The organism is Bacillus sp. HNG (assembly GCF_003400205.1).
Taxonomy (GTDB): domain Bacteria; phylum Bacillota; class Bacilli; order Bacillales; family Bacillaceae_L; genus Ferdinandcohnia.
On the sequence record NZ_QUQV01000003.1, the window covers coordinates 288,358 to 346,028 of the forward strand.

Genomic DNA, 57,671 nt, shown 5'->3' on the forward strand with positions numbered 1-57,671 from the left:
AATGATCAGTGGTATGACCACTTCGCTTTTCTATTACAATATAACATATATGCTATTCCTGTAAAGAGTTTGTTATTGGAACACCACATTTTTTGGCCCCATTAATTTCGTAATTTCGGTTAAAAATTTTGGATTAGGGCTGATCCAAAGTTCTTGTTGAAGTTGAATTGTTTTTTGGGATTCCTCGTAATATAGAACAACAGGAGTTTCCCCTGGATATTCTCTTAACAGTTCTTTTAAATTGATAAAAACTTGATCTACTTGGTGACTTTTTTCCATCCTTATAAACAGTTTCTTTTCTTCTTCCGGTAAATCTCCTTGTTCAGGTAAGGCCTCGGTTTGATTGATGATTAGCTGTAGTTGATTATTCCGATTTTCAATCTTCCCTTTTAATAATAATAACGCCTCATTTTTTAAAAGCTTTCCTGACTGAGTATACGTTCTTGGAAAGGCAACACCTTCTAATTCACCTGTTTCATCACTAATTGTTAAAAAGGCCATTACTTCACCTTTTTTTGTGCGTATCGTTCTCTCTTTTGTGATGAATCCACCTATCACAACGTTTTGATGTAGATAGTGGGAAGCATCCGAAATCGCGATTGCTCTGTTTTTGTTTAAATATGTCGCATAGGCTGATATAGGATGACTTGATAAATAAAAACCAAGTGCTTCTTTTTCAAAACGGAGTTTTTCCATTTCCTTAAAAGGTTCAACTTCAACATATTTTGGTTTAAGTCCAAAATCGTCATCAAAAGACATCTCAAACTGATTTTCATCATCCTTTGGTCGAACGAGTTCTGCATGTTCGATTGCCACATCTAAAGTAGCTAACAGAGTGGCCCGATGTTCCCCAAATTCATCAAAGGCTCCAGAACAAATTAACGCTTCTATGGTTCGACGGTTTATGCTTCTCATCGAAGTCCTCACACAGAAATCAAACAGGTCTGAAAATGACTTAGCCTTCCGAGTTTCAATAATATCTTTTAACGCGGCAACTCCTACGCTTTTTATCCCTGCTAAACTAAACCGAATCGCCTGTTTTTCAACAATAAATGGATAATAGCTTCTATTAATTGAAGGCGGTAGAACGGTAATTCCCTTTTGTTTTGATTCACGAATATATTGTCCTAACTTGTCATCATTCCCAATGACACTCGTAAGTAATGCAGCCATAAAATAGAGCGGATAGTTTGCTTTTAAATAAGCTAGCTGATAAGCAATCATACTGTAGGCAACAGCATGGCTTCGGTTAAAACCATAATTAGCAAATCTAACAATTAAATCATAAATTTCATTTGCTGTTTTTTCGGTATAGCCTTTCTTTAAACTGCCTTGTATAAAATGCTCCCGCTCCTTATCAAGAACCTCTTTCTTCTTTTTACTTACAGCTCTCCTTAAAAGGTCAGCCTCTCCTAAACTAAATCCAGCCATTTTTGAGGCAATCTGCATAATTTGTTCCTGATACACAATAACGCCATATGTCATTTGTAGGATTGGTTTTAAATCGGAGTGTGGGTATTCGACTGCTTCTTTTCCATGTTTACGTGCAATATACAATGGGATGTTTTCCATTGGACCGGGTCTGTACAAAGCATTTACAGCCACGATGTCTTCCAGGGCATTCGGCTGTAGTCGCACTAGAACACTCCTCATTCCGCTTGACTCTAGCTGAAAAACTCCCGTTGTATCTCCTTTACTTAACAACGCAAATGTTTTCGGATCATCTAATGGAATGGTCGATAGATCAATACTCTTTCCAGTCCCGCGCTTGATCATTGACCTAATATTATCGAGAAGTGTCAAATTTCGAAGCCCAAGAAAATCCATTTTTAAGAGGCCTATTTCCTCAAGTATATCCATCGGAAATTGTGTCAAATATACGTCATTATGCCCCTCTTGAATAGCGATTAAATCAGTCAACGGTAGTTCACTAATAACAACCCCAGCAGCATGTGTAGAAGTATGTCTTGGCAGTCCTTCAATTTTTTTAGCTGTTTCAAAGATTTTACGTCCGATTTCAATGTTTTGAATATAATCCCGTAACCCTTGGGATTCTTCATACGCTTGTTGTAGAGTTATTCCAAGCTTACTAGGAACTTGTTTGGCAAGAAAATCCGCTTCCTTAGGAGAGATTCCCATTACCCTTCCAACATCCCGGAGTGCAGCTCTTGCCGCCAATGTTCCAAACGTAATGATTTGCGCGACATGAAGGCTTCCGTATTTTTTCGATACATATTCAATCATTTCATCTCGTCGGTTATCAGGAAAGTCAATATCAATATCTGGCATGGATATTCTCTCCGGGTTTAAGAATCGTTCAAATAATAGCTGGTGTTCCAATGGATCAACATCCGTAATATAAAGAACATACGCGACTAATGAGCCGGCTGCTGACCCCCTCCCTGGTCCCGTCACAATACCATTTTCATGAGCATACTTCATAAAATCCCAAACAATTAAAAAATAATCACTAAAATTCATATTTTTGATGACTTGAAGCTCATATTCGAGTCTTTCAAATTGTTCATCAGAAGGATTTTGATACCTTTCTTTTAGGCCTTTAAGACAGATTCTCGAAAGATAGTCCTCCGCCGACTCTTGATTCGGAACCGGGTATTTAGGTAATGCAAATTTACCAAATTCTATTTCAACATGACACTGTCCAGCAATGCGTATTGTATTTTCAAGAACCTCTGGAGTGTCAGAAAAAAGCTCGCTCATTTGTGAAGGAGATTTTAAATAATATTCCTTGCTTGGTAGAACGGCTCGATCTTCATCTGAAAGCTTAGTTCCATTCTTAATCGATAATAAGCATTCGTGAGCAAATGAATCTGCTTGCTCTATGTATTGAACGTTATTTGTAGCAACCAATGGTATTTTTAGTTCTTTACTTATTGCGAAAAGGTGTTTGTTCATTTCAACGTTTTCTCGCAAACCATGGTCCTGTACAGATAAATAAAAGCTTTCTTGTTCAAAAATATTTTTATAAGAAATAGCTCGCTTTATAGCTTCCTCGTAATTTCCATTCTTTAAACTTTGCTCAATGTCCCCTTTAAGACCAGGCGATATACCAATTAATCCCTCGCGATATTGGGATAACCATCTTCTAGGGATTCCTTCTTTTGATTTCGTCTGGATGGCACTACTAATTTTTAATAGATTTTGATATCCTTTGTTGTTTTTCGCAAGTAATACTACAGGATAAGCAATGTGCTCATCCTCCGACAACACGGAGGCAGTCATTCCTATGATTGGCTTGATTCCATGCTTCCTGCATTCTTTATAAAAAGCTATTGCACCATACATTACATTTTCATCGGTTAACGCCAATGCTTTAAGCCCAAGGTTGCTCGCTTTTTCAACCAATGCTTCTATTTTTGCAGCACTCGATAAAAGGCTGTAGGCGCTTTGAACCTGTAGATGAACAAAAGGCAATGAAATCCCACCTCTTTCATGATTCGTTCTATTGAATACTTCAATTATAGTCCTATTTATGAAACAAGCAAAACAAAACTCATAGTTTGTACGGTTTGTCCATATACATGTATTAAATCATTATAAAATTATCAATAACAAAAAGAGGGTGTCCAAATGGAAATAAAAGATGCTTTTATGCCTGCATTTATTCATAGTTTTTTTATTGCGCTCGGGGTTCTTTTAGGTGGATCGTTAATCGGAGGGCTCGGTGCCTTTATGTCAGGTCAAGCACCTTTATCTGAAATCTATTCGGTGGCAAGCAAGTTGAAAATTTGGGCACTTGTTGCTGCAATTGGTGGGACTTTCGATACCTTTTATAGCTTTGAAAAGGGAATTTTTCTTGGACAAACAAAAGATGTCTTTAAGCAATTTCTCCTAATTGTTTCAGCAATGGGAGGAGCTCAGTTCGGGTGGAGAATTATTGAGTGGTTCACACAGGAGCATATCACCTAATGAGAGTACCACCTTATCATCAAAAACCGGGTTGGCAACGATTTTTTGCTGGCATTGTAATCGGCGCCTTATTAAGTTGGTTCATCTTTTTGTTTCAGTTTGGGGTGTTGCAGGATAATCAGATTCGAAAGATAACACAACAGGAAGATGAAATTAAAGAGCTAAAAAAAAGTAAGGATATTCTTATTGAAGATGTGAAAAAATTAAACGAAGATAACAAAAACAAACTCAAAATTCAGGACTTTAAGGTGGATTTTACAAATAAAAAGAAGTTTGATATTAGTTCACTCAATCTTCATCATATAAAAACCGCTGTCATTGAGGATCTTAACACCTTAATTGGACAGGATATTCAAACAGTATCCCAAAACAAAGAGCTTCTTTTTAGGACAATTGAAAATAGTGTTTATGAACTGGACGATAAAAAATATAGACTCAAAATTCACACCGTCTTTTTTGATACTACACTCGAAATCACACTCAATATCGAACTAGTTAAATAAGAAAAGCAAAAGGCGCTCGCCTATCGGCAACAAGCATAAGCCAATCGCTGATAGAAGGCGCTTCTTGCCTTCCGAAGCGATTGGCTTAGACCAGAGAGACGATGGCGCCTGGAGCTAGACAACGAAAACTACGTAAAAAATTTTATACTTTCTTATTTTTAAACGAAGCCTCCATTTTAGGAGGCTTTTATTTGTTATCAAGTGAACATTTTGTTACAGACACATTAAAATTTTTGGAAAATTTTAAAAATATGTAGCATTTTTGAGCGAAAATGAAATAAAATGTAATTAAAACGCACAAGGAGGGAAAATATGTATATTAACCGCAGAAAACTTTTAAATGAAAAAATGACGCATTTAAAAAATGGGTACTCCGCTTACGCAGAATCCCCAGATATCATCAATGCGCTAAAGAAAGAAATACAAGCACTAAACCTTAATGTTTTTGAAGAGGTAACAGATTTAGGCTCTTGGTTCATCCCCGTAAAGGTAGATAACTAAAAGAAAAGTCGCATGCAAATGGAGCGGTTTTTTTTTTTTGGTCTGCAAACCTCCTGCAAATCAGCAATTACCTGCTCTACCTCATCCCATGAATAGATGGTAGCTCCTGATGCGAGGGGATGCCCACCACCATTGTACTTTTTGGCAACTTTGTTTATTACCGGTCCTTTTGAGCGTAAGCGAACACGAATTTGATCCTTTTCCTCTACGAAAAACACCCACATCTTGAGATTTTCGATATTTCCTAAATTACTTACAAGCTGCGATGCTTCAGCAGGTGTTACATTGTATTTTTTCAAAATATCATTTGTAATTGTCATCCAGCCCACACCATCTTCAGTGACCTTGTAATTCTGATAAACATACCCACTTAGACGAGCGACTTTTTCCTTTATTTTATACAAATTTTCGTAAACTAATGGAAAATCAAAGCCATATTCAAGTAATTCTCCTGCATATGTAAATGTTTTTGGATTTGTATTTGGAAATAAAAATCGACCGGTGTCTCCGACCATTCCAGCAAATAGAAGCTTCGCAGCCTCCTGTGAAAGTGTAAAACCTTGATTTTTCCCTTGGAGGTAGAGCTCATAAATCATTTCACTGCAGGAGCTTGCATCTGTATCAACCCATAAAAGGTCTCCATATGGGTCTTCATTTGGATGATGATCAATTTTAATTAGCTTTCTGCCTTGTTTGTAGCGCTGATCTGAAATCCGCCCCTGATTTGCAGTATCACAAACAATCACTAGAGCGTCTTTATAGGTTTCATCAGATATCTTATCCATTTCTTTTAGAAAGAGTAAAGAGGGTTCATCCTCGCCTACGACAAAAACGTTTTTAGTCGGATAGGAAGCTGTCAAGATTTCAGCTAAACCACATTGTGACCCATATGCATCCGGATCCGGCCTTACATGGCGATGAATGATAATAGTCTCAAACTCTCTTATTGTTTTTAGAATCTCCTGAATCATTTCAACTCTCCTTATTGAATACCCATTTTGTTCTTTTTTCTTCACGAAGTTTCCACATTCTATTCACTAGCATTTTAGATTCGTTCTAGTTACAATAGGAATAGCAATCTAGAATTGGAGGAAGTTTTTTATGAAGATACTTGTTTTTTTCATTATATTTGCACTTATGTTTTATTTTTATTATAAAACAAAATACTTTCGCACAAGACGTCCAGTTGAAAAACAATGGCTCTCTGCGAAGTCGAGTATGGCACTCGGACTATTTGTTGCCTTTTTCGGTTTAAATGCTTACTTTGTTCATCCTTCTACAATCTCATATGTAATTGGTACCATCCTTATCATTGTTGGTAGCGGAAGCACATGGGCAGGATTCCGTGCCTATAAGCATTATCAGCCATTAGTGATAAAAGAAGCAGAACAACAGTAAGAAAGAAAAAGGACGCCTTAGCGTCTCTTTTTTTTCCTCACATAAAATTTCTAAAAGATTGTTGCTATTGGATAAAACATAACTATTTTGATTGAAGCGGAAGGTGGCGACTCCTCGAAAATGCATTCGCATTTTCTTCGTGCGTGGGTTATTTCAAGGAAGAAATTCAAAGTCCTGCGGGAAAAGCGTGAGACTTGAGACCCCACAGGAGCGAACAGTAGAACGAAGCCTAAAAGCGCCACTTCCTGTGGCAACGGCTTCGTGACCTACATCGTGTAGGCCTGAGGTGGCTCAAGCCACGCCCGCGGAAAGCGTCCACCAGCAGCGGAAATCAATTGTGCTCAATAACAACAAAGTTTAAACCTAAATAAACAATCTATCTTTCAATTAATTGTGCCATCATCATTGCCTTTCCAACAACGACTCCACCATTGAAAACTTCAACATCGACTTTACCAAATCGTCTACCAACCTCTAAAACTCGAGGATGAATTTCCATCATACTATCAATTTGAACAGGCTTCATAAAATAAACCGTCATATTTTCAATAACAAGGTCACCTTTTTTAAAGGATTTAAGTACCCTATTGGCAGCCTCAGTGACAATTGTTGTAAACACACCGTAGGAAATGGTCCCCAAGTAATTTGTCATTTGTGGAGTTACCTCGCATTGATAAATAGACTCTCCATCAGCAGAAATATCCACGAGTTGATTTGTGACAATATCATCAATTGTTTCTCCTACCTGTGGTTGACGACCAATCATCTGAAGGGCTTTTAATACATCCTGACGACTTATAATTCCTTGCAATCGATTTGACTGATTGACGACCGGTAGCATTTCAATTCCTTCCCATACCATCATATGGGAGACAGAAGCAACAGAGGTTTTTTCATTCACCGTCATTGGGTTTTTTGTCATCACTTTTTCAATTGGCATTTGTGGGTCCTGTCCCATAATGTCCTTTGCAGTCACCATGCCAACTACCTTTGATTGGTTATCAATTACAGGATAGCGTCCGTGCCCTGTTTCAGTATTGTGTTCATACCATTTCTCAACTTTATCCGAAAGGTGAAGGCTAACCGTCTCCGTTTCCGGTGTTAAGATATCCTCAACTAATACAATCTCCTTTTTTATGAGCTGATCATAAATGGCACGATTAATCATTGTGGCAACCGTAAAGGTATCATAGCTACTGGAGATAATAGGTAGCTGTAGCTCATCAGCAAGTTTTTTTACTTGTTCATCCGTGTCAAAGCCACCTGTAATCAATACAGCAGCACCTGCATTTAACGCATATTCATGTGCCTTTGTACGGTTACCTACAATCAATAGGTTTCCAGCACCCGTATAACGCATCATAGCCTCAAGCTTCATAGCACCGATGACAAATTTATTTAATGTTTTGTGGAGACCCGCTTTTCCCCCAAGCACTTGTCCATCGACAATGTTCACAACTTCAGCGAAGGTGAGTTTTTCAATGTTTTCTTTCTTCTTTCGTTCAATTCGAATTGTCCCAACACGTTCGATTGTGCTAACATATCCCTTATTTTCTGCATCCTTGATTGCACGGTAAGCAGTCCCCTCGCTCACCTTCATATCCTTGGCAATTTGTCGAACCGAAATTTTCTCACCAATCGGAAGTGTGTCAATATACTGTAATATTTGCTCATGCTTTGTCGCCAAGCTCTTCACCCTCTAATAATCATTCTTTTATCTATTTCCGTTATTTTCTTATCTTTATTATACGGGTGAAGTATGTTTTATTCAATTTTATATAGAAACCAAATACGCCTTAGTGTATTTGCGCCCTATTTTAGGCCCACACGAGGTGGGTCACAAAGACGTTGCCACAGGATGTGGCGTTGTTAGTCTTTGATCTTACTCGTCGAAAATCTTCCTTTGAAAAATCGTGGCATCCGCCGGAGGTTAATTACTAACATCAATCAGCATAAGCTGATTGATGTTAGTAATTCCGCATTCGTTGTCGACGTTTTGCTGACGCACCTTGTGGGTTTGTCATTTTTTGAGCAATCTTAGGATTATACAATAAACCAATTAGATTTCCACTGACTACAATCAAAGCAAAAACGAGCCAAGAAATCGCAAAAATACCTTCTAAGCCTTCTGCTCCTATTGCTAAACGTGGTACCCCATAATATAGTAAAACACCACAAAGCAGTAAACATAGTATTAATCTATTATGCATACCATTTCCTCCTTTACCTATGCTTGTATCATTCTATGAGGCAAGCATAAAAAAAAGACGTGAATCCTCACGCCTTAATTTCACTCTATAATTCAATTAAATCTCCTGCTGATAAAACTTTTCCTTCAGTTGAAGTCAGTCTTGAGACAAAATCATTGGCATCCTGTTGAATAACCGGGAAAGTATTATAATGAATTGGAACAATTGTTTTTGCCTTTAACCACTCCGCTGCGATTAAAGCATCATCTGGTCCCATTGTAAAATTATCCCCAATTGGTAAGAAGGCAACATCAATGTCGTTAAGTTCACCGATTAACTTCATGTCATAAAACAATGCAGTGTCCCCTGCATGATAAATGGTTTTTCCTTCTGCCGTAAACAAGATGCCGCCTGGCATACCTGTATATACGAACTCCTTCTTCTCAGGAATTTCTACGCTTGAGCCGTGAAAAGCCAATGTAAACTTCACCTTTCCAAAATCAAATTGGTGCGCACCACCAATATGCATTGGATGTACTTTCAATCCCTGCCATCCTAAATAAACAGCAAGTTCATTTGGTGCTACTACCAAGCTTGAGTTACGCTTAGCAAGGTCTACAGTGTCCCCAACATGATCTCCATGTCCATGTGTGAGTAAAATGACATCGACTTTTTCTTCGGCTGCGTTTAAGTCTGTATTTGGGTTACCTGTAATAAACGGGTCAATTATGATTGTCTTACCACTCGTTTCAATTTTTACGACAGAATGTCCATGATACGATACCTTCATATGGATCTCTCCTTCCAGAATTGTATGTAGAAACCATATTATATTACTTCTTTTTTCATGCGTACTTTCCCTCTTTTTTTATACCCTTTTCCTAATTAAAACAAACCCTGAATTATTTTTACTATGAAGTTCTCTCCTTTCGCTTTAACCAACAAAGTGCTAAAATTGAACAGTATTCTTTATTATTCAAAAGGATGTGTTACATATGAATCAACGATTACAACAGTTATCTAGTTGGTTAAAGGAAAAAGACATTGCGTGTAGTTTCATTACGTCTACTCCAAATGTATTTTACTTAACAAATTTTTATACAGACCCACATGAAAGACTTCTTGGTTTATTTGTCTTTCAAGATGAAGAGCCTATCTTAATTTGTCCTAATATGGAACTTGCTCAAGCACGTAATGCAGGATGGCAATATGAAATCATCGGATTTAGTGATACAGATAATCCATGGGAGCTCATCCAAAATTCTCTCTCAAAACGAAATGTAAATGTATCCACATTGGCTCTTGAAAAAGAGCATTTAACCGTTGAGCGATTTGAGCAGATTCAAAAATTGTTCCCTTCCACCTCATTCGTATCTGCTGAAGAAAAATTACATACGTTACGCATGATTAAAGAAGAACAAGAGGTATCTATTCTCCAAGAAGCAGCTAAGCTTGCTGATTATGGAGTAGAAGTTGGGGTAGAAGCCATTGCTGAAGGAAAAACAGAATTAGATGTGTTAGCAACAATCGAATTTGAATTAAAGAAAAAAGGAATCCGTCAAATGTCTTTCGATACCATGGTATTAACAGGTCTAAAAACAGCTGCACCACACGGGAAACCTGGTCTTGAAACGATCAAAAAAGGTGATTTTGTCCTATTTGACTTAGGTGTAGTTCTAGATGGATATTGTTCAGACATTACCAGAACTGTTGCTGTTGGTGAGATTTCAGATCAACAACGTGAGGTTTATAACACCGTATTAAAAGCTCAACTGGCAGCTGTTGATGCATGTCAACCTGGAACAAGAGTAGGAGATATTGACGTGGCTGCACGTTCCATTATTTCAAATGCTGGATATGGGGAATATTTCACACATCGAATTGGTCACGGGCTTGGAATTGATGTTCATGAATTCCCATCCATGAATGAAACAAATGATATGCTTTTACAAAAAGGAATGGTATTTACCATTGAACCAGGAATTTATGTTCCGGAAATCGGTGGTGTCCGGATTGAGGATGATATGATCATCACCTCCGATGGTGCTAAAACATTAACTAATTTTCCAAAAGAACTTATTACGAAATAACTATGAAAGGACCCCTTGGGGTCCTTTTAATTGACTGCATTCTCTTCCTCTTCAAATTTTGAACAAAGGTATTCAAACAGCTTATGGTTAAAATTATCCTGATTACGCACATAATCAAATAAAATATTATATTGCTCTTTATTATCCTGCAACCCATTCAACACCTTAAAAAACAATTCCTTTTGTTCCGAGATGGTATTTACGATTTCCAGATCTTTCTCATCTTTTTCTTCAAATCGTTTTGAAATTGTTTCGTTTTTCACCTCATGGTTTTTTAAGGCAGCGATGATTTGATCAAATTGATCCTTCACGAGATTCATATTCTCAGAGACTTTTTTGTTAAAGATTTCTTGATTTTGAACAATGCGTCCTAAAATCTCAAGCTGGTCTTTATGGTCCACTTGCTGCTTAGCTGCTGTCTCATTGTATTTTTCCTGTTTCTTCATAAAGCCAACAAATACCTCCAATAAATTTTTCTGTTCGCTCATATTCTTTGAGAGCTTTTCATCCTTCATCCTTTGCTTCTGTTCATGATTAAAAAATTGATGTTGAAATCCCTTTTGTTCCTCCGCTAACTTCTTGATTAATTCTTCATTACTTTTTATATATTCTTTAATGGTTTCATTGTATTTTTCCTGCAACTTTATATGTTCAGTTACAAAATTCGAATAATAGGTCGATTGATTCAGGTTTTCTGTTTCGGAAGACGTTGGTCGGTGAACATAGGGTGCTAATGATCCATTATAAAAAACGGATGAACCCATACTTGTGCACTCCTTTACTCCTTTAGTAGACGTATGACTCACTACATACTTTTCTTTATCTTATTTTTATGCATAAAAAATGGTGACAATGATTAGATACTGGCGAAACTGGAAAAGGATACCTAAAAAGGTACCCTCAGAGTTTTTATCTATTTTCAAAAAGTGGTTTTGCATCTGAATAGGAGGTTCCGTGTGCTTCTGCAACCGCTTTGTAGGTTACAAATCCATCTAGTGTATTGATTCCTTTGAACAAAGCATCATTATCCAAACAAGCTCTCTTGAATCCTTTATTCGCGATCATCAGTGCATATGGAACAGTTACATTTGTTAATGCAAAAGTTGAAGTGCGCGGTACAGCTCCAGGCATGTTCGCAACGGCATAGTGGACAACATCATGTTTGATATAGGTTGGATTATCATGTGTTGTAATTTTGTCCGTCGTTTCAAAAATCCCACCTTGGTCTATTGCAATATCTACGACTACAGAACCTGGTGCCATTGATTTAATCATTTCTTCCGTTACAAGTTTTGGAGCCTTTGCTCCCGGAATGAGTACTGCACCGATTACAAGATCGGATTCCTTCACAGCTTCTGCAATTGTAAGTGGGTTTGACATAAGTGTTGTTACATCTGCGCCAAAAATGTCATCGAGCTGGCGAAGACGGTCTGGATTTAAATCGATAACCGTTACCTGTGCTCCAAGACCCACTGCCATCTTAGCAGCATTCGTTCCTGCAACTCCTCCTCCGATGATCGTCACATTACCACGATGTACTCCAGGTACTCCAGCTAGTAAAATACCTTTGCCACCATGTGTCTTCTCTAAAAATTGGGCACCGATTTGTGTTGCCATCCTTCCTGCAACCTCACTCATTGGAGTTAGTAATGGAAGGGAACCGTTTGGTAACTGCACTGTCTCATAAGCAAGTCCAATTACTTTTTTCTTAACAAGAGCCTTTGTTAGTTCAGGCTCTGCAGCTAAATGTAAATACGTAAATAAGAGTAAATCGTCACGGAAATATTGAAACTCCTCTGGCAGTGGTTCTTTTACCTTCATGACCATTTCCGCCTGCCATGCTTCACTTGGTGTATTCACAATCATTGCCCCTGCATCGGCATATTGTTGATCTGTAAAACCAGATCCTGCCCCAGCGTTGGTCTCTATATAGACTTCATGGCCGTAGTTTACAAGACTTACAACACCAGCCGGCGTCATTGCAACGCGGTTTTCGTTATTTTTTATCTCCCGAGGTACACCAATACGCATGTAAAAACACTCCTCTAATTATGGTCAATAAATCCATTTTCCTTAAAATTACAAATCCTATTATAACAATTTTGAAAGCACTTACACAACTATCTTTTTCTTTCTGATAATCCACCAAAAAGTTCAATTTTTATACAATTTATTTTCCTTTCTAAATGATATGCAGTGCTATAATAATAGTAGATAGACTATATCTATATTTAGGGGGGGCATTTAAATGCTAGTTTCCTATAAAAAAGTCCTTGTTGCTGTTGATGGTTCAAAGGAAGCTGAATGGGCTTTTAAAAAAGCAATTGATGTTTGTAAGCGGTATCATTCAGAACTGATTATTACTCATGTGATTGACTTAAAACAATTTGCAACAATCGGTGCATACCAGCTAAACCTAACAGAGGAATCTGAAAAATTCGGAAAAGAATTGCTGAAACGGTATGAGCAAATGGCGGAAGAAGCAGGTATTGAAGATATAGACACAATATTAGAATATGGATCTCCTAAAATAAAAATTGCAAAGGAAATTGCGCCAAAGCATCAAGTTGATTTAATCATTTGTGGTGCGACTGGTCTTAACGCAGTCGAAAGGTTCCTATTAGGCAGTGTTTCTGAAAACATTACACGTTATGCAAAATGTGATGTCATGGTTGTTCGAACAGAAAAGGACCTTTAAGATATAACAAAAAAATCGTGAACAATCACGATTTTTTTGTTTGTTTTATTTTTTGTAAAACCTTGTATACTTCATCAAATCCTGTTCCTCCTGCACTCTTACGACGCGCTACAGCAGTTGCAGGTAATAACACTTCATAAATGTCTTCTTCAAAGAGTACAGATGACTCTTTGAACACTTCAAGCGGTAAATCTCCTAAGAAGACGCCACGTTCAATACAAGTTAACACTAACTTCCCAACCACTTCATGAGCTTCTCTAAACGGTAATCCCTTCGAAGCTAAGTAATCCGCAAGCTCTGTAGCATTTGAGAAATCCTTTTTAACAGCTGTTGCCATCACTTCTTTTTTCACCTTCATAGTTGACACCATTCCGGCAAAAACTTTCAAGGATCCTTTTACTGTCTTCACAGTATCAAACATGCCTTCTTTGTCCTCTTGCATATCTTTGTTATACGCTAGAGGTGTTCCTTTAAGGACAGTTAATAATCCAAAAAGGTTTCCGTAAACCCTTCCTGTTTTACCACGGATTAGTTCTGCCATATCGGGGTTTTTCTTTTGTGGCATAATGCTGCTTCCCGTTGCAAAAGTATCATCCATCTCAATAAAATTAAATTCCTGAGAAGACCATAGAATTAACTCTTCGCAAAAACGTGAAAGGTGCATCATAATCATTGAACTATTGCTTAAAAATTCAACGATAAAATCTCGATCACTCACGGCATCGATACTATTCTCATAGATTTTTTCAAAGCCTAATAGCTCTGCAGTGTAGTAACGGTCAATAGGAAAAGTAGTTCCAGCTAAGGCTCCAGCTCCTAATGGAGACATATTGATTCTTTTTAACGAGTCCACTAAACGCTCTTTATCTCGTTCAAGCATCCAATAATAGGCCAACAAATGATGGGCAAATGAAATCGGCTGTGCCCTCTGTAAGTGTGTATATCCGGGTGCTATTGTTTCAACATGTTGTTCTGCTTGTTCCACGATTGCGTCCTGTAGTTCTTCAACGACCTCGATGATTTCATTGACTTGTTGTCGTAAGTATAAATGCATATCTGTGGCAACCTGGTCATTTCTACTTCGCCCTGTATGAAGCTTGCCACCGACCTGCCCAATCTCGTCAATAAGCATTTTTTCAATATTTAAATGAATATCTTCATTTGCAACAGAATATTCCAATTCACCATTTTTAGCTTTTACCAATAAGGTAAGTAACCCTGACTTAATGGTTTCTGTTTCTTCCGTTGAAAGTATTCCACATTTACCAAGCATGGTAACATGGGCAATGCTTCCTTCAATATCTTCCTTCACCAGTTCCTGGTCGAAGGAGATAGATGCACCGAACTCATCTACCCATCCTTCCGCACTTTTGGTGAATCTTCCACCCCAAAGCTTTTTCATACTTCTACCTTCTTGCTGTTATTTACGATACTATTCACCTTTGTTGGTAAGCCCCATAATGAAATGAAACCAACCGCAGCATTATGATCGAATTCATCATCTGAAGTATATGTCGCAAGCTTTTCATCGTACAAGGAATTATCAGATTTACGTCCTTCAACAATTGCATGACCTTTGAAAAGTTTTACACGAACTGTTCCATTTACATTTTTTTGTGTTTCTTTTAAGAAACCAAGTAATGCATCCTTTAGTGGTGAGAACCATAGTCCGTTGTAAATTAATTCAGTTAGCTTTTGCTCAATAACTGGTTTGAAATGTGCTACTTCTTTTACAAGGGTAAGGTCTTCGAGTTCCTTATGTGCAGTAATTAATGTCATTGCACCAGGGCACTCATATACTTCACGAGATTTAATCCCGACAAGACGGTTTTCCACATGGTCGATACGACCTACCCCGTGTTTTCCAGCAATTTGGTTTAATTCAAGAATTAGTTCTGATAATGGATATTGCTGACCATTGATTGTTTTTGGTACACCTTGTTCAAAACCAATTTCAATAATGTCAGGTGTGTTTGGCGATTCTTCGAGAGACACTGTTAATTCATATGCTTCTTCTGGTGGAGCAGCCCATGGATCTTCTAAAATTCCACACTCATTACTGCGTCCCCAAAGATTTTGGTCAATTGAAAATGGGCTATCTAGGTTAATTGGAATCGGAATATTATGTTGTTTCGCATATTCGATTTCCTCTTCACGCGACCAGCTCCATTCACGAACAGGTGCTAAAACTTCAAGGTCTGGATTTAATGCCTTAATTGAAACTTCAAAACGAACTTGGTCATTTCCTTTTCCAGTACAACCATGTGCAACTGCAACTGCATTTTCTTCTTGCGCAACTTCAACCAGCTTTTTCGCGATTAGTGGACGAGATAATGCAGATACTAACGGATATTTTCCTTCGTAAAGTGTATGTGCTTGTAAAGCTGCAAGCGCAAATTCATTTGCAAATTCTTCCTTTGCATCAATGACGTATGAAGATACAGCACCGACTGTAATTGCTTTTTCTTTAATAAACCCTAAGTCCTTCCCTTCACCCACATCTAAACAACAAGCTACAACATCATAACCTTGCTCCTGTAACCATTTAACAGCAACACTTGTATCAAGACCACCTGAATAGGCTAAAACAACTTTCTTTTTGCTCATATATATCTCCCTTTCGAATAATAATTCATACGATTTTATATTTATACATTTATAATGTATAACTTTAGCAACTCTTTCGACTTTTTTCAATAGCAAAACAAAAGAAAATAAAAAAACTTTTTTCATAGATAATAGTCTTCGAGTGATGTAGAATAGGGGCAAGACCTACTAGGAGTGGTAATGATGGGGGATTATTTTCATTTTGATGAACGACTTGGAATTCTTCTTCCTTATTTAGAAAAAGAGTGGGAGGAGTATTCCGAGGAAATCCAACAATATATTTTGTTCCAATGGGAAAAAATCAGGGGCCATATACCTGATCGAATTTCAGAAATTGAATTCGTTATAAATAAAAAACAAGAACAACTCGGCAATGAACCTGATTTTGTTCGCACCTGTGAACTAAACAACGAAATTTCAGAATGTGCCTCCATCATTAATGATTTATGGATTTGGTACAGAATGAATCAAGGTATATCAAAGAAAATACACCAATAGAAAAAGTCTAATCTCAAAGATTAGACTTTTTTAATATCCTTTTTTATTTCCCTAACAACATGACCAAGTTCAGGTAAAATTAATTTTTTCATTGCAAGCTTTACTGCTCCAGAAGAACCTGGTGTTGAAAATATTGCCGTATCGTTACTAACGCCTGCTATGGCTCTTGAAAGAATAGCGGCTGACCCAATATCCTCCGTATAGCTAAGCATTCGAAACAATTCTCCAAACCCGACGATTTCTTTATCTAATAATTTTGAAACCGTCTCAATGGTCACATCACGTTTTGCAATGCCAGTGCCTCCATTTGTTAGAACCACATCAATTTCTTCGTGTTCACAGCCTTCACGTATGGCTCTTTCAATAGAAGCTTCTTCATCTTTCACAATTTTATAATCTAGAACTTTAAAGCCATTTTCTTCAAGAAGTGTAATCATTAATTGGCCACTTTTATCTGTTTCTTTTGTTCTAGTATCACTTATTGTAATGACTTTGCATGTGACAGAGGCTGGTGTTGTTTGCTTATGTTCTTGGACACTCATATCTTTATGACTCCTTTTCATTCAAGAAACGAAAACGGTAATAATTGTGGGCAAAGTCACTGACCTGTCTTGTTAGTTGATAATTCATTCCAGCACCAATTGCCATGCTAATAAGCGGAATCCCTTGAATCATACGCTTACGTAAAACTGAAATCGCGATTGCTTTTACAATATGCTTCAATGGCAATTCAAGCCACGTTTCATCAGTTAACTCTTCTGATCCATTGTAAAAATATTGGTTCTGATTGTACCCATCTGCATCCTGAATAAGGGCTTCCCATCCTTGATAGCGCATGCGTTTAGGCAAGGTAGCTGCATGAAATACCTTTAATGATGTCATCATTTCATATGGTGTATTTACTTCATATCCATATGTCATCGCAATTAATTGGACAATCCGAAGATTTAGAATCGTAATCGCTGGTATATCCGTCCCTAGCAACAATAGTCCCCCGGTACCGGACAAGCCTCCGTGGGCAAATGAATAAAGGCGATGCTTCGCTATCTGATTTTCAGTTAGGTATGTAAGCTCGTCAATTGTGAGATTTTTCAAATCCGATATATCATCAATGTCTTGGTTAAAGATACGTGCTGAGTGAATCAACCGTTCTCTTGCATCCACTTGAAATTGAGAGCCTTGGAGTATCGCATGTAAATGAAACAGCCAATTATCTAGTTTTGAAAAGAACTCGGTCCGGATATTCTCAGGAATAAGACTTAACGAGTTTTCAAGCCATTTGTCATAGGTCATTTCAAAATCTGTTTGTTCATGATGCATTTGGCCTGACCATTTTTCAATTTCCATTAAAACTTGTCGTTCCCGTTCTGTAAAATCCATAATCATCCTCCGTTTCCAACTTTGACTATGTGTATTATATCATAATGTAAAAATAGGTCATAAAAAAGACAAACCCTTTAAGAGTTTGTCCTTCCATCTTTATTTTGTTAAACGCATGACATCGCGAGCGATCATGACTTCTTCATCTGTAGGAATAATAATAACCTTTACCGGTGAGTGCGGATAGCTTATAAATGCTTCTTTTCCTCGTACCTTATTTAAAATTGGATCCCAATAAACGCCCATGAATTCTAAACCAGTTAATACTCTTGCACGAATAGTGTCACTGTTTTCTCCAATACCTGCTGTGAAAATGATTGCGTCCACACCATGCATACGTGCTGCATATGATCCAATGTATTTATGAATTCTGCTAGCAAACACTTCAAGAGCTAATTCAGCACGTTTGTTACCTTGATCCGCTTGCTCTTGAATATCACGCAAGTCACTTGAGAATCCAGAAACACCAAGCATTCCACTTTCTTTGTTTAACACATCTAACACTTCATCTGCTGTTTTTCCTGTTTTCTCCATGATAAATGGAATTAATGCAGGGTCAATATTACCAGAACGTGTTCCCATCGTTACACCAGCAAGTGGAGTAAAGCCCATAGATGTATCAATTGATTTTCCGCCTTCTATAGCAGCGATACTAGCGCCATTTCCAAGATGACATGACAATAGGCGAAGCTCTTCTAAAGGTCTGCCTAAAAGTTCAGCTGCACGTTGTGAAACATATTTATGAGACGTTCCGTGGAATCCATACTTTCTAATTCCAAAGTTTTTATAATAGTCATAAGGTAGACTATATAAGAATGACTTCTCTGGCATTGTTTGGTGGAAGGCTGTGTCGAATACGGCTACTGCTGGAACATTTGGTAGCACTTCATGAAATGCTTTGATTCCTGTAACATTGGCAGGGTTATGCAATGGTGCCAATTCAGATAGCTTGTCTATTTCTGCTAATACCTCATCAGTAATGACAACCGAATCAGCAAATGACTCTCCACCGTGTACAACTCGATGTCCGATTCCATCGATTTCATCTAGGGTTTTGATAATACCTAATTCGGTTAGTTTATCTAGTAATATTTTAACAGCAACAGCATGATCCGGAAGTTCTGTTTCTGTAGTTATTTTTTCGTCATTAACTGAAATTGTAAAAACTCCCGTTTCAAGTCCAATTCTTTCAAAGATTCCTTTCGTAATAACTTCCTCACTTGGCATTTCAAATAATTGAAATTTAAGTGAAGAGCTTCCTGCATTTATCGCAATGATTTTAGACATATCGTCCGCTCCTTTGTTTAAATCACTTTTCTATGTAAATTATTGTTCTACATTATTCTATGCAAAACGACACAGTTTCATAGATGCCATTTTCATTTAAACATCGGTACAAAAACTTTTCAAGGAGTTCGCCGGTTTGGTACCGTTTTCGCCATAATGTTCTTATATTCAGATAATGGAAAGCGCTATTAATCAAGAAAACTCCGGGATTGATAACAAAAAAAGAGACCCAATGGGATCTCCTTACTTCTACTATTCATTTTTCTCTTGCTTAAACCAATCATCGATTTGTTTAATAATACCTGCCATAGCTGTCTGATTTGAAAACTTCGGAAGGTTGGCAAGCAAGGCTTGCTTAGGTGCTTTCACATTAAGTCCTTTTTTCTGGATAATAAAAATACTTTTTGCGTGCTGTTCATTCTTAAACAACGAAAGTGGAAGCTGAATCATTCCTTGAATAAAAGCGTGCTCTTTAAGAAATTCATTTAATTCTTTTGCGTACTCACTTGTAAATAAGTGATTTGGAACAAGGAAAAATAAATAGCCACCCGCTTTCGTATATTTAAGGCTTTGTTCAATAAAAAGATGGTGGGCGTAAGAATGACCTTTTTTAGCGCGCAGTTCAAAACTAGCTGCTCCTATATCATTCGGATAATAGCCGACAGGCAAATCACTGACAACTACGTCCATTGGGTCTATATAGAGTGGCTGTAGACTATCTTGGTTATAGAATTGAATGGAATGCTGCTGAAGGTTCGCACTAACATATGCCACTTTGATTAAAAGGTCATCTACATCAATCCCACATGCTTCAATTTCTTTGGATTGATTTTGGTTAAGTACAGTTGTTAAGAGATTTGCTGTTCCAACAGCTGGATCAAAAATGCTGAATCCTTTCCAGCCTTCAGTGAATTTTGAAACAAGGTATCCGATAAAGATTGAAATGGCGTCTGGTGTCATTTCATGGTTTGCCTGGGTTGCTTCTTTCATTCCTTTTAGAGCAGCAAGCTGATAAGCCTTGCGAATTTCTTCAACTGAGTATTGATCTAGTTTGACATGGGTATATTCTTTTTCGATACGCTTTTTGGATAGTTCACTTAATTCTTCCTGTAGGATGGTGTTCTGAAAGAGGTTTTCTCCAGTTTCGGCAACTGCCTCTAAGTATGTACATGCTAATTCTTCTTTAAGTAATGTTGCGGTATTGTCGATAACAGTAAATAGTTTTTCAATTGCAGATATTTGTGCCATTGTTTTTCTCCTTTTCCTACACTTAACATATCCCTTTATTTTAAAAGAAATGATGAAGTAGTTCAACAAAGTTAAAAAAGAATCCCAATTTAGATTGGGATTCCCGTAACTTCACTAGGCGCTTGCGCTTTTCAATATTACTTAGCTGCTTTTGCCGCTTCTAATGCTGCTTCATAATTTGGATGATTTGTTGCTTCACTTACGTATTCTACATATGTTACTGTATCACTGCTGTCAACAACGAATACGGCACGAGCTAATAATCGTAGTTCTTGAATAGCTACACCATATGCTTCTCCAAAAGAAAGATCACGGTGGTCAGAAACCGTTTGAACATTTTCAATACCGTTTGCACCACACCAACGCTTTTGTGCAAATGGCAAATCAACACTTACTGTTAAGATTTTAACATTACCTAAACCAGCAGCTTCTTCGTTAAAACGACGAGTTTGTGCATCACATACACCTGTATCAAGTGAAGGTACAACACTTATTAAACGAACAGAACCCTTTGAGTCTGCAAGTGTAACTGGTGTTAAATCATTTGCTAATACAGTAAAATCAGGAGCCTTGTCCCCAACTTTTACTTCATTCCCCAATAAAGTGACTGGATTGTTTTTAAATGTGATATTTGCCATTTTTCCAAAATCCTCCTTAAAATGTTATGTACAGTGTAAATGATATCTTTAATTCAAAAGGATTGCAATGAATTCGAATGAAAAAGAGAAGGCTGTTTTCGCAAACATTGTTGTTCTTGATACAATTGATTTATCCAATATCAACAACTTTTAGAAAAGAGTCAAAGAGAATTAAAAAAGAGTCAACTGTAAGACAGCTAACTCCTACCATTTTTTAGATATCGAAATCTTGTTGTTTCTGTTGATTTTGCTGATCTTGATTATTCTTTTTAATCATTTGTTGGATTTTGTCAACAGCCTGTGGTGCAAGTTCAATAAGTTTTTCAAATAAATGAGTGCCTTCATCAAGATGAAGCATCTTAACACCATTTGAACTAACAATTAAAAAAGCGATTGGTGTAATCGAAACTCCGCCACCACTACCTCCACCAAATGGGAGATTAGATCCTTGTTGTTGTTGCTGTTGTTGGTCTCCACTTCCACCACTATCTTTTCCACCCTCACCTTGTCCCTTAAATTCACTACCACCTGCAGCAAATCCAAAGCCAACTTTTGAGACCGTTAAAATAACGCTCCCATCAGGCGTTTCAACAGGGTCTCCGATGATTGTATTCACATCGATCATTTGTTTTAAATTTTCCATTGCGGTCTTCATTAAACCCTGTATTGGATGATCAGACATCATACATTCCTCCTGACAATCTAAACTGATTTTTTATCCGAATCGGCATCATTAAGCTTTGAGAGGGTCTGGGATTTAAATTTCGGTAGACCCCCTCGCCATCTTTTAATCGCTTTGATTCCTGCTACCATAGCATACCCGATTCGAAAATGAATCATGCATCTTAGCCTAGTTTCGGATACGGCTACTTGAAATGAGGGAGTAATGGAATATTCCGGATGGGTTTTTAGGTTAAAATAATGGCTCATCACTCCGACAATCGTGCCTTTAATCGACCATCCAAGTCCAGTGATAATTCCAGTATGGGCGGCGTCACCCACCCCTATATGTGAATGCCACTCAAATCGTGAAACTGAAATTTTCTTTAAAAAACGCTTAAATACCGGTACCAAATCGATGACTCGTTGAAGAATTACTTTTGTATCATGGAGATTGTCCATTAAATTATGTACAGAGAATTTCTCCTTTTTCTTTTTCTCATCTGTGGCGACATTTCCTTTCTTCTCCTTTTTGTACACGATGCTTGGCGTTTCATTGTCAACTGCAACCATCGGGACATTAATGGTATATCTTATCAGCCCAAACCAAATGCTGAATCTGATCTTAATATGGTCATCGTCTTGTGAGTGATTTGCTTCTATAAATATTGTTAGTTTTGTTATCAGAATAAGAAGGAAAAGTAGGACTAAAAATAATAAAATAAAAAAAATCCACTTCACAACACTCACACCCTTTCAATGTTTCATTATCACCTTCCATCATGCAAAAAATACACAAAAAGGGCATCTTTGGTAATGTGTCTCCATATAAAAAGAGTGCCCAAAGGACACTCTTATTTTTTAGCATGTATAACCGTTGTATCAGATAAAAGATCATGAATTCCTTGTTTTTTTGGTAAAAAAGCGACGATGATATAGCCGATGAAAAAGAGTTTTGAAATATACCGACCAATAAACTCCCTAAAGAGAACCGTCATCCAGCTAAGTGATTTTCCGTCGAGAGGTACAACTTTTATTCCAAACACCATTTTCCCTAATGTCTGGTTAAAAAATTTGGTCATCAACACGAAATATAAATAAAAGACAACAGCAGTTGCAATTGATGTTGCACTAAATATATGACTTTCAGTTAATGGTATGTCTAGTGCTCGAAAGGCAGGATAAATTAAGATGCGATTTATACTCCCAATTACAACTAAGTCCAATAAATATGCCCAAAACCGCATCCAAAAGCCAGCATAACGTGGCACCTCTTGAACGATTGGCCGATCTGTATGATCGTGAACATGATTACTGCCCCGAACTCCTTCATGTGTTAGATCCATATTCAAGTTAGTCCCTCCTATTCCGCGTACAAGTACATCATTCTAGGTGAATTTGGCTGAGACAATAGATGAACCAACGTTGCCATTTCGATGTCATCATTAAACATTTTTTTCGCACTCATAGAAAATAGAGATCCAAATCCAAAATTAGTTTCATACTCGACAACTTTGATATTTTTAAGATCGTAATCTTGTTTCATAGCTTCAACCGTATCTTCAAAATACCCTAGTTCATCAATTAGATGATTTTCCTTAGCTTGCCTACCATCATAGATTCGTCCGTCTGCAATACGACGAACCTCTTGCTCTGACATATTACGTCCCTCTGCGATTACATTAACAAATCCTTGATATGCATTATCGACCATCGATTGCATAATGTTTCGTTCTTCTTCTGTCATTTCCCTACTTGGAGACATGATATCCTTGTAAGGACCACTTTTAATGGTTTCAAATTTCACGCCATATTTTTCAGCTAGCCCACTATAATTAATCCCTTGCATAATAACCCCAAGTGAACCTGTCATGGTGTCAGGAGTAGCAAATATTTTGTCTGCTGGAGCAGAGATATAGTAGCCGCCAGAAGCTGCCATCGCTCCCATTGAAACATAAATTGGTTTATCCGTTTTTTCTTTTAGATCTGTTAACTTTTTATGTATTTCCGCGCTTTCTACAACACCGCCACCTGGTGAATTCACTTTAAGAATAATTCCCTTCACCGTTTTATCCTTTTCCGCTTTTTCAATCATTTTTAAGAATGTTTGGTGTTGATAACCGGCTGTTTGGAAGAAAGATGTTACGTCCTCACCTGTATCCTGAATTACTCCATTCACAGATAATACGAGAATTTTATCTATTCCTTTACCTTCCATTACAACATTTTCGAGAAAGTCTTCATTTGAAGTCGCTAGTAAATCATCTGAAAGACTACTGAAGTTTTTCGAAGCTAAATTTGTTGCGAAATTAAAAAAGATTGAAAATACAAATATGACTGCAGCAATGCCTAATGCTGCCCACCGTTTACCATTCATTTCATTTTCCTCCTACATAGATGTTGATGGTACTGAATCAAATGCGCCTTGGCGTATTTATGCCCAGATTTTTTAGGCCCACATGAGGTGGGTCACAAAGACGTTGCCACAGGATGTGGCGTTCTTAGTCTTTGATCTTAAGCTCGAAAAGTTTCCTTTTAAAATCTGTGGCATCCGCCGGAGGCTTTAACTTTATTCGATTGGGGGTCCCTCCCCCAATCGAATAAAGTTAAGAATTTGTTCAAAAATAAATACGAATCAGAACCAAAATAGTTTCATTTAATTGATAAACTTAATATAAAGCAACATAATAGCTTTAATATTTTTACCATTCTATTTTAAAAAACCAATAGGAGGCTATTTAAATGGAACGTCGAAATCTCTATTTCTTTTATAGAAAAGAAGATAAACTAATCGAATATGTTGAACAACTAAATCAGCTCGCAAAAGAGCATCAATTTACAGTTGTAGATGATGCTGCGAAGGCAAACATCATTGTTAGTATAGGAGGAGATGGGACTTTCCTACAAGCTGTTCGTAAAACGAATTTCCGCCAGGACTGTCTATATGTCGGAATCTCTACAACCGGATCCTTAAACCTTTATTGTGATTTCCATGCCGACGAAACTGACAAAATGGTTGAAGCAATGTTACATGAAAAAGTCGAAGTTCGTAGGTACCCAATCATAGAAGTAAAGGTGGATAACAATCCATCCTTTTATTGTTTGAATGAATGCTCCATTCGCTCGGCTATCATTAAGACCTTGGTTTTAGACGTCTATATTGATGATTTACATTTCGAAACATTCCGTGGCGATGGCATGATTATTTCGACCCCAACTGGAAGCACTGCTTATAATAAATCGGTTCGAGGTGCTGTCGTGGATCCGCTACTTCCTTGTATGCAAGTCACTGAACTTGCATCATTAAACACAAACCAATATCGAACCCTAGATTCTCCGTTTATTTTAAGCGGAACTAGAAAACTAACATTGCGAGATGTACAGGATGGAAACGACTTTCCTACAATTGGGATGGACAATGAAGCTCTTAGCATTCGGAATGTAAAACAAATTGAGATTCAGTTAAGTGAAAAAAGAATCAAAACGGTGAAATTAAAGGACAATTCATTCTGGGAGAAGGTAAAACGAACATTTTTATAGAATGATCCTAAAAGTTACTAGACCAAGCTATGGAAGCTTGGTCTGTTTTGGTTATTGTTCATACATCACAGTGTCATCAACCACGGTCATCATTACATTTGTACTTGGTATTTCATCTTCAGGAATATGCAAGATGTCTTTATCAAGAACAGTGAAATCAGCTTTATATCCCGGTACAATTTTCCCCATGCAATTTTCCTTTCCAATTGCAAAAGCACTTCCAGTTGTAAACAGCTGGACAGCTTCGTATACGGATAATCTTTGTTCGGGCATGTAAATCTCTTCTCTTCCTATTTTCTTTCTTGTCACTGCTGCATGAATTCCTAGCAAGGGATTAATCGGTTCAATCGGTGCATCAGACCCACCTGCACAAGGAAGACCCACAGTCAATAATGTCTTCCAAGCATAATAATAGTCCATATTCATTTCACCAATTCTTTCAACCACCCACGGAAAATCAGATACGACAAATCTTGGCTGGATATCGAGGATGACCGGTAACTGTTTTGCTCGCTCGATTAACTCTTGTCGTAAAATTTGAGCATGAATTAGGCGATCCCGTTGATTTGGTAATGGTGGAAATTCTTCAATTGCGTCTAATACATATTCAAATGCAAGGTCCCCAATCGCATGGACAGCAACCGGCATCTTATATCGCCTGGCCTTTTGAACCAGTTTTTTCAACTCATCTAATGTGTGAATAGCAACTCCTGATGTATCAGGTGAATCATTATATGGATGACTTAATAATGCGGTTCTGCCACCTAGAGAGCCATCCGCAAATATTTTCATTGCACCAAATTCAAGAAAATCTCCATATTCTCCAAAGGAAAAGCCTAATCGATGCATATCATCGACTACCTCATGATGAACTAAAAGATTTGTCCGAAATTTGATGCTTTCTGCATTAATTATTTTTTGAAACCCTCGCAATGTGCGCGCAAAACCTCCATAATAATTCAAATCCTCTGTATGTCCACCGACAAGTCCTTTGCTCAGACAATCGTTAACTGATATTTGAAGTGCCTTTTGAATGTAATCTTCCGTCACTTCTGGAATCACTGTTTTTACCAGCTCCTGCGCTTGATCTAATAAATACCCAGTTGCATGACCATTTGTATCCCTTACAATGACCCCACCCTCAGGATTTGGCGTATCGTCCGTGATACCAGCTAATTCTAATGCCTTCGTATTCACAACAACAGCGTGCCGGCAAATTCTTTTTAACATGAGCGGATTATTGGGTGAAAGTTCATCCAGTTCATTTCGATGGAAAATTTTTCGGTCAGGAAGCTGATTTTCATTCCATCCTTCTCCAATTATCCATTCTCCCGCAGGCTTATCTTTTAAATATTCTTGAATGGAAGTATACATTTCCTCGGAAGATGTCATGTCCGAAAAATCTAGCTTTAACAGTTTTTCGCCATGACCAATGAGATGCATATGGCTATCTACGAACCCTGGAAACATCGTATTTCCTTTTAATTCCATTATTTTTGTAATTCGCGATTGATATCGATTTTCTATATCTTTCTTTAATCCTGTGGCAACAATAGTGCCACTTTCCACGAAAACCGCTTCTACAGTCTCATTCTCCCGCTCTAGCGTGTAGATTTGTCCACCCATCCATAAAGTTCCCATCATCACACCTACTGTTCTAGATTTAAGATAAGATTACTTTAACACGAAAAAGCAGGTAGTAAAATATTTAGGGGTTCTGTTTTATGGTGCTTTTCATAAAATAAGTGGCAAAATGACAGTAGATTCGGCATCATAATTGTTTTTTAAACTTGTCCCCGCAATCGGTAGGTTTTCTAGCCATTAATGTGGAACTGCTGAAAAAATTAAGCGGAGGATTTCCGGTTATCCAAAGCTAAAGCCATTCTTTTTTTTATAATTTAGAGTCAATAAGCGAAATCTCTCCGTCTATTTTAAAGACCTGGGTGTTTAGCCTGTTCCACAACCGATAGGTGGGTCCTCGACAATAGACAGAAGTTTTGACCCCTTTTTTCACGAAAATCGGATCAAACCTTTGCAAATATGGAAAAAGACGTGTGCCAATTCACACGTCTTTTCTTAATAATGCACCCGAAATAGAACCTCTATAAAAATACTATCTGCTTTTCTACTAACTATGCATTTGCCTTTGCTGCTTCTGCTTGTCTAAGCTCGATTCTTCTAATTTTTCCTGATGTTGTCTTCGGTAGATCATTCACAAATTCAATTTTTCTTGGATATTTATATGGTGCTGTCATTTGCTTTACATGTTCCTGTAGGTCTTTGACGAGCTCCTCAGTGGATGCTACACCTTCGCGTAATACAATGAATGCTTTAACAATATTCCCTCGAACTTCATCAGGACTTGCGACAACTGCACATTCCTTTACAGATGGATGCTTAACTAGTGCATCTTCAACCTCAAATGGTCCAATGGTATAGCCTGAACTAATGATAATATCATCAGCACGGCCTTCAAACCAGAAATAGCCATCTTCGTCTTTTTTTGCCTTGTCTCCTGTAATATAGTAATCTCCTCTAAATTGCATAGCTGTTCTTTCAGGATCCTTGTAATATTCTTTAAAAAGAGCTGGTGTGTCGACATGGACACCAATATCGCCTACTTCTCCTACCGGACAAGGCTTACCAAACTCATCAACAATTTCTACATGATTGCCTGGTGTTGGTTTGCCCATGGAACCAGGCTTAATTTGCATTCCTTTTAATACACCTACTAATAATGTATTTTCTGTTTGTCCATAACCATCTCGAACTTCTACGTTAAATTCTCTTTTGAATGTGTCGATTACTTCCCGGTTTAAAGGTTCCCCCGCTGAAACAGCACTATGTAAATCCGGAAGTGAGTAATCAGATAGATTTTCTACCTTTGCCATCAAACGATACTCTGTTGGCGTACAACATAGGACATTAATCTTATAGGAACTTAGCAATTCTAAATATTTATTTGGATTAAATTTACCGAAATACACAAATCCTGTTGCACCACTTCCGAGTGTCGATAGAAATGGGCTCCAAATCCATTTTTGCCAACCAGGACCTGCCGTCGCCCAAACCGTATCTGATTCACTGATACTTAGCCAATAAGGAGCAGCTGTTTTTAAGTGAGCAAATGCCCAGCCATGTGTATGAACAACGCCTTTTGGATTTCCAGTTGTCCCAGATGTGTAAGATAAGAAGGCCATGTCATCCTTATTTGTTTCTACTGCCTTTAGCTGATCTGATTGAATTTTCATATTTTCTTCTAAAGAATCCCAACCATCTACTTTTTCCCCAACTACAAACTTTTGAATATGGTCGATATTTTCAATGGATAAAAATTGATCACAATATGGGTGGTGGCTGATAATCGCTTTCACATCTCCATGAATGAGTCGGTATTGAAGGTCTTTCGTACGGAGCATTTCAGAACTTGGGATGACCACTAATCCGGCTTTTAAAGCGCCTAAATAAACCATATATGCTTCGACTAAACGAGGAATAATAACTAATACTTTGTCACCTTTCTTAAGGCCTTTGTTCATCAAGGTATTTCCAATTTGGTTTACATTTTTGAAGAGGTCTACGTATGTTATTTCTTTTTTGTTCCCCTGCTCATCTTCCCATTTTAATGCAATCTTTTTTGGATCATTTGCATATTTTTCAATTTCCTTTACGAGATTATACTTTGCAGGTGCAATTAAATCTTCTTTTTTCACGATCATTCCTCCTCTACTTTTATAGTCTAATTATATAAAATATTTCAACCAATTTGGAAGGGGTTTTGTGAAAAAATTATGACCAGGTTATAATACTTGATTACATTTTTAATGAATCCAATAGAAAAGGACGGGTATGATCCCGTCCTTGTAGCCATTTATATATATTTATTTTTTAGAAGTTACCTCCGCTCATATGTTGTTGAGCGTAAGATACTAAACGCTTAGTAATTTCTCCACCAACTGATCCATTAGCACGAGAAGTTGTATCAGCACCAAGGTTTACACCAAATTCTGTTGCGATTTCATATTTCATTTGATCAATAGCTTGTTGTGCACCAGCTACTAGAAGTTGGTTACTACTGTTGTTGTTTGCCATGTGACTTCACCTCCTTGTGAGTATATAATGTGTAAAATCACATGGCATAATACATTTGAACCACTGGTAAATGTTCACAACAAAAGAGTTCTTTTTTTTAGAATAAGTCCTTAATTTCTTCCTTCTTCGTACCATCTAATGTAAGAATTTCTGTTTCATTAACTGCTTTTTCAATCAAGCTTTCAAAATCAGTATAACTTTCATAATGTGTTACTTTTTCTAGTCTTGGTCTTGTTTTTGGTGCAGCAGGTGTAAAGATAGTACAGCAATCCTCAAACGGTCGAATTGAAATATCATGGGTATTGATTTTCTTTGCCATATCAATAATATGAAACTTATCTACAGTAACAAGTGGTCGAATAATCGGTGTATTTGTGACATTGTTTATAACATGCATACTTTCCAATGTTTGACTTGCCACTTGTCCAAGGCTTTCTCCAGTTACAATCGCTAGCGCATTGCGCCTTCTTCTAATCTCGTCGGTGATACGAAGCATCATCCGTCTAGTAGAAATCAGTGTATAGTTTTCCGGTATTTGTCTTTGAATGGTGGTCTGAATTTCAGTAAATGGCACGATATGCAGCTTAATCGTACCTGAAAAATCAGTTAGCTGCTGTGCAAGGTCAATTACCTTTTGGCGTGCACGTTCACTTGTGTATGGTGGGCTATGAAAATGCACTGCTTCAAGCGTTAATCCCCTTTTCATAGATAGGAAGCCAGCAACAGGACTATCCAGACCTCCTGAAAGCATGAGCATTGCTTTCCCGCTTGAACCAACTGGAAGGCCACCTAATCCTTTCTCATCCTTAAAGGTGATGTACGTTGCTTCCTTACGAACCTCAACACGCATATTGATATCAGGGTTATGCACATCCACATGGATATCTTGGATATTCTTTAAAATATGTGACCCTAATTCATAATTTAACTGATTGGAATCAAGTGAAAAGCTTTTATCTGATCGTCTAGCTGATATTTTGAATGATTTTCCTTTGTGTTCTAACTGTTTGATAGCTGCAAGAACACCTTCTTTAATATGTTCAATTTCACTGATAACCTTTAACGCTAAACTAAAGGATTGAATACCAATGATATTTTTGAGGATTTCCACGATTCCCTCATGTGGTTCTCCATTAAGCTTAATATATATTCGGTCTCTCGTTTTTTCAAACGTGAGTCCTTGGTATTTTGTCAGTTTTCTTTGTATTTGAGTTGAAAGTTTATTTATAAACAAGTTACGATTTCGACCTTTTGTTGTAATTTCGCCAAATCGTATTAATATGTGATCATATTCCATTTCTTTCCCCCATTACATTTTGTAGTTTCTGTATTGCATTCTCAATCGCATTTATTAAAATCGGAACTTCTGCCAATTTATTTTGATGGGATAGACTGATCCGAATTGAGCTATTTGCTTCGACTACTGGTACTCCCATTGCAAGCAAGGTTTTACTTGGTTCATTTTTTTTCGATGAACATGCAGAGGTCGTCGAAACGTATATTTCCTTTTCCTCCAATAAATGTACAAAAACCTCAGGCTTTAACCCATCAATGGAAAAATTTATAATATGTGGAGCACTACTTTTTTCAGGTGTATGAATCTTGACCCCGTTCATTTTTGATAATTGTTCAATAATCTCTTTTTTTAGAGCGGTGAGATGATGAATTGCTGCATCTCTTTTCTCTATTGTTAACCTTAATGCCTTGGCAAGGGACACAAAGCCGGCTACATTTTCTGTGCCTGCCCTTTTTTGCATTTCTTGATCCCCACCAGCGATTAAGGATTTTATTCGAACACCTTGGCGAACGAAAAGAACTCCAGTTCCTTTTAGTCCATTAAACTTGTGTCCTGAAATCGTACATAAATCAAGTTTCGCCTTATTGATATCTAGATATGTTTTACCTATTCCCTGTACATGGTCAACATGATAAATAATCTTCGGATACTTTTCTAAAAGCTCACCTATCTCTTCAATCGGTTGGATTGTTCCAACCTCGTTATTTACATGAATAATAGAAACTAATATCGTATCTTCACGGATTGCATTTTTTAAACTTTCAATCGATACGACACCATTATTATCAACTGGAAGATAAGTTATTTCAAACCCAAGTTCTGTCAACTGATTGCAGGCTTCACTTACAGAAGGATGCTCAATTGATGTTGTAACGATATGCTTACCTCGATTTTGATATTGTAAAGCAATTCCCTTAATTGCCGTATTATTCCCTTCAGAACCACCGGATGTAAAAATAATCTCCTGTGGTTTTACATGCAAGAGGGATGCAATTTGTGTACGTGACTGACTTAAAAGCTTTTCAGCTTGTCCACCTATTCCATGTAAAGAAGAAGGATTCCCAAAATAATTAGTTGAAACTTTTACATACGAATCAATAACATCATCAAATGGTTTTGTTGTTGCACTATTATCTAAGTAAATCATCAAATTTCCCCTAATAAGCATATTTGCATCAAAATCATATCATAAAATGGATTGATTGAAAAAAGGAAAGGACCCCATTTTGAGGTCCTTTGTTTATTCACGATCGTCATCAAGCAACACTTCGATCTTCTTCAGTGCTCCCGGATCCACATCCTCAATTGCAGTTGCTGCTTGCTCTAGTGCAAGTGCATACTCAAAATTCCTAAAGGAGTTTTCAGCTTCTAGTAAACTTACTGCAATTTTTGGATTTCGGCTACGGTATCGGTTGCCATATTGAATGACTTTTTCTGCAAGATATACTTGCTCTATCATTTCTTCTGTATTCTTATATGTCTGTGAAATTAAATCAAGTGCAATTTGTAAGGCTTGATTTACCGTATTCATATTTAGTGGTTTTTCCTCAAGCGTTGACATAACTTGTGTTAAAGATAATTTTGCCTCAGACATAAGCTCCGAATACTTAACCGGCAGACCTGGAATATTACTTTTTGAAATAAGACGTTTTGCATCCGCAAGCTGTTTCTTCATTTCCAAGATTTGCTCTCGTGCATGTAGTTCATCTTTTCGAAGAGTTTTCAGCATTTCAGAGTATTGTAAATGCTCTTCCTTTACATCTTGAATTTTACCGTAAATCTCTTCAAGTTCATTTCTAATTAATGAATAAGCAATTTGGTCTTCCTCGAGCTTTGCTTGAATCGAAACATATTGTTTTACAAGTTGTTTGATTTGTTTCACGATATTACGGTGGCGGTCAAGATCCTTGTCATTTACATGATAGCTTTGTTGAACAAATGATGTTTCTTCCTCTGTGCTTTTACTACCTTCAATTAAGTCTTCAAGATCCTGTTCTATTTTTTCAACCTCGGTTTTCACAAACTGATTTGCCTTTACTTCCGCTTCGAGTAAGTCATAGATGGTATCGAGTGATTCTCGTGTTTCATCTAACCCTTTTTTCGCTTCTTCAAGCTTGAGCTCTTCAATTAAAGCAATATATTGAGTTAATTGCTCCTTCATTCTTTCGATTTCTTTTTCAATTTGATGATGTTCAAGAGAATAACCTTCCTGTTCCATTTGGCTATATCCTTCTGAAACTTCATTTAATTGATTCGGTAGCGCAATTTGGCTTTCATGTAGCAAATGAGGGATTTCATCCATCTGCTGTTTTGTTACCGCAAGAGCATCCTTAATGAGGAGTACGATTTCTCTAGCTTCGAAATAGTTACCATTCGTGGTAGCTTCTTCAAATTCCTTAAATTTCCCGTAAACACCCTCTAATTTTGTTTCAAGCTGTTTTTCTGCACAACCAAAAGTATGTCGGTGTGCAAGTAAAATCTTCTTCAGCTCACGATATAGTTGATTTAATTCATCAACCTCTACGCGATTTTTTTCTTCACTGCCAACTAAATCCTTAAGTTCTTCTAAAATGATTGCAATATTGCTTTCAGCATCATTTAGAATGGCTTCAATTTGAGCGAGAACTCGTTTCGCTTTTCCGAATCGATATTTATCTGCAAGGTCTTCCGCATCAAATAATAATTCCTCTACATCAGGAAGTGCAACCGTAACTATCTCATCCCATTGTTTTCGCCAACGTTCAAATAATTCCTCAGTCTGTCCTGTCATATTCAGATCTTTAACTTTTGCAATTTCATCTGTGACTGGTCGATTCATCATATCTATCTTCCAGGCTTCTAGCCTATCAACATCTTTATATATCTTTTTTCTTGAATAAAATCCAAAAATGGCAATTACACTTACTACTACGATTATGCCGATTATGATTTCCATAATTTGGCCTCCTTGCTCCCACAATCAATCTATTCTAAACATTTATGTATTTTTTTATATAAATTGCTATTGAAATGTTTTTATAATGTATTTATGATACCATGTAAACGACAATTTTTGACTAAAACTTTTAAAATTTTTTACAAATTTTATAAAAAAATGAGGGATTTGTCGATGAAAGCAGATGGTCATGTCCATACACCCTTTTGTCCCCATGGTACAAAGGATGCATTTGAGGAATATATTGCACAGGCAAAGCAATTAGGATTTGATGAAATTTCGTTCACTGAACATGCACCACTTCCCGCACGCTTTGTTGATCCCACGCCTCAAAAGGATAGTGGAATGGACCCAAATGAATTAGAAAACTATTTTACAGTTTTAACTGAACTTCAAAAAAAATTTGCATCCGAGATCAAAATTAATATCGGGTTAGAGGTCGACTATATTGAGGGGTATGAAGAGGATACAAAAACCTTTTTAAGCGAATATGGTCGATATTTGAATGATAGTATTTTATCCGTTCATTTTCTAAAAAAGGGAAATCACTACTATTGTCTTGATTTTAGTCCTGATATGTTTGAAACGATGATAGGGGATTACTCATCAGTAGAGGCTGTTTACGAAGCATATTATCATACATTATTATCTTCAATCACATCAGACCTTGGTCCGTATAAACCAAAAAGAATTGGTCATATGACGCTTGTTCATAAGTTTCAAAAAAAATTCCCTACATCCAAAAATTTCAGCGATAAAATAAATTCGATACTAGACTTGATTGCTGAACAAGGGCTTTCATTGGACTATAATGGCGCTGGTATCAATAAACCTCTTTGTCGGGAGGTATACCCTTACGAACAAGTCATTAAAGAAGCCATAAAACGAAAAATCCCTCTTGTCTATGGTTCCGATGCCCATAGCAGGAAGGATTTAAATCAAGGGTTTGATGATTTATATAAAGGTGCTGTTCTCGTTTCGCCGACTACATATTAACAGGGAATGGGGTTACATTATTTCTTAACGATTGTGGTTGCTTACAAATCGTCGTGTTAACCCACTTTTCAATTTCATGGCAATATTGCTCATTCACATACAGTTCATAAGGCATTAAATGAAGAACCTCTGACATATATTGAGGATATAAATATGGCATTGATAACATACCCTTCAACTGCATAATGGCATACGGAATCGGTATAAGGGCAAATTCCTGCTGCTTCATTCCAGTTTCAAAAATGGTTTGAAAATAGTATTTTTCTTTTGCCATATAGGTAGTCATGATTTCACGAATCAATGTGGTATCAAAGGAAATTTCCCTTTGGACAAATCGTGATAGCTGTCGATTTTCCTTTTGGTATTCCATAATGCCTCTGATCGCAAGCAATAAACATTCTCTGGCAGTTCTATTATCCAATTCAATATAGGCATGTTCAACAAATGTCAAATATCCTTCTAAATAAGAGGAAACAAGATGTTCAAGTAAACCTTCTTTATTCCCAAAATAATAGGATATATTGGCAACATTACAATTTGCTTTTCTCGCAATTTCACGAACTGTTGTACCATCAAAGCCCTTTGTATTAAATAAAAATACAGATGAATCTATAATTTTCTGTTTCATGTTTTTGCTTTTCATAACGAACCCACCTTACCCTTAATATTGTATAGATTTCGCTATGCTAAGGTAGATTCCTTTAAGATTTTATCGACAAGTAACGCATGATAAGCTATTATTTGATATATTTATGTAGGAATAACTCAAACGGAGGGGAAGAACCATGTTTCATGTCGAACAATATAAAGGTAATAAAGCAGATGGCTATCAACTTGTAACAAAACAACTCCAAGCTTTACTAGAAGATGAACAAGACCAAATCGCAAACTTAGCAAATGCATCTGCATTGCTTAACCAATTTTTAGACAACATCAATTGGGTTGGTTTTTATGTAAAAAAAGGAAATGAACTTATTCTTGGACCTTTCCAAGGGTTACCTGCCTGTGTGCGAATTCCGATGGGTCGTGGAGTTTGTGGTACTGCTGCACAAAACCAAAAGACTGAAAGAGTTGCAGACGTCCATCTTTTCCCAGGGCATATTGCATGCGACGCTGCATCCCAATCAGAAATTGTTGTTCCAATTATGAAGAATGGTGAAGTATTTGGTGTGTTAGATATTGACAGTCCTATCAAAGAACGTTTTGATGAAGTAGACCAGCATTGCTTAGAAGAATTTGTGAAAGTCTTGGAAAAACATATATAAAAAATAAAACCAGTGGGGGAGCCACTGGTTTTTGCTATCCATTTAACGCTTGATTTAAATCTTCCCAAATATCCTCCCATGCTTCTAGTCCAACCGAAAGACGAATTAAATTATCGGTAATTCCCATTTTCAAGCGTGCCTCTTCTGGAACAACTGCATGTGTCATAGTGGCTGGGTGCTGGATAAGGGTTTCTGTATCACCAAGACTCACTGCAATTTTAATTAATTTCACGCGGTTTAAAATATTTTGGGCATCCTTCTTTGTACCCTTAATAGTAAAGGAAATTAACCCGCCAGGCTTGCGCATTTGTTTTTTCATAATCTCATGTGCAGAGCTTTCTTTATCTCCGGGATAAAAAATGCGCTCCACATTTTGATGTTCTTTTAGTAAAAATGCAATTTTTTCCGCATTGTCACAATGGCGATCCATTCGTACCGGTAGCGTCTTTAATCCGCGAAGTAAAAGCCAAGCATCGAATGGAGACATAATCCCACCTATATCTTTTTTCGTTGTCATTGCAACTTGTTGGATAAAATCCTTCTTCCCGATGACAAGTCCTGCAATCACATCACCATGTCCTCCGATATACTTTGTCGCACTGTGAACGACGATATCACACCCTAATTTAATTGGCTGTTGCAAATACGGTGAACAAAAGGTATTGTCAACGACAACTGGGATTTGATGTCGTTTGGCCATTTTAACAACTTTTTCTAAATCAATGAGTTTCATAGTTGGATTAATGGGTGTCTCAATATAGATTAATTTTGTATTTGGAGTTATTTTTGACAGTATTTCTTCTTCAACATCCATATCGCTAAAATCATGATTGATATTGAACTTTTCCTCCATCATTTGAAGTAGACCAAACGTACACCCGTATAGCCCTTGTGAACAAAGGATATGATCTCCAGATTTTGTTAGGGCAAACAATACTGCGGAGACTGCAGCCATCCCTGATCCAAATGAAAGTCCTGCTTCCCCGCCTTCAAGGATGGCAATTCTTTCTTCTAAAAGCTTTACTGTCGGATTACCTAGACGTGAATATATATACCCTTCCTCTTCACCTGCAAAACGAGCTTCTCCTTGTTCTGCTGATTCAAAAGTAAAGGTTGACGTTTGGTAAAGCGGTGGTGCTAAGCTTCCATTTTGGGCAATTGACCCACCACCATGTATCGCTAATGTATCAAAAGATTTACTTTCACTCATGCTCCCTTCTCCCCCTTTAAACCTTCAATTCTACCATTAGCATATGACAAGTATGCTTGTTTTGAAAGCGTTTTCTTATTTCTTAGAGGAATACTTGGTTTTTCTGAAACTTTGGACAGGTCCGGTGTCCAAAACAAAATAGCAACCTCACCATGAAGCCTACTTAAAAGAAGGACATCCTATTAAGAATGTCCTTCAACCACTTTATTTTCACTTGCAATGACTAGATTTTTTCCTGATTGTTTTGCAACATATAGTGCATTGTCTGCACGGTGGAAAAGGGCCTGGAATGTTTCTTTAGATTCCTTATACCATGTTGCAACACCACATGAAATCGTTACTTTTGGATTTGATTGTAGTTCTACCCTTTTGCCAAGTCGCTCAGCCACAGCAATCCCTGACGTTAAACCAACTTTAGGCAAATAAATTGCCAACTCTTCTCCGCCCCATCTTGCTCCAATATCGTTATCACGGATGTTTTCCTTGATTAGATTGGCAATTTGAACGAGCGCTTCATCCCCTACTTGGTGACCATATGTGTCATTGATTCTTTTGAAATCATCAATATCGATTAAAATAAACGTACCAAAAGCGTCTGTTTCCAATGATTCTTGGACACATTCCTCTAAATAATTGCGTGAGTAAAGTTTTGTTAAATAATCCGTAATCACAAGCTTTTCAAGTTCTTCACGAAGAATCGAATTTGTAAAAGCTAGGGACGAATGGTGAATTAAGGACTGAAGAAGCTTAAATTTATCAAAAGAAAAGAAATATGGTGATTCATGTAAGACAATGGCAACTCCCAAAATTTCGTTACGCTGTACCATTGGAACGGACATCATCGAACGATAAGAGAACCCATTAAATGCTGGTTCTCCCTGTAAATCTCCGATAAAAAGAGGCTCTTTTTCTGATAAAATCCGGTCAAGGCTATATAAAACATAGGGTTCCCCATGCCCTTCTTCAAAAAAAGTAGTACTTCCAGGAAGTACCTCTATCTGCTCATTTGATTGTAAAAAGAAACCTACTTCATCGGCACCAAAAGAATTTCTGATCTGGGATGACATGAATGTCAATGTATCTATTAAACGCAAATTCGAATTTAATTTATGTGAAGTTTCGTTAATTAATTGAAGATCCGCAATTAATTGCTTTGATTGTTGGTAAAGTTGAGCATTTTCAAATGCATGTCCAGCAGTGTTGGCCAATAATTCAATAAACTGAATTTCTGATGTTGGAAATTCCGCTACATCATGAGCATTGATTTGCAATACTCCATAAACTCCCTGCCGCCCTTTTAGCGGAGCATAAATATTGGACATGTTTTCAGCAACCAAATTTTCAAGCTGCAAAGTTCCCGTTACAAACGCTTGCATGACAGGCGAGTTATCGCCATGTTCATATTCTTTAATTTCCTTAATGGGAATAACATTATGTCTCGTATTATCATGTGCAAGAAATAAGGTATATGTAAACGATGGGTATACATCTTGTAATGTATTTAAAACCTCTTCAAGCACAGCATCTATATCCATCGTTGAATGAAACTTCGAGGTTACTCTAAATAGTTGCTCGTATCTTAATTCTTCATTTGGAAACTTCACGATTAATCACCCATCTGACATTTGTACTTAATACATTTATTATAATAGAAAATGCACGAAAATGTCTCATTATCTATCAAAAAATCCAAATTTATTACAACTTTCATGTTTAAAATCAAAATCCACCAAAAAACGATGCGGTTCTTGCTGACTTTTGCATCATTTCATGAAAACTTGACTTCCTAATCTAAAAATCATATAATGGTCGTTGTGTAAAATATTGCAGCATATGTGAGTAGTTTTTGTTCTATTTTGTTCCTCTTGTGAGCTTTAGCTCATAGATGGTGTATCACGTAACCTTTGGCTGCTAGGGCGAAGATACATGAAAACAAAATAGTCGAGGGCATTAATCACATCTGTTTTTATTTTACAACAAAATAAAAACATTGAAGGAGGAGTCATTCATGGCTCGTTATACAGGTCCAAGCTGGAAATTATCCCGTCGTCTTGGCATTTCATTAAGTGGTACAGGTAAAGAATTAGAAAAGCGTCCTTACGCTCCTGGACAACATGGTCCAAACCAACGCAAGAAGCTTTCTGAATATGGTTTACAATTACAAGAAAAGCAAAAGCTTCGTCATATGTATGGTGTGAATGAGCGTCAATTCCGCAACACATTTTCAAATGCAAGCAAAATGCAAGGAATTCTTGGTGAAAACTTCATGATTCTTCTTGAATCACGTTTAGATAACCTAGTTTACCGTCTTGGTCTTGCTCGCACTCGTCGTGCAGCACGTCAATTAGTTAACCATGGTCACATTCTTGTTGATGGAAACCGTGTTGATATTCCATCTTACCGTGTAAAACCTGGTCAAACTATTACTGTTCGTGAAAAGTCACGTAACCTAGTTACAATCAAAGAAGCGATCGAAGCTACTACTTTCGTACCAGAATATTTAACATTTGATGCTGAAAAGTTAGAAGGAACTTATACTCGTTTACCAGAGCGTTCTGAACTACCAGCTGAAATTAACGAAGCATTCATCGTTGAGTTCTACTCACGTTAATCTTCCTAAAGAGGAAAGGGACATCCCTTTCCTCTTTTTTTATGGCTATTTTCGCAAACTTTGTTGTTTTTGATTAGCCTATTAATAAGTAGATTATTAGACACATGGGTGTTCCCTCTAGTGATTGGAGCGTATGGCGCGAGACTCCTGCGGGAATAGCGAGCCAAGCGAGACCCCGTAGTGAGGCACGAGCGAGGAGGCTTGCGGATCGCCCGCGGAAAGCGAGTGCCAGAAGCGGAAATCACCCTAGTTCCACAAATAAACTTTAGGTTAAGAACAACAATTTTTTAGAAAAAGAGCTTTTTTATACAAATAAGGTGCCCCTCAAGGAACACCTTATCTTATTAATATTTGATTAAGAAGTATTTTTTCTTACCGCGACGAATGACTGTGAATTGACCTTCGATACGATGTTGTTCGTTAAGAACCGCATCTACCTCTTGGATTCTCTCACCATTAACATAGATGGCACCATTGCCAATATCCTCACGTGCCTGACGCTTAGAAGGAGAAATCTTACTCATGACCAATAAATCAACTAAACTAACTTCTGCTTCCCCATCAAATTCATGGGAAGGTACATCCTTAAAGCCTTGTTTAATCTCTTCCGCACTTAATTCAATGATTGAACCACTGAACAATGCTGCAGAAATTTTCACCGCTTGCTCAAGCGCAGCCTCACCGTGTACCAATTTGGTTACCTCTTCTGCCAACGTCTTTTGAGCTAAACGTTTTTCTGGTGCATGTTGAATTTCCGCTTCCAGACTTTCAATTTCCTCTTTGGAAAGGAATGTAAAATATTTTAAATAACGAACAACATCACGGTCATCTGTATTAATCCAGAATTGATAAAACTCATATGGCGACGTTTTTTCTTTATCTAACCAAATCGTCCCACCTTCTGTTTTACCAAACTTTGTACCATCCGCCTTTGTTACAAGTGGAATGGTTAGACCAAAAGCTTTGGCGTCCTCGACTGTCTTACGGATTAATTCTAGTCCAGCCGTGATATTTCCCCATTGGTCACTTCCACCAATTTGTAGTCGGCATCCTTCATTTTCATACAGCTTTAAAAAGTCATAGGATTGCAAAATCATATAACTAAACTCTGTAAACGAGATCCCTGCATCTATTCGTGATTGAACTGAGTCTTTGGCTAGCATGTAATTAAGCCCAAAACTCTTTCCGATATCACGCAGGAAAGTGATTAAGTCCAGGCTTCCGATCCAATCATAGTTATTCGCAATTTGAGCTGGATTTCCCTCTGCTTCAAAATCTAAAAAGCGAGAAAGCTGTTCTTTGATGCTGTTGCTATATTGAACGACAACCTCTTTTGGATTTAATGTTCTTTCCGCCTTTTTACCGCTTGGGTCACCGATTAGACCAGTAGCGCCCCCAACTAAAGCAATCGGTTGGTGTCCAGCCAACTGGAATCTTCTCAATGTCAAGATCCCTACTAAATGGCCGATATGTAAGCTATCTGCTGTTGGATCAAATCCACAATACAATTTAATTTTTTCAGTCGCTAATATATTCTGTAACCCTTCTTGATCGGTTACTTGATTTATAAGACCCCTATAGGTCAAATCCTGAATAACATCCATTCTATTTTCAATTCTCCTTTTAACCTTATAATAAGGTTTTTCTATCACACTATGTCTAATATTGTCAAATTAAATAATGGAAATTCATAAAAAAATACTAAAGGCACTATGGTATATGCTATAATAAACTTGGATTTTTAGGGGGATGATTATGAATTTTAAAAAATCACAAATATTTGAAAAAATTAACTCTTTTTGGCAAAGAGTCACATCGAATAAAGTAGCAAGAGCAATTACTGGCAAGAGGACCCGTAAAGGTGTAAGAGTTACATATGGTGTTGTATGGAATTTATTTTTACTGTTCTTTATCATCGCGATACTCGGTCTTGGCTTTGCAGGTGGGGCAGGTGCTGGTTACTTTGCATCCCTAGTAAAGGACGAACCTGTTCGAAGCTACGAAAGTTTACAGAAAGATATTTATAATTACGAAGAAAATACAGAGGTGTACTTCGCAAACGAAATCTATCTTGGTCAATTGCGGGCAGACCTCCAACGTGAAGAAGTTTCTCTGGATGAAATTTCTCAGTATGTCAAGGATGCGGTAATTGCAACCGAAGACCAATACTTCTATAAGCATGATGGGGTTGTGCCAAAATCCATTTTACGTGCAATCGTACAGGATGTAACAAGTTCACCTGTCCAAACCGGAGGAAGTACACTAACACAGCAATTGATTAAGAACCAAATTCTATCAAATGAAGTTTCGTTTGATCGAAAGGCAAAGGAAATCTTAATTGCATTACGACTTGAAAAGTTTTTTGATAAAGATGAAATATTAGAAGCATACCTTAATATTATTCCATATGGCCGTAATTCATCAGGTCGAAATATTGCCGGTGTACAAACGGCAGCAAAAGGGATTTTCGGAGTGGACGCAAAGGATTTAAACCTGCCACAAGCAGCCTTTATCGCCGGTCTACCACAAAACCCATATGTTTATACTCCTTTCTCAAACCAGGGTGGAAAGGTAAAAGAAAATATTGAACCCGGTCTTAACCGAATGAAAACGGTCTTGGAGCGTATGCTTACAGGTGGCTTCATCACTCAGCAGCAATATGAGGAAGCTCTTGCATATGATATTCGTGCAAATTTTGCTCCACCAAAGTCAGAACCAACTGAAAAGTATCCTTGGTTAACTGCTGAAGTAGAAAAACGTGCCACTGATATTTTAATGAAAAAATTATCTGAAGAAGATGGATACGAGGAAAAAGATCTTGAAGACAACAAGGAACTACGAAGTCACTACCGTGAAATAGCTGACAAAAGTCTTCGTCAAAATGGATATAAAATCCATACTACGATTGACAAGGAAATTTTTGATGCTATGCAAGAGGTAGTCAAAAATTATCAATATTTTGGTCCAGATCAACCCGAAGACAAGGTAATTGATAAAGAAACCGGTGAAAAAGGAAAAGTATTGGAACCGGAAGAAACGGGTTCTGTTCTTATTGAAAATAGGACTGGAAAAATTATTAGTTTTGTGGCCGGTCGTGATTTCGAACGTGAACAAACAAACCATGCGATAAGTACCCGTCCTAATGGTTCGACAATGAAACCCCTCTTGGCGTACGCACCGGCAATGGAATTAGGATTGGTACAACCAGGAAGTGTCATAGCCGATGTGAAATTCAGCTATGGAAGTTACAAACCACAAAACGTTGGTGGTCCATACGACTTTGATGGTTTAATGTCTGCTCGACATGCATTACAAATCTCAAAGAATATACCAGCTATCAAAACGTATTTAAAAGCGTTTGATCAACGTCCAATTACGTTTTTAGAAAAAATGGGTTTCACTTCCTTAGTTGAACAGGATTACCACGCACCTTCACTTGCCATTGGTGGGATGACATATGGTGTTTCTGTTGAAGAGAATGTAAATGCGTTTGCGACATTTGCTAATGAGGGTAAGTTTATAGATGCTTATATGATTGAAAAGATCGTTACGAACGATGGTGAGGTCGTATACGAACATGAAAGCAAGCCTGTTGATGTATTTTCACCACAAACTGCATATTTAACGATTGATATGATGCGTGATGTTATAAATGGTGGTACTGCCTCATCTCTTAATGGTTATTTAAAGTTTAAAGCGGACTGGGCAGGTAAAACAGGTACAACTAACTTCGTTCAAGACGTATGGTTTGTTGCAACAAACCCGAATGTAACATTCGGACTTTGGATGGGCTATGATACACCAAAGTCAATACCTGCATCATATAAGGGACTATCCTATTCAAGGAGAAGTACTCTTCTATGGGCTCAGCAAATGAACGCAGTATATGATATTAGGCCTGAACTTGTTCAGCCAAAAGAGAACTTTAAAATGCCTGGCGGAATCGTATCACGTTCTTACTGTGGTATTTCAGGGTTACTCCCATCTGATTTATGTCGAGAAGCTGGTCTGGTTCAATCAGACATTTATAACGCAAAATATGTTCCGACTAAAGTAGATGACAGCCTTGTAAAAGGTAAGTATATTGAAGTAAACGGCAAAGCATATCGTGTACCAACAAGTGCTCCACAGGAATTTGTTCAGGAAGGAATTATGATAAAGAAGGAATTTTTAGAGGAACACGACTTAAAGGATGCAAAAGCAATTGAACAGTTACTTCCAAAAAACAGTCGATGGAAGAACCTTGTCATAACGGAAACAGCAGAGCTTAAAGATAATGGATCTGTTCCATCCCAAGTACAGGGTGCCTCTATTTCTTCTGGGATCCTAAGATGGGCAAAACATGAACACAATGATGTGATTGGGTATCGAATTTACGGTGCTTCTAATTTTACAGCAGATTTCAAAAAGATCGGAAGTATTCCTGCAACAAAAGATTTACAATTTAATGTTGGAAGTTCCGTTGCAGCCTATTATGTTACGGCCGTTGATGTCACTGGTAAAGAAACGCCACTTGCAAATTCAGTATTAGTTAAGAACGGTGACTACAAACCAGAGCCAGAAGTGGAAGTCGTTACTCCTCCAGCAGAGGAAGGAAAGGACAAAGATAACAAAGGTGAAAATGGAAATAAGGGAAACAACGGAAATGGTAATGGCAAAGATAATGGTGGAAATTAAAGGATAGAAAAAGAGGTGATCAATTGGATCACCTCTTTTTTGATGTTTTAATTTTCCATTGTAGATAGGTCGCCTGTTGGTAAATCAAGCTCCCACGCCTTAAGAACACGTCTCATGATTTTTCCACTACGCGTTTTTGGAAGTTTATCCTTAAACTCAATTTCTCGAGGGGCCGCATGTGCAGCTAATCCCTTTTTCACAAAATCTCTTATTTCTTCTTTTAATTCATCTGTCGCTTCATAACCATCAACTAATGCAACGAAAGCTTTAATGATTTCTCCGCGTACAGGGTCAGGCTTTCCGATAACACCAGCTTCAGCAATTGCAGGGTGTTCAACAAGCTTGCTCTCTACTTCAAATGGGCCAACCCGCTCTCCGGAGGTCATGATTACGTCATCCACGCGACCCTGGAACCAGAAATATCCATCTTCGTCCATATATGCTGAATCCCCTGATACATACCAATCACCTGGCATAAAGTAGGACTCATATTTGGACGGATTGTTCCAGATTTGATACATCATTGACGGCCAGCCTTTTTTAATGGCTAAGTTCCCCATCCGATTTGGAGGTAATTCATTGCCCTGGTCATCGACAATGGCTGCCTTTATTCCAGGGAATGGTTTACCCATAGAGCCTGGCTTAATCTCCATACAAGGATAATTACTAATCAACTGGGCGCCTGTTTCAGTCATCCACCAGTTATCATGAATGCGTAAATTGAAGACCTTAACTCCCCAACGAACAACTTCAGGGTTGAGTGGCTCACCAACACTTAATATATGGCGCAATGAACGTAGATCAAATTGTTTTACTAATTCGTCTCCTGCACCCATTAACATTCTAAAGGCAGTTGGTGCGCTATACCAAACAGTTATTCCGTAATCCTCAATGGTTTGGTACCAGTTTTCCGGACTAAATCGTCCTCCTACGATTACGTTGGATGCTCCATTTAGCCAAGGACCAAATATCCCATATGAAGTCCCTGTTACCCACCCTGGGTCAGCGGTGCACCAATAGATATCATCCTCTTTTAAATCAAGAATCCATTTTGCTGTTTGATATTGTTGAATCATAGCATTATGAACATGTAAGACCCCTTTTGGCTTACCTGTAGAACCAGAAGTATAGTGTAAGAGCATGCCGTCCGTTCTTTCCACCCATTCAATTTCTAGCTCTTTACTTGCCGTTTTTAACCGACCATTAAAATCAATAAAAGGACCATCCTCTGTTACATTCTCTCCAACTAAGACAATATGCTTTAATGCGGGTAATTCTTTGAAAGGAATACGATCTACTAAATCTGGAGTCGTGACAATCACTTTCGCTTCGCTATCGTCTAAACGGTCACGTACAGCACCTTCCATGAACGCTTCAAATAGCGGACCAACAATCGCTCCTAGTTTAATAGCCCCTAGTATTGCAAAATATAATTCAGGCGAACGGGGCATAAACACAAATACTCGATCCCCTTTTTCAACATCGGCAGCTTGTTTTAAAACGTTAGCAGCACGGTTTGTATATTCTTTCATTTCTTTAAATGTATACTTCTCATCACGAGTTGAATCACGGTAATAAAGGGCAATTTTATTTTTCCTCACACCCTCAGCATGGCGGTCAATAGCTTCATAGGCAATATTAACTTTACCTGTTTCAGACCAAGAAAAGTTTGATTCTACTTCCGTCCAATCAAAATTCGCATATGCTTCATCATAATCTTTTAAATTATAATTTCCTTTTGTTGCTGGCAGCGCTTCCACTTTCACATCACATTTCCCCTTTATGTAAGTTATTTACTATTCTATTATAAAATAAAACTCCTCTTTTCTCAATTTTTAAAATTTTATATATATAATATTTCTAGATATAATTGTATAATTAGTGTAGAAGAGTCTGTAAACGCTTCATTTTTGCTAGATTCATGTATAATGAAAGTGACTTTAGAATGGTGGTGACATTGTGGAGCATAAGAAAACATATAACGCTAAGGAACTAAAGACCCCTCATGGTACGCTCATTATAGAAGGTCCTATAACTGGAGAGGCACTTGCAAGCTATGAATTTCACGAGGACCTAGTAGCTTTTCGTACTCCAAACCAACAACATAAAGCATTGATTGAAATTGCAGATTTACCTGAAGGAAGGATTATTATCGCAAGAGAGCATAATACCATCGTTGGGTATGTTACATATCTATATCCAGACCCACTTGAACGTTGGTCTGAGGGAAAAATTGATAATTTAATAGAGTTAGGTGCAATTGAAGTTATTCCAAAGTTTCGCGGCTGTCAGGTTGGAAAAAATCTGTTATTTGTTTCAATGATGGATGATGCCATGGAGGACTACCTAATCATAACTACTGAATATTATTGGCACTGGGACTTAAAAGGCACTGGCCTTAATGTTTGGGAATATCGGAAGGTAATGGAAAAAATGATGAGTGCTGGTGGACTTGAATGGTTTGCAACAGACGACCCTGAAATTAGTTCACATCCTGCCAATTGTTTAATGGCTCGAATTGGGAAACGGGTTAATCAGGATACAATCGAAAGATTCGACAGGCTACGTTTTATGAATCGATTCATGTATTAAAGGATGTTCAAAGGTTAGGGGGATATACATGATTATTGAAGAAATTATGAAAAAAAATATATCAACGTTATCAGCTGACGATACCATTTCAACCGCAATCAAAATGATGGACGAAAAAAAAATCCGTCATATTCCTATCGTAGATCAACAGCAACATCTGATGGGGCTAATAAGTGACCGGGATATTCGTGATGCCAAGCCCTCCATTCTGGACTTTACAAACGAGGAAAAAACCCTTGAATCACCCATTAAAGAGATCATGGTGAAAGACGTGATAACCGGGCATCCACTTGATTTTGTTGAAGAAGTCACCGCTGTCTTTTCCCAGCATCGAATTGGCTGTCTACCCATTGAATCCAACGGAAAATTAGTTGGTATCATCACAGAAACGGATCTACTTCACACCTTTGCACAATTAACTGGTGCAAATCAACCAGGCTCCCAGCTAGAAATTAAGGTTCCGAATCAAGCAGGTACACTAGCAGAGGTTGTCAATGTCATTAAAAATCATAAAGTTAATATTCACAGCGTCCTTGTTTATCCCGATAAGGATGTCCAATATAAAATCCTTGTGCTACGAGTTCAAACAATGAATCCGAATAAAATCATTACAAACCTTAAAAATGAGGGCTACACTGTTATGTGGCCATCCTTTCCAGGGCTTTAATCATGGCAAATGAATCAGCTTTTATCTATTCGGATCAATTGTTAAAATATCGTTTTAGTGATGACCACCCCTTTAATCAAACAAGGGTAAAGCTTACATTTGATTTACTCAAAAGTTTAGATTTGTTAGATGACTCGGATATAATACCTCCTAGAATTGCAACCGATGAAGAATTGGCGCTTGTCCATGACCCAAGATTTATTGAAGCGGTCAAGTTAGCTGGAGAAGGTAAACTCTCTGAAGAAGTTGGACAAAGCTATGGAATCGGCACCGAGGATACCCCAATTTTTCCGGGGATGCACGAAGCAAGTGCTTTATTGGTTGGCGCTACCCTTTCTGCCGTTGACCATGTAATGTCTGGAAAGTCAAAGCATGCGCTTAATCTTGGTGGTGGTTTACATCATGGATTCAGGGGGAAAGCTTCCGGATTTTGTGTATATAATGACAGTGCTGTTGCAATTCGCTATATGCAAAAGAAATATAATGTAAGAGTGCTTTATGTTGATACAGATGCCCATCATGGTGATGGTGTTCAATGGACATTTTATGATGATCCTGATGTATGCACACTTTCCATTCATGAGACAGGTCGGTATCTCTTTCCTGGTACAGGAAACGTGACTGAGAGGGGCTCAGGCAAAGGCTATGGCTATTCCTTTAATGTCCCACTAGATGCCTTTACTGAGGATGAATCATGGTTGCACGCCTACACAACGGCTTTCACAGAGGTAGCCGAATTTTTCAAACCAGATGTCATCTTTACACAAAATGGTGTAGACTCCCATTATTATGATCCATTAACCCATTTGTCAGCCACAATGAAAATTTATCGAGAAATTCCCAAGCTTGCCCACAAGCTTGCACACCAATATTGCGATGGTCGCTGGATTGCAGTAGGTGGCGGCGGATATGATATATGGAGAGTTGTACCGAGAGCATGGTCTCTCATTTGGCTTGAAATGATTGAAAAATCGGAGATAGAAGGACCGCTACCAATTGATTGGATTAATAAATGGCAACCAAGCGCTAAATTAGCTCTTCCTGCTTTCTGGGATGATCAACCTACTATATATCCACCTATCCCTAGAAAATCGGAAATTGAAGAAAAAAATGCACTAACCGTTACAAAAACTCTTTATCCGATTCGTAATAAATAGAAAACACGGCAGTTGCCGTGTTTTCTTCATACCTTATTATTTGGTTGATTTTCTAAATTCAATACGGTGAGGTAAGATTACGATTTGTTCCTCTACATTTTCTTTGTTCATGAACTTTGTTAATAATCGCATAGCTACTGCACCAATGTCATACATTGGTTGAACAACTGATGTAAGCTGTGGGCGCACCATCACTGCTAAGCGTGTATTATCAAAGCCAATCACTTCTAAATCATCAGGAATCGAATAACCTAGGTCTTGTGCACTATGGATTACACCTAATGCCATTTCATCTGAACCAACAAAGACAGCTGTTGGCTTGTCAGCTAATTCATGGATTTTCTCGAATCCTTCAATACCTGAATCATATGTGTAATCACCCTCGATTACAAATTCTTCATTGTAAGAAAGACCAGCATCCTCAATTGCACGTTTATAACCAGCTAATTTCTTTTCACCATTAATTGGTTCATTTAATAACCCGCTAATAAAGGCAATTTTCTTATGACCTCTTTTAGTTAATTCAGTAACCGCATCATAGGATGCCTGCTCGACATCAATTGTTACAGCTGGGACTGAATTTGTACTTTCAACTGAGGCAGCTAATACAATCGGCACAGGAGATTTTTCGAATTCTTGGACATGTTCTTCTGTAATATTTCCACTCATGAATACAATACCGTCTACTTGTTTACCAAGCATTGTATTTAAAAGATGAAATTCTTTATCCTTGTTTTGGTCCGAGTTGCTAAGGATAATATTGTATTTATACATTGTCGCAATATCTTCGATTCCACGTGCAAGCTCTGAGTAAAAAATATTAGAGATATCTGGAATAATTACTCCGACTGTTGTCGTTTTTTTACTTGCTAATCCTCGAGCCACCGCATTTGGGCGATAGCCTAAACGATCAATTGCTTCCTGTACTTTTTTTCGGGTTGTTGGTTTTACATTAGGGTTACCATTTACAACACGTGATACGGTTGCCATCGATACATTGGCTTCCCTTGCTACATCATAAATTGTCACATTCATTGACAGCACTCCTTATTTCAAGTTACCACTTATATGTAGTATGAACTTTTTTATACAAACAAATGTCATATTTGCTTACTTTATGTAGATTATCATACGCTACTTAGTTTGTTAGGGCAATTACTTTGTGCACTTTTTAACAATTTCGTTAAAAAAGCTCTAAAAAACCTCCCACTATAGTAGTAGGAGGTTTTTATGAAAACTATACACGAACAGCTTGAGTTGCTTTAAGTTCTGTAATCCATTTTTCAAATTGATCAAAATCCATTTGCTGCGCTGAGTCTGATAAAGCAACTGCTGGATCTGGATGTACCTCCGCCATGACACCATCTGCTCCAATTGCTAAAGCTGCTTTAGCACATGGCAATAATAAATCACGACGTCCAGTTGAATGTGTTACGTCAACAAATACTGGTAAGTGTGTTTCCTGTTTTAAGATTGGAACCGCAGAAATATCTAATGTATTACGAGTAGCTTTTTCGTAAGTACGGATACCTCTCTCGCAAAGAATGATTTGGTCATTTCCTTGAGAAATAATATATTCAGCTGCATTTACGAACTCATCGATCGTAGCAGCTAATCCACGTTTCAATAATACAGGCTTCTTGACTGAACCTGCTGCCTTTAATAATTCAAAGTTCTGCATGTTACGGGCACCGATTTGAATGACATCAATGTAATCGCAAGCAACTTCAATATCTGCTGGATTGACAATTTCACTGATAACAGCCATATCAAACTCATCAGCAACACGTTTTAAAATTTGTAATCCTTCAAGCCCTAATCCCTGGAAGTCATAAGGGGATGTTCTTGGTTTAAAGGCTCCACCTCGAAGTAAACGTAAGCCATATTTTTTCGCCTCTGCTGCAACTGCAGCTGTTTGCTCATAGCTTTCAACGGCACAAGGGCCAACGATAAATTGTTGTGTACCATTACCAATTTTAACACCTTTTACATCCACAATTGTATCTTCAGGCTTCTTCTTACGTGAAACAAGGAGAGCTTTGCGATGATCATCTTCTTGTATCTCAAGACCTGCTTTAAAGATTTCTTTGAAGATATGTTGAATGGTTGATGTTTCAAATGGTCCTTCATTATGTTCCAAAATATTATTTAACATTGTTCTTTCGCGTACCGGATCATAACGATTAACACCTTGTGTTTCTTTTACTTTTCCAATCTCTTGAACCAATTTACCACGTTCACTAATAAGTTTTAGAATTTCCAGATTAATTTCTTCCACTCTATCGCGAAGATTATCCAATTCTGCTTTACTCATCTCACTCTTCCTTTCTTCACAGCTATATGTCGCAATCTAATTGAAAATATGGTACATTTCAAGTAATTAAAATTCATTATAAACGAAATCGTTCGAACTGTCACGAATTTTTTTATTACTTAAACGCTTTTAAGCAATAAAGTATAATATGACTCTAATATATAATAGGTGAATACATAATGGAAAATAAATCAACAGTTTTTGCACTTGATATTGGAACACGTTCTGTAGTCGGACTTATTGCTGAAAAAACGGGTTCCTCATATAAAATAATTGATATTGTCATACGTGAACATAAGGAACGAGCAATGGTTGATGGGCAAATTCATGATATTATTGCTGTCTCTAATGTAATACGTGACATTAAAGAAACACTAGAGGTAAAGCATGGTAAATTAACTAAAGCAGCTGTTGCTGCTGCAGGGAGATCCTTAAAGACCGAACGTTCAAGAGAAACCATACAGATCTCTTCCATGCCTTTGATTCAAAGGGAAGATATTTTACACTTAGAATTAAGTGCTGTCCAAAAAGCCCAATATGCATTAGCCGAAAAAAATCAATCCGAAAAAAGCCATGATTACTACTGTGTAGGTTATTCTGTCATCCATTACTTTTTGGACAATCAAGAAATAGGGAGCTTAATTGACCAACAAGGAAATGAAGCCAGCGTTGAAATCATCTCGACGTTCCTACCTAAAGTCGTAGTTGAATCATTAATATCAGCTTTGCACCGAGCAGATCTTGATATGCAGGCGCTAACTCTTGAGCCTATTGCTGCGATTAATGTACTCATTCCACAATCGATGAGGAGATTAAACGTGGCGTTAGTTGATATTGGTGCAGGGACTTCTGATATTGCCATTACGGATGAAGGAACCGTTGTCGCTTATGGGATGGTACCAATCGCAGGGGATGAGATTACGGAAGCAATTAGTGACCAGCTTCTCCTCGACTTTCCACTAGCCGAGCAAGCAAAACGTGATTTATTAGCTTATGACACCATTCAAGTTGTCGATATACTTGGTTTTGAAATTGAAATCAGCAGGCAAGAAGTGATTGAAAAAATTTCTGATTCGATAGATCGATTAGCAGAATCAATACAGGGCGAGATATTAAGTTTAAATAAAAATAAATCCCCTAAAGCAGTCATGCTCGTTGGTGGAGGCAGCTTAACTCCTGAACTTCCAAAACGGCTTGCGCACTTACTTGGATTGCCAGATAACCGTGTTGCGATTCGCGGTATTGATGCCATTAATCAGATTGAATTGACGGAGCATATTAAAAAAGGGCCTGAACTCGTAACACCAATTGGAATAGCTGTTGCATCAAGTCAATCACCTGTCCATTATGTCAATGTAACAGTCAATCAAAAATCAGTAAGACTTTTTGAAATGAAACGTTTAACTGTTGGTGATAGCTTACTAGCAGCTGGAATTAAGCTACATAAACTTTATGGAAAACCTGGATTGGCGATGATTGTAAAGGTTAACCACCAGACCATCACCATTCCTGGAGGATATGGAGAATCTCCTATCCTTTTAAAAAATGGGGTACCATGTTCATTTGAGGATGAAATTACAAATGGTGACGAAGTCATAGTTAGCAAAGGAAACGACGGTGCAATGGCTAGCGTGATGATTAAGGAACTGATTGACGATATCCCTCAAAAAAGAATTTTCATGAATGGCGAGGAAGTAGTGATAACAGCGACTATCAAGCAAAATCATCAATTAGTTAATCCGGAAAGCTTTGTCCAAGATCATGATGAAATATCATTTTATTTTCCTGAGACGATTGAAGAAATGATCCGGGCAAGTAACTATCCATTATATGATGAATTGATAAATGAGTTTACCATTTCATTAAACGAGCAAAACATCCAGCTCGAACAATTTTCTAGCAAAATAACAAGAAACGGAGTAAAAATTCCTATACATTCACCATTTATGGATGAGGATTCCTTTGAAATAGAACCGGGGGCAACCCCAACCTTACGCCTATTTGCAGAAACACAAAAAATACAAATGGACTATACCATTCAAGTATTCTTTAAAGAAAAAATGATATCCCTTAAAAAGCCATTACATGAGTTTTATCGAAATGGAAAAATTCTTCTTGAAGATGATATTCTTAAACATGGTGATAAACTTCAAATGAGAGCTAAAGAGGCAGAACCTTTTATATTTCAGGATTTATTTCGCTTTGTTGATATCCAATTACCTACAGATTCAATTGGAAGGTTTAAGCTTTTAAAAAATGAAGAAGAATGCACATTTTATGATGTCCTGTCACCCGGGGATCATTTAGACATTGTTTGGTCAGAAAAATCAATTTCATAAAGAAAACCTGCATCTAAGATCAAGGGGCTCGTACTATCGGTTGGGGAGACAGGTTAAGCACCCGATTTGATAATAGACGGAAAAATTCCACTTAATTAGTAATTATTGTTAAAAAAGACCAAAATAGACGTAGAGATTCCGCCTATTGGCTTGAAAAATTCGAAAATAGGTTTTTTTGCTGTGCATAAGCGAAAAAAATCCCCTTATATAAGCAGAAACAAGCTCCAATCTGCATTTAACCGGAAAAAATCCGCTTATTTTACTTTGCTGGTTACTTGATTAAGGACAAGATATCAAACTTCTGTACAAAGAAAATTTTAATGTCTAAAACGTTATCTAATTTAACGTTTAATAGGCTCTAATTTAGTTGATAAATTAGAGCCTAATTTTATTTCCGTGTTTTGCACCCTAAAACAGAACCCATAGCTATGTGAGCCATGGACTTTTTTTATTCGCCTGCTGCAACTAATGATTGTTTTGTAATACTTCGATGAGAGGCATTCCATTTTACCTTTCCATCCTCAAATAGAAGTGCCTGTGGTGATTCATGTTTAATTTCAAAGTGTTCCGCAATGTAAGTAGAGAGTTCTCTTGCTTCTTGAACATAAAGATAATACGTTGGTGCATCCTCATGTTCTGCCACAAATTGCTCATACTCATCAAACGCGGCTTTGCTTATCGGACATGTTAAACTGTGCTTTATTAATATAAATTGGTTTTCTTTTTCAAGGACTTGGTTAAACTCCTCAATGGATTCAATCTTTGTTTTCCCCATCTTTTCATCTCTCCTATTCATTTGTTTGTGTATGTTTCTCGGCTTCTGTGAGGGCTTGCTGTGCTTCAGCTAGCTTTTCTTGGAATAATTCTTCATTTTTAGCATGATCCCCACTGCGATTCAGTTCATCTGAAGTTGTAGTTGTAGCTACAGCTGCTTCTGGTTCCTCGCTGTTTTGACCAATAGGAGCCTTAAAATCTTTTACTTTTGTTAAAATTTGATTAGACTGTTCAGAAATCGTTTTAGATAGTGAATTTGTTTTTTCCTTTACAACAGAGGCTTGGTCATTAATCTGTTTGCGTAGATCCTGTCCTGTTTTTGGTGCTAGAAATAGTGCTGTTGCAGCTCCAACCGCTGCACCTACAATTGTTCCAAGAATAAAGTTTGAACCACTATTTTTTCCCATTGGAATCCCCTTTCTTTAATTCGAAAAATGTTTATCATGCTTTTGTTTCTTATCTTTCCATTTATCCCACATCTCTATAACAGCATTCCCTACTTGAACAACCTGTGAGATTTTGGCTTTATTTTTATCCAATTGCACAGCAACTTCTTCTGTCACATTTCCTATTGATTTATTAAAGCGTTGCAATGAAGTTCCAACATCCTTAACAGCGTCAACGACTGTATTCAGACTTTCAGACTTCTGCTGAATATCTTCTGCAAGCTTATTTGTTTTATGCAACAGTGCAGTCGTTTCACTTGTGACGCCTTCCATTTGTTTTTCTAGCCCAGATAAAGTTCCCGCCACATTATCTAATGTTGTTTGAAGAGAACGAAGTGTTTTTGAGAGATAGATAACTAAAATTAAAAATGCCACTGCAATTACTGCAACACTTATGTAAACGATAAGAATCATCTTGGTGCACCTCCTATATCTTTCTTACCCATCTTTCCTATTATTAATCATATACCCCTAATGTTAAAGTTTCGACATTTCCTATTAAAATCCTTCACGGAATTTTAGTAAACAATTTTCTTCTATTAGGTTACAATAAGATTGTACATAAGCATAAGGATATGGAGGCAATAAACATGAAAGATCCACGTATTGAAACACTCGCTCGTAATTTAATTAATTACTCTGTGCGCCTCAAGGAAGGCGAAAAAGTACTAATTGAAAACTTCGGCCTACAGCGTGAACTTGTAATCGCGTTAATTAACGAAGCATATAAAGCAGGTGGTTACCCATTTGTATCATTAAAGGACCATCAAGTTGACCGTGCGCTATTACTGGGAGCACAGGAAAAACAATTTGAGATGAAAGCAGATTTTGAAGCAAAAGTGATGAGTAAGATGGATGCCTATATCGGCCTTCGTTCTGGAGATAACATTAATGAACTAGCAGATGTTCCAGATGATAAAATGAAAATTGAAGGAAATACAGTCGGTAAAAAAGTGCATCGTGAAATTCGTGTACCAAAGACAAAATGGGTCGTTCTTCGTTATCCAAATTCTTCAATGGCTCAGCTTGCAAAAATGAGCACGGAAGCTTTTGAAGATTTTTATTTCAATGTTTGTAATCTAGACTATGGAAAAATGAGCAATGCAATGGATGCACTTGTTGAACTTATGGACAAGACAGATAAGGTTCGCCTTACTGGTCCAGGTACTGACCTTACTTTCTCCATTAAAGGAATCAAAGCTATCAAATGCGCTGGTGAAATGAATATTCCAGATGGCGAGGTATATACGGCACCTGTTCGTGATTCAATTAATGGTACCCTAACTTATAATACACCTTCACCATATCAAGGCTTTACGTTTGAAAATGTTTCCCTTACATTCAAGGATGGAAAAATTGTTGAAGCAACAGCGAACGATACAGAGCGTATCAATAAAATTCTTGATACAGATGAAGGGGCACGTTATATCGGTGAGTTTGCAATCGGTGTTAATCCATATATCCAACATCCAATGCAGGACATTCTATTTGACGAAAAAATTGATGGTAGCTTCCACTTCACACCTGGGCAAGCCTATGATGATGCCTATAACGGAAATAACTCGAATATCCACTGGGATATGGTAAATATCCAACGCCCTGAGTATGGCGGTGGGGAAATCTATTTCGATGATGTGCTCATTCGAAAAGATGGCCGTTTCGTCATCCCAGAACTTGAACCATTAAATCCAGAAAATCTAAAATGATACTGAAATGCGCAAGTGCCTTGAAAGAGGAACATCCTCGAAAATGCGGTGCATTTTCTTCGTGCGATGCTTATGCTGTCGAAGCCTTCCTTGTCCTGTGCAAGTCCGACAAACATAAGAAAAGCCGGCGCGAGAAGGATGCAGTTTATCCTTCTTGACGGATTGGCTTATGACCTCGAGGGGCTAGGCACTGGAGCTGGACATAAGAAAAAAAAGACCTTTGCGAAATGAATCGCAAAGGTCTTTTTTTGATTAAACAGAAGCCTTTTCGTATGCGTCTTGAAATTTTTGAATATCTCCTGCTCCCATAAAAATCAACACACTGTTCTCGTGTTTTTTAAGTATAGAAGTATTATCCTCTTTAATTAATTCAGCCCCAGGAATCTTACCTTGTAAGTCAACAATTGAAAGTTCCCCTTTATTCTCGCGAGCTGAGCCAAAAATATCACAAAGATATACTTGATCCGCTTTTTCCAAGCTTGTCGCAAAGTCATCTAAAAATGTCTGTGTTCTTGTAAACGTATGTGGTTGGAAAATCGCCACTATTTCACGATCAGGGTATTTTTGTCGTGCCGCCTCAATAGTTGCATTGATTTCTGTCGGATGATGTGCGTAGTCATCAATTAAGATTTGATCTCCCACTCGCTTTTCGGAAAATCTTCTCTTCACACCCTGGAAGCTTAATAAACGCTCTTGAATAATGGACACATCAATATTTTCATAATGGCAGAGTGTAATCACACCTAAAGCATTTAATACATTATGGTTTCCATATCCATGGATTGAAAAGGTAGCAAAAAATGTATTACGTACAAACACATCGAAGGTCGTACCCTCTGTGCTCTTTTTAATATTACGTGCCTGGAAATCATTTTCTTCACCAAATCCATAGAAAACAACTGGAACCTTCGCTTGGATGCTTTGAAGATACTCATCATCTCCACATGCAATAATTCCCTTTTTCACCTGAAGTGCCATTTCTTGAAAAGCATTAAATACATCATCAACATTTGCGAAATAATCTGGATGGTCAAAATCAATGTTTGTCATGATCGCATAGTCAGGATGATAGCTTAAGAAATGTCGTCTGTATTCACATGCTTCAAACACAAAGTTTTTATTATTCTCGGATCCAACCCCAGTTCCATCACCAATTAAATAAGAAGTTGGCTCTGCTCCCTGCAACACATGTGCAAGTAGGCCAGTCGTAGAAGTTTTTCCATGGGAGCCTGTTACAGCAACGCTCGTATATTGTTTCATAAACTCACCTAGGAAACGGTGGTATCGAATAACAGGTAGGCCCATTTCAATTGCTTTTGCTATTTCTTCATGTGTATCAGGATAGGCATTCCCGGCAATAACCGTCAGACCTTCATGAATATTGTCCTCATTAAAAGGCAATATCTTTATTCCTCGTGCCTCTAAG

52 protein-coding genes (1 of these 52 running past the window's edge) are annotated in these 57,671 nt (G+C 37.5%); 17 read left to right on the forward strand and 35 right to left on the reverse strand.

Annotated features, from left to right (window positions below; translation table 11 throughout):
- Positions 1-72: 72 nt before the first annotated feature.
- The gene (locus DZB84_RS08030; protein WP_116351745.1) at positions 73-3,435 is read right to left on the reverse strand and encodes a DNA polymerase III subunit alpha; all 3,363 of its coding nucleotides are present in this window, start codon (positions 3,433-3,435) and stop codon (positions 73-75) included.
- A 156-nt stretch (positions 3,436-3,591) separates the two neighbouring features.
- On the opposite strand from DZB84_RS08030, the gene ytrH reads away from it, so the two are divergent.
- The 3 genes from ytrH (at position 3,592) to DZB84_RS08045 (ending at position 4,934) form a co-directional block, all read left to right on the forward strand.
- Positions 3,592-3,930 (forward strand): sporulation membrane protein YtrH, encoded by a 339-nt coding sequence (ytrH, locus tag DZB84_RS08035; protein WP_116351746.1) that lies wholly within the window; start codon positions 3,592-3,594, stop codon positions 3,928-3,930.
- Positions 3,930-4,433 carry a sporulation membrane protein YtrI gene (ytrI, locus tag DZB84_RS08040; RefSeq protein WP_116351747.1) on the forward strand — a complete coding sequence of 168 codons (504 nt, stop codon included), beginning with the start codon at positions 3,930-3,932 and terminating at the stop codon, positions 4,431-4,433. Before ytrH ends, ytrI begins: the two co-directional genes overlap by 1 nt.
- Positions 4,434-4,745: 312 nt before the next feature.
- Positions 4,746-4,934, forward strand: coding sequence for a YtzJ family protein (locus DZB84_RS08045; RefSeq protein WP_116351748.1), 189 nt, complete (start codon positions 4,746-4,748; stop codon positions 4,932-4,934).
- Here DZB84_RS08045 and DZB84_RS08050 read toward each other — a convergent pair.
- Positions 4,931-5,905, reverse strand: coding sequence for a DHH family phosphoesterase (locus DZB84_RS08050; RefSeq protein WP_116351749.1), 975 nt, complete (start codon positions 5,903-5,905; stop codon positions 4,931-4,933). The genes DZB84_RS08045 and DZB84_RS08050 overlap by 4 nt on opposite strands.
- Before the next feature lie 130 nt (positions 5,906-6,035).
- Between DZB84_RS08050 and DZB84_RS08055 the strand changes: the two genes are divergently transcribed.
- The gene (locus DZB84_RS08055) at positions 6,036-6,332 is read left to right on the forward strand and encodes a YtpI family protein (protein WP_116351750.1); all 297 of its coding nucleotides are present in this window, start codon (positions 6,036-6,038) and stop codon (positions 6,330-6,332) included.
- A 376-nt stretch (positions 6,333-6,708) separates the two neighbouring features.
- Here DZB84_RS08055 and DZB84_RS08060 read toward each other — a convergent pair whose 3' ends face one another.
- The 3 genes from DZB84_RS08060 to DZB84_RS08070 form a co-directional block, all read right to left on the reverse strand.
- Positions 6,709-8,019 carry a CBS domain-containing protein gene (locus tag DZB84_RS08060; protein WP_116351751.1) on the reverse strand — a complete coding sequence of 437 codons (1,311 nt, stop codon included), beginning with the start codon at positions 8,017-8,019 and terminating at the stop codon, positions 6,709-6,711.
- Between the two features lie 280 nt (positions 8,020-8,299).
- Positions 8,300-8,542, reverse strand: a complete 243-nt coding sequence (locus DZB84_RS08065; RefSeq protein WP_116351752.1) for a hypothetical protein — start codon at positions 8,540-8,542, stop codon at positions 8,300-8,302.
- Between the two features lie 85 nt (positions 8,543-8,627).
- A complete protein-coding gene (locus DZB84_RS08070; RefSeq protein WP_116351753.1) occupies positions 8,628-9,311 on the reverse strand; it encodes a metal-dependent hydrolase in 684 nt (227 codons plus the stop codon).
- 205 nt (positions 9,312-9,516) lie between these two features.
- Between DZB84_RS08070 and DZB84_RS08075 the strand changes: the two genes are divergently transcribed.
- Positions 9,517-10,611, forward strand: coding sequence for a M24 family metallopeptidase (locus DZB84_RS08075; protein ID WP_116351754.1), 1,095 nt, complete (start codon positions 9,517-9,519; stop codon positions 10,609-10,611).
- A gap of 26 nt (positions 10,612-10,637) precedes the next feature.
- On the opposite strand, the gene DZB84_RS08080 is transcribed toward DZB84_RS08075, so the two are convergent.
- Positions 10,638-11,375, reverse strand: coding sequence for a hypothetical protein (locus DZB84_RS08080; protein ID WP_116351755.1), 738 nt, complete (start codon positions 11,373-11,375; stop codon positions 10,638-10,640).
- 145 nt (positions 11,376-11,520) lie between these two features.
- Entirely contained in the window at positions 11,521-12,642 is a 1,122-nt protein-coding gene (ald, locus tag DZB84_RS08085) for an alanine dehydrogenase (RefSeq protein WP_116351756.1), read from the reverse strand.
- A gap of 217 nt (positions 12,643-12,859) precedes the next feature.
- On the opposite strand from ald, the gene DZB84_RS08090 reads away from it, so the two are divergent.
- The gene (locus DZB84_RS08090) at positions 12,860-13,309 is read left to right on the forward strand and encodes a universal stress protein (RefSeq protein WP_116351757.1); all 450 of its coding nucleotides are present in this window, start codon (positions 12,860-12,862) and stop codon (positions 13,307-13,309) included.
- Between the two features lie 25 nt (positions 13,310-13,334).
- Here the strand turns inward: DZB84_RS08090 and argH are convergent, their stop codons facing one another.
- Positions 13,335-14,711: an argininosuccinate lyase gene (gene argH / locus DZB84_RS08095; RefSeq protein WP_116351758.1), complete on the reverse strand. Its 1,377-nt coding sequence runs from the start codon at positions 14,709-14,711 to the stop codon at positions 13,335-13,337.
- Entirely contained in the window at positions 14,708-15,916 is a 1,209-nt protein-coding gene (locus DZB84_RS08100; protein ID WP_116351759.1) for an argininosuccinate synthase, read from the reverse strand. The genes argH and DZB84_RS08100 overlap by 4 nt, the downstream gene beginning before the upstream one ends.
- A 183-nt stretch (positions 15,917-16,099) precedes the next feature.
- Here DZB84_RS08100 and DZB84_RS08105 point away from each other — a divergent pair, with 183 nt between their 5' ends.
- Entirely contained in the window at positions 16,100-16,414 is a 315-nt protein-coding gene (locus DZB84_RS08105; RefSeq protein WP_116351760.1) for a hypothetical protein, read from the forward strand.
- A 20-nt stretch (positions 16,415-16,434) separates the two neighbouring features.
- Here the strand turns inward: DZB84_RS08105 and DZB84_RS08110 are convergent, their stop codons facing one another.
- The 9 genes from DZB84_RS08110 to sppA form a co-directional block, all read right to left on the reverse strand.
- Complete coding sequence (locus DZB84_RS08110) at positions 16,435-16,956, reverse strand: MogA/MoaB family molybdenum cofactor biosynthesis protein (RefSeq protein ID WP_116351761.1); 522 nt, start codon at positions 16,954-16,956, stop codon at positions 16,435-16,437.
- Between the two features lie 4 nt (positions 16,957-16,960).
- Complete coding sequence (locus tag DZB84_RS08115; protein WP_116351762.1) at positions 16,961-17,794, reverse strand: EcsC family protein; 834 nt, start codon at positions 17,792-17,794, stop codon at positions 16,961-16,963.
- A gap of 99 nt (positions 17,795-17,893) precedes the next feature.
- On the reverse strand, positions 17,894-19,081 hold the full coding sequence (locus tag DZB84_RS08120; RefSeq protein ID WP_116351763.1) for an acetate kinase: 1,188 nt from the start codon (positions 19,079-19,081) through the stop codon (positions 17,894-17,896).
- A gap of 252 nt (positions 19,082-19,333) precedes the next feature.
- Complete coding sequence (locus tag DZB84_RS08125) at positions 19,334-20,329, reverse strand: class I SAM-dependent methyltransferase (protein WP_116351764.1); 996 nt, start codon at positions 20,327-20,329, stop codon at positions 19,334-19,336.
- Positions 20,330-20,466: 137 nt separating this feature from the next.
- Positions 20,467-20,967, reverse strand: a complete 501-nt coding sequence (gene tpx, locus DZB84_RS08130; RefSeq protein ID WP_116351765.1) for a thiol peroxidase — start codon at positions 20,965-20,967, stop codon at positions 20,467-20,469.
- Positions 20,968-21,181: 214 nt separating this feature from the next.
- Positions 21,182-21,649, reverse strand: coding sequence for a GerW family sporulation protein (gene ytfJ, locus DZB84_RS08135; RefSeq protein ID WP_116351766.1), 468 nt, complete (start codon positions 21,647-21,649; stop codon positions 21,182-21,184).
- Positions 21,650-21,669: 20 nt separating this feature from the next.
- On the reverse strand, positions 21,670-22,368 hold the full coding sequence (locus DZB84_RS25220; protein ID WP_223254395.1) for a DUF2953 domain-containing protein: 699 nt from the start codon (positions 22,366-22,368) through the stop codon (positions 21,670-21,672).
- 113 nt (positions 22,369-22,481) lie between these two features.
- Positions 22,482-22,973 (reverse strand): RDD family protein, encoded by a 492-nt coding sequence (locus tag DZB84_RS08145; protein ID WP_116351874.1) that lies wholly within the window; start codon positions 22,971-22,973, stop codon positions 22,482-22,484.
- Positions 22,974-22,990: 17 nt separating this feature from the next.
- Positions 22,991-24,004, reverse strand: a complete 1,014-nt coding sequence (sppA, locus tag DZB84_RS08150; RefSeq protein WP_116351767.1) for a signal peptide peptidase SppA — start codon at positions 24,002-24,004, stop codon at positions 22,991-22,993.
- A gap of 365 nt (positions 24,005-24,369) precedes the next feature.
- Between sppA and DZB84_RS08155 the strand changes: the two genes are divergently transcribed.
- Entirely contained in the window at positions 24,370-25,167 is a 798-nt protein-coding gene (locus tag DZB84_RS08155) for an NAD kinase (RefSeq protein ID WP_116351768.1), read from the forward strand.
- A 51-nt stretch (positions 25,168-25,218) separates the two neighbouring features.
- Here DZB84_RS08155 and DZB84_RS08160 read toward each other — a convergent pair whose 3' ends face one another.
- The 6 genes from DZB84_RS08160 to ezrA all read right to left on the reverse strand — a co-directional run bounded on the left by DZB84_RS08160 (position 25,219) and on the right by ezrA (position 33,491).
- Positions 25,219-26,808 (reverse strand): amidohydrolase, encoded by a 1,590-nt coding sequence (locus DZB84_RS08160; protein ID WP_116351769.1) that lies wholly within the window; start codon positions 26,806-26,808, stop codon positions 25,219-25,221.
- A 491-nt stretch (positions 26,809-27,299) separates the two neighbouring features.
- A complete protein-coding gene (gene mbcS, locus DZB84_RS08165; protein ID WP_116351770.1) occupies positions 27,300-28,880 on the reverse strand; it encodes an acyl-CoA synthetase MbcS in 1,581 nt (526 codons plus the stop codon).
- Between the two features lie 175 nt (positions 28,881-29,055).
- Complete coding sequence (locus tag DZB84_RS08170) at positions 29,056-29,259, reverse strand: alpha/beta-type small acid-soluble spore protein (RefSeq protein WP_116351771.1); 204 nt, start codon at positions 29,257-29,259, stop codon at positions 29,056-29,058.
- Positions 29,260-29,356: 97 nt separating this feature from the next.
- Complete coding sequence (thiI, locus tag DZB84_RS08175) at positions 29,357-30,556, reverse strand: tRNA uracil 4-sulfurtransferase ThiI (protein WP_116351772.1); 1,200 nt, start codon at positions 30,554-30,556, stop codon at positions 29,357-29,359.
- Positions 30,546-31,703 carry a cysteine desulfurase family protein gene (locus tag DZB84_RS08180; protein ID WP_116351773.1) on the reverse strand — a complete coding sequence of 386 codons (1,158 nt, stop codon included), beginning with the start codon at positions 31,701-31,703 and terminating at the stop codon, positions 30,546-30,548. Before DZB84_RS08180 ends, thiI begins: the two co-directional genes overlap by 11 nt.
- A gap of 93 nt (positions 31,704-31,796) precedes the next feature.
- Entirely contained in the window at positions 31,797-33,491 is a 1,695-nt protein-coding gene (gene ezrA / locus DZB84_RS08185; RefSeq protein ID WP_116351774.1) for a septation ring formation regulator EzrA, read from the reverse strand.
- A 174-nt stretch (positions 33,492-33,665) separates the two neighbouring features.
- Here ezrA and hisJ point away from each other — a divergent pair, with 174 nt between their 5' ends.
- The gene (gene hisJ / locus DZB84_RS08190) at positions 33,666-34,487 is read left to right on the forward strand and encodes a histidinol-phosphatase HisJ (protein WP_116351775.1); all 822 of its coding nucleotides are present in this window, start codon (positions 33,666-33,668) and stop codon (positions 34,485-34,487) included.
- Here hisJ and refZ read toward each other — a convergent pair.
- The gene (gene refZ / locus DZB84_RS08195) at positions 34,477-35,130 is read right to left on the reverse strand and encodes a forespore capture DNA-binding protein RefZ (RefSeq protein ID WP_116351776.1); all 654 of its coding nucleotides are present in this window, start codon (positions 35,128-35,130) and stop codon (positions 34,477-34,479) included. The two genes, hisJ and refZ, sit on opposite strands and share 11 nt — an antisense overlap.
- A gap of 142 nt (positions 35,131-35,272) precedes the next feature.
- On the opposite strand from refZ, the gene DZB84_RS08200 reads away from it, so the two are divergent.
- The gene (locus tag DZB84_RS08200) at positions 35,273-35,752 is read left to right on the forward strand and encodes a GAF domain-containing protein (protein ID WP_116351777.1); all 480 of its coding nucleotides are present in this window, start codon (positions 35,273-35,275) and stop codon (positions 35,750-35,752) included.
- A gap of 34 nt (positions 35,753-35,786) precedes the next feature.
- Here the strand turns inward: DZB84_RS08200 and megL are convergent, their stop codons facing one another.
- Together megL and DZB84_RS08210 are read right to left on the reverse strand one after the other, a co-directional pair.
- Positions 35,787-36,962, reverse strand: a complete 1,176-nt coding sequence (gene megL / locus DZB84_RS08205; RefSeq protein WP_116351778.1) for a methionine gamma-lyase — start codon at positions 36,960-36,962, stop codon at positions 35,787-35,789.
- A 182-nt stretch (positions 36,963-37,144) separates the two neighbouring features.
- On the reverse strand, positions 37,145-38,566 hold the full coding sequence (locus DZB84_RS08210; RefSeq protein WP_116351779.1) for a sensor domain-containing diguanylate cyclase: 1,422 nt from the start codon (positions 38,564-38,566) through the stop codon (positions 37,145-37,147).
- A 404-nt stretch (positions 38,567-38,970) separates the two neighbouring features.
- Between DZB84_RS08210 and rpsD the strand changes: the two genes are divergently transcribed.
- Entirely contained in the window at positions 38,971-39,573 is a 603-nt protein-coding gene (rpsD, locus tag DZB84_RS08215; RefSeq protein WP_116351780.1) for a 30S ribosomal protein S4, read from the forward strand.
- A gap of 344 nt (positions 39,574-39,917) precedes the next feature.
- Here rpsD and tyrS read toward each other — a convergent pair whose 3' ends face one another.
- Positions 39,918-41,177, reverse strand: coding sequence for a tyrosine--tRNA ligase (gene tyrS / locus DZB84_RS08220; protein WP_116351781.1), 1,260 nt, complete (start codon positions 41,175-41,177; stop codon positions 39,918-39,920).
- A 151-nt stretch (positions 41,178-41,328) separates the two neighbouring features.
- Here tyrS and DZB84_RS08225 point away from each other — a divergent pair, with 151 nt between their 5' ends.
- Entirely contained in the window at positions 41,329-44,250 is a 2,922-nt protein-coding gene (locus DZB84_RS08225) for a transglycosylase domain-containing protein (protein WP_116351782.1), read from the forward strand.
- A 47-nt stretch (positions 44,251-44,297) separates the two neighbouring features.
- On the opposite strand, the gene acsA is transcribed toward DZB84_RS08225, so the two are convergent.
- Positions 44,298-46,016, reverse strand: coding sequence for an acetate--CoA ligase (acsA, locus tag DZB84_RS08230; RefSeq protein ID WP_116351783.1), 1,719 nt, complete (start codon positions 46,014-46,016; stop codon positions 44,298-44,300).
- Positions 46,017-46,209: 193 nt separating this feature from the next.
- On the opposite strand from acsA, the gene DZB84_RS08235 reads away from it, so the two are divergent.
- The 3 genes from DZB84_RS08235 to DZB84_RS08245 are packed head-to-tail and all read left to right on the forward strand — an operon-like array spanning position 46,210 to position 48,666.
- A complete protein-coding gene (locus tag DZB84_RS08235) occupies positions 46,210-46,842 on the forward strand; it encodes a GNAT family N-acetyltransferase (protein WP_116351784.1) in 633 nt (210 codons plus the stop codon).
- A gap of 28 nt (positions 46,843-46,870) precedes the next feature.
- On the forward strand, positions 46,871-47,509 hold the full coding sequence (locus DZB84_RS08240; RefSeq protein ID WP_116351785.1) for an acetoin utilization AcuB family protein: 639 nt from the start codon (positions 46,871-46,873) through the stop codon (positions 47,507-47,509).
- Between the two features lie 2 nt (positions 47,510-47,511).
- The gene (locus DZB84_RS08245) at positions 47,512-48,666 is read left to right on the forward strand and encodes an acetoin utilization protein AcuC (RefSeq protein WP_116351786.1); all 1,155 of its coding nucleotides are present in this window, start codon (positions 47,512-47,514) and stop codon (positions 48,664-48,666) included.
- Positions 48,667-48,702: 36 nt separating this feature from the next.
- On the opposite strand, the gene ccpA is transcribed toward DZB84_RS08245, so the two are convergent.
- A complete protein-coding gene (gene ccpA / locus DZB84_RS08250) occupies positions 48,703-49,701 on the reverse strand; it encodes a catabolite control protein A (RefSeq protein WP_116351787.1) in 999 nt (332 codons plus the stop codon).
- Between the two features lie 202 nt (positions 49,702-49,903).
- Positions 49,904-50,980 carry a bifunctional 3-deoxy-7-phosphoheptulonate synthase/chorismate mutase gene (locus DZB84_RS08255; protein WP_116351788.1) on the reverse strand — a complete coding sequence of 359 codons (1,077 nt, stop codon included), beginning with the start codon at positions 50,978-50,980 and terminating at the stop codon, positions 49,904-49,906.
- A 179-nt stretch (positions 50,981-51,159) separates the two neighbouring features.
- On the opposite strand from DZB84_RS08255, the gene DZB84_RS08260 reads away from it, so the two are divergent.
- The gene (locus tag DZB84_RS08260; protein WP_116351789.1) at positions 51,160-53,319 is read left to right on the forward strand and encodes a cell division protein FtsA; all 2,160 of its coding nucleotides are present in this window, start codon (positions 51,160-51,162) and stop codon (positions 53,317-53,319) included.
- A 448-nt stretch (positions 53,320-53,767) separates the two neighbouring features.
- On the opposite strand, the gene ytxJ is transcribed toward DZB84_RS08260, so the two are convergent.
- From ytxJ to DZB84_RS08275, 3 genes are read right to left on the reverse strand one after another with little or no spacing between them, the layout of a single operon-like run.
- A complete protein-coding gene (ytxJ, locus tag DZB84_RS08265; RefSeq protein ID WP_116351790.1) occupies positions 53,768-54,094 on the reverse strand; it encodes a bacillithiol system redox-active protein YtxJ in 327 nt (108 codons plus the stop codon).
- 13 nt (positions 54,095-54,107) lie between these two features.
- On the reverse strand, positions 54,108-54,500 hold the full coding sequence (locus tag DZB84_RS08270) for a YtxH domain-containing protein (RefSeq protein ID WP_116351791.1): 393 nt from the start codon (positions 54,498-54,500) through the stop codon (positions 54,108-54,110).
- 15 nt (positions 54,501-54,515) lie between these two features.
- The gene (locus DZB84_RS08275) at positions 54,516-54,953 is read right to left on the reverse strand and encodes a DUF948 domain-containing protein (RefSeq protein WP_116351792.1); all 438 of its coding nucleotides are present in this window, start codon (positions 54,951-54,953) and stop codon (positions 54,516-54,518) included.
- A 176-nt stretch (positions 54,954-55,129) separates the two neighbouring features.
- On the opposite strand from DZB84_RS08275, the gene DZB84_RS08280 reads away from it, so the two are divergent.
- Positions 55,130-56,245 carry an aminopeptidase gene (locus DZB84_RS08280; RefSeq protein WP_116351793.1) on the forward strand — a complete coding sequence of 372 codons (1,116 nt, stop codon included), beginning with the start codon at positions 55,130-55,132 and terminating at the stop codon, positions 56,243-56,245.
- Between the two features lie 252 nt (positions 56,246-56,497).
- Here DZB84_RS08280 and murC read toward each other — a convergent pair whose 3' ends face one another.
- Positions 56,498-57,671, reverse strand: partial view of a UDP-N-acetylmuramate--L-alanine ligase gene (gene murC, locus DZB84_RS08290; protein ID WP_116351795.1) — the 3' portion only. The gene runs 125 nt beyond the window's last position; the window shows 1,174 of its 1,299 coding nt (coding positions 126-1,299); its start codon lies beyond the right edge, outside the window — the gene reads right to left on this strand; it ends in the stop codon at positions 56,498-56,500.

Coding starts and splice junctions, on each gene's coding strand:
- ytrH (WP_116351746.1), top strand. CDS start 3,592: ATGGAAATAAAAGATGCTTTTATGCCTGCATTTATTCATAGTTTTTTT.
- ytrI (WP_116351747.1), top strand. CDS start 3,930: ATGAGAGTACCACCTTATCATCAAAAACCGGGTTGGCAACGATTTTTT.
- DZB84_RS08045 (WP_116351748.1), top strand. CDS start 4,746: ATGTATATTAACCGCAGAAAACTTTTAAATGAAAAAATGACGCATTTA.
- DZB84_RS08050 (WP_116351749.1), bottom strand. CDS start 5,905: ATGATTCAGGAGATTCTAAAAACAATAAGAGAGTTTGAGACTATTATC.
- DZB84_RS08055 (WP_116351750.1), top strand. CDS start 6,036: ATGAAGATACTTGTTTTTTTCATTATATTTGCACTTATGTTTTATTTT.
- DZB84_RS08065 (WP_116351752.1), bottom strand. CDS start 8,542: ATGCATAATAGATTAATACTATGTTTACTGCTTTGTGGTGTTTTACTA.
- DZB84_RS08070 (WP_116351753.1), bottom strand. CDS start 9,311: ATGAAGGTATCGTATCATGGACATTCTGTCGTAAAAATTGAAACGAGT.
- DZB84_RS08075 (WP_116351754.1), top strand. CDS start 9,517: ATGAATCAACGATTACAACAGTTATCTAGTTGGTTAAAGGAAAAAGAC.
- DZB84_RS08080 (WP_116351755.1), bottom strand. CDS start 11,375: ATGGGTTCATCCGTTTTTTATAATGGATCATTAGCACCCTATGTTCAC.
- ald (WP_116351756.1), bottom strand. CDS start 12,642: ATGCGTATTGGTGTACCTCGGGAGATAAAAAATAACGAAAACCGCGTT.
- DZB84_RS08090 (WP_116351757.1), top strand. CDS start 12,860: ATGCTAGTTTCCTATAAAAAAGTCCTTGTTGCTGTTGATGGTTCAAAG.
- argH (WP_116351758.1), bottom strand. CDS start 14,711: ATGAAAAAGCTTTGGGGTGGAAGATTCACCAAAAGTGCGGAAGGATGG.
- DZB84_RS08100 (WP_116351759.1), bottom strand. CDS start 15,916: ATGAGCAAAAAGAAAGTTGTTTTAGCCTATTCAGGTGGTCTTGATACA.
- DZB84_RS08105 (WP_116351760.1), top strand. CDS start 16,100: ATGGGGGATTATTTTCATTTTGATGAACGACTTGGAATTCTTCTTCCT.
- DZB84_RS08110 (WP_116351761.1), bottom strand. CDS start 16,956: ATGAGTGTCCAAGAACATAAGCAAACAACACCAGCCTCTGTCACATGC.
- DZB84_RS08115 (WP_116351762.1), bottom strand. CDS start 17,794: ATGGATTTTACAGAACGGGAACGACAAGTTTTAATGGAAATTGAAAAA.
- DZB84_RS08120 (WP_116351763.1), bottom strand. CDS start 19,081: ATGTCTAAAATCATTGCGATAAATGCAGGAAGCTCTTCACTTAAATTT.
- DZB84_RS08125 (WP_116351764.1), bottom strand. CDS start 20,329: ATGGCACAAATATCTGCAATTGAAAAACTATTTACTGTTATCGACAAT.
- tpx (WP_116351765.1), bottom strand. CDS start 20,967: ATGGCAAATATCACATTTAAAAACAATCCAGTCACTTTATTGGGGAAT.
- ytfJ (WP_116351766.1), bottom strand. CDS start 21,649: ATGTCTGATCATCCAATACAGGGTTTAATGAAGACCGCAATGGAAAAT.
- DZB84_RS08145 (WP_116351874.1), bottom strand. CDS start 22,973: ATGGATCTAACACATGAAGGAGTTCGGGGCAGTAATCATGTTCACGAT.
- sppA (WP_116351767.1), bottom strand. CDS start 24,004: ATGAATGGTAAACGGTGGGCAGCATTAGGCATTGCTGCAGTCATATTT.
- DZB84_RS08155 (WP_116351768.1), top strand. CDS start 24,370: ATGGAACGTCGAAATCTCTATTTCTTTTATAGAAAAGAAGATAAACTA.
- DZB84_RS08160 (WP_116351769.1), bottom strand. CDS start 26,808: ATGGGAACTTTATGGATGGGTGGACAAATCTACACGCTAGAGCGGGAG.
- DZB84_RS08170 (WP_116351771.1), bottom strand. CDS start 29,259: ATGGCAAACAACAACAGTAGTAACCAACTTCTAGTAGCTGGTGCACAA.
- thiI (WP_116351772.1), bottom strand. CDS start 30,556: ATGGAATATGATCACATATTAATACGATTTGGCGAAATTACAACAAAA.
- DZB84_RS08180 (WP_116351773.1), bottom strand. CDS start 31,703: ATGATTTACTTAGATAATAGTGCAACAACAAAACCATTTGATGATGTT.
- ezrA (WP_116351774.1), bottom strand. CDS start 33,491: ATGGAAATCATAATCGGCATAATCGTAGTAGTAAGTGTAATTGCCATT.
- hisJ (WP_116351775.1), top strand. CDS start 33,666: ATGAAAGCAGATGGTCATGTCCATACACCCTTTTGTCCCCATGGTACA.
- refZ (WP_116351776.1), bottom strand. CDS start 35,130: ATGAAAAGCAAAAACATGAAACAGAAAATTATAGATTCATCTGTATTT.
- DZB84_RS08200 (WP_116351777.1), top strand. CDS start 35,273: ATGTTTCATGTCGAACAATATAAAGGTAATAAAGCAGATGGCTATCAA.
- megL (WP_116351778.1), bottom strand. CDS start 36,962: ATGAGTGAAAGTAAATCTTTTGATACATTAGCGATACATGGTGGTGGG.
- rpsD (WP_116351780.1), top strand. CDS start 38,971: ATGGCTCGTTATACAGGTCCAAGCTGGAAATTATCCCGTCGTCTTGGC.
- tyrS (WP_116351781.1), bottom strand. CDS start 41,177: ATGGATGTTATTCAGGATTTGACCTATAGGGGTCTTATAAATCAAGTA.
- DZB84_RS08225 (WP_116351782.1), top strand. CDS start 41,329: ATGAATTTTAAAAAATCACAAATATTTGAAAAAATTAACTCTTTTTGG.
- DZB84_RS08240 (WP_116351785.1), top strand. CDS start 46,871: ATGATTATTGAAGAAATTATGAAAAAAAATATATCAACGTTATCAGCT.
- DZB84_RS08245 (WP_116351786.1), top strand. CDS start 47,512: ATGGCAAATGAATCAGCTTTTATCTATTCGGATCAATTGTTAAAATAT.
- ccpA (WP_116351787.1), bottom strand. CDS start 49,701: ATGAATGTGACAATTTATGATGTAGCAAGGGAAGCCAATGTATCGATG.
- DZB84_RS08255 (WP_116351788.1), bottom strand. CDS start 50,980: ATGAGTAAAGCAGAATTGGATAATCTTCGCGATAGAGTGGAAGAAATT.
- DZB84_RS08260 (WP_116351789.1), top strand. CDS start 51,160: ATGGAAAATAAATCAACAGTTTTTGCACTTGATATTGGAACACGTTCT.
- ytxJ (WP_116351790.1), bottom strand. CDS start 54,094: ATGGGGAAAACAAAGATTGAATCCATTGAGGAGTTTAACCAAGTCCTT.
- DZB84_RS08270 (WP_116351791.1), bottom strand. CDS start 54,500: ATGGGAAAAAATAGTGGTTCAAACTTTATTCTTGGAACAATTGTAGGT.
- DZB84_RS08275 (WP_116351792.1), bottom strand. CDS start 54,953: ATGATTCTTATCGTTTACATAAGTGTTGCAGTAATTGCAGTGGCATTT.
- DZB84_RS08280 (WP_116351793.1), top strand. CDS start 55,130: ATGAAAGATCCACGTATTGAAACACTCGCTCGTAATTTAATTAATTAC.